55 protein-coding genes (2 of these 55 running past the window's edge) are annotated in these 55,832 nt (G+C 72.5%); 20 read left to right on the plus strand and 35 right to left on the minus strand.

The genetic code is table 11. From position 1 onward, the window contains the following. A protein-coding gene (locus HCN51_RS15335) for a trans-sulfuration enzyme family protein (protein WP_168010288.1) crosses the window boundary here: on the minus strand, positions 1-31 show its 5' portion. The gene continues 1,145 nt to the left of window position 1, outside the view; only the first 31 of its 1,176 coding nucleotides appear in the window; it begins with the start codon at positions 29-31; its stop codon lies beyond the left edge, outside the window. Between the two features lie 59 nt (positions 32-90). On the opposite strand from HCN51_RS15335, the gene HCN51_RS15340 reads away from it, so the two are divergent. The 6 genes from HCN51_RS15340 to HCN51_RS15365 all read left to right on the plus strand — a co-directional run bounded on the left by HCN51_RS15340 (position 91) and on the right by HCN51_RS15365 (position 5,673). Beyond that, positions 91-1,512: an aminotransferase-like domain-containing protein gene (locus HCN51_RS15340; RefSeq protein ID WP_168010289.1), complete on the plus strand. Its 1,422-nt coding sequence runs from the start codon at positions 91-93 to the stop codon at positions 1,510-1,512. 13 nt (positions 1,513-1,525) lie between these two features. After that, a complete protein-coding gene (locus HCN51_RS15345) occupies positions 1,526-2,215 on the plus strand; it encodes an alpha/beta hydrolase (RefSeq protein ID WP_168010290.1) in 690 nt (229 codons plus the stop codon). Between the two features lie 46 nt (positions 2,216-2,261). Then, positions 2,262-3,143 (plus strand): ABC transporter ATP-binding protein, encoded by an 882-nt coding sequence (locus tag HCN51_RS15350; RefSeq protein ID WP_168010291.1) that lies wholly within the window; start codon positions 2,262-2,264, stop codon positions 3,141-3,143. A gap of 70 nt (positions 3,144-3,213) precedes the next feature. Continuing rightward, entirely contained in the window at positions 3,214-3,930 is a 717-nt protein-coding gene (locus tag HCN51_RS15355; RefSeq protein ID WP_168010292.1) for an ABC transporter permease, read from the plus strand. An 8-nt stretch (positions 3,931-3,938) separates the two neighbouring features. After that, positions 3,939-5,027, plus strand: coding sequence for a histidine kinase (locus HCN51_RS62260; protein ID WP_168010293.1), 1,089 nt, complete (start codon positions 3,939-3,941; stop codon positions 5,025-5,027). 40 nt (positions 5,028-5,067) lie between these two features. Further along, positions 5,068-5,673, plus strand: coding sequence for a response regulator transcription factor (locus HCN51_RS15365; protein WP_168010294.1), 606 nt, complete (start codon positions 5,068-5,070; stop codon positions 5,671-5,673). Positions 5,674-5,961: 288 nt separating this feature from the next. On the opposite strand, the gene npdG is transcribed toward HCN51_RS15365, so the two are convergent. Both npdG and HCN51_RS15375 read right to left on the minus strand, forming a co-directional pair. Beyond that, positions 5,962-6,687 (minus strand): NADPH-dependent F420 reductase, encoded by a 726-nt coding sequence (gene npdG, locus HCN51_RS15370; RefSeq protein WP_428981538.1) that lies wholly within the window; start codon positions 6,685-6,687, stop codon positions 5,962-5,964. 76 nt (positions 6,688-6,763) lie between these two features. Next, entirely contained in the window at positions 6,764-7,912 is a 1,149-nt protein-coding gene (locus tag HCN51_RS15375; RefSeq protein ID WP_168010295.1) for a lipase family protein, read from the minus strand. Positions 7,913-8,082: 170 nt separating this feature from the next. Here HCN51_RS15375 and HCN51_RS15380 point away from each other — a divergent pair, with 170 nt between their 5' ends. Further along, complete coding sequence (locus HCN51_RS15380) at positions 8,083-8,661, plus strand: hypothetical protein (RefSeq protein ID WP_168010296.1); 579 nt, start codon at positions 8,083-8,085, stop codon at positions 8,659-8,661. Positions 8,662-8,724: 63 nt separating this feature from the next. Here HCN51_RS15380 and HCN51_RS15385 read toward each other — a convergent pair whose 3' ends face one another. Then, positions 8,725-9,684, minus strand: a complete 960-nt coding sequence (locus tag HCN51_RS15385; protein ID WP_168010297.1) for a LysR substrate-binding domain-containing protein — start codon at positions 9,682-9,684, stop codon at positions 8,725-8,727. Positions 9,685-9,727: 43 nt separating this feature from the next. After that, a complete protein-coding gene (locus HCN51_RS15390) occupies positions 9,728-9,904 on the minus strand; it encodes a hypothetical protein (protein WP_155128185.1) in 177 nt (58 codons plus the stop codon). Between the two features lie 32 nt (positions 9,905-9,936). On the opposite strand from HCN51_RS15390, the gene map reads away from it, so the two are divergent. Further along, complete coding sequence (map, locus tag HCN51_RS15395) at positions 9,937-10,785, plus strand: type I methionyl aminopeptidase (protein WP_080041283.1); 849 nt, start codon at positions 9,937-9,939, stop codon at positions 10,783-10,785. Between the two features lie 81 nt (positions 10,786-10,866). Here the strand turns inward: map and HCN51_RS15400 are convergent, their stop codons facing one another. From HCN51_RS15400 to HCN51_RS15415, 4 genes are all read right to left on the minus strand, one after another. Next, positions 10,867-11,256 (minus strand): sensor histidine kinase, encoded by a 390-nt coding sequence (locus tag HCN51_RS15400; RefSeq protein WP_168010298.1) that lies wholly within the window; start codon positions 11,254-11,256, stop codon positions 10,867-10,869. Between the two features lie 210 nt (positions 11,257-11,466). Continuing rightward, positions 11,467-13,443 (minus strand): bifunctional copper resistance protein CopD/cytochrome c oxidase assembly protein, encoded by a 1,977-nt coding sequence (locus HCN51_RS15405; RefSeq protein WP_168010299.1) that lies wholly within the window; start codon positions 13,441-13,443, stop codon positions 11,467-11,469. After that, entirely contained in the window at positions 13,440-14,093 is a 654-nt protein-coding gene (locus HCN51_RS15410; RefSeq protein WP_168010300.1) for a copper resistance CopC family protein, read from the minus strand. The genes HCN51_RS15405 and HCN51_RS15410 overlap by 4 nt, the downstream gene beginning before the upstream one ends. A 60-nt stretch (positions 14,094-14,153) precedes the next feature. Further along, positions 14,154-15,479, minus strand: coding sequence for a helix-turn-helix domain-containing protein (locus tag HCN51_RS15415; protein WP_206067037.1), 1,326 nt, complete (start codon positions 15,477-15,479; stop codon positions 14,154-14,156). Positions 15,480-15,975: 496 nt separating this feature from the next. On the opposite strand from HCN51_RS15415, the gene HCN51_RS15420 reads away from it, so the two are divergent. Beyond that, positions 15,976-18,741 carry a BTAD domain-containing putative transcriptional regulator gene (locus tag HCN51_RS15420; protein ID WP_168010302.1) on the plus strand — a complete coding sequence of 922 codons (2,766 nt, stop codon included), beginning with the start codon at positions 15,976-15,978 and terminating at the stop codon, positions 18,739-18,741. On the opposite strand, the gene HCN51_RS15425 is transcribed toward HCN51_RS15420, so the two are convergent. Beyond that, complete coding sequence (locus tag HCN51_RS15425; RefSeq protein WP_168010303.1) at positions 18,742-20,343, minus strand: helix-turn-helix domain-containing protein; 1,602 nt, start codon at positions 20,341-20,343, stop codon at positions 18,742-18,744. A gap of 94 nt (positions 20,344-20,437) precedes the next feature. On the opposite strand from HCN51_RS15425, the gene HCN51_RS15430 reads away from it, so the two are divergent. From HCN51_RS15430 to HCN51_RS15440, 3 genes are read left to right on the plus strand one after another with little or no spacing between them, the layout of a single operon-like run. Further along, complete coding sequence (locus HCN51_RS15430; protein WP_240972851.1) at positions 20,438-22,666, plus strand: molybdopterin cofactor-binding domain-containing protein; 2,229 nt, start codon at positions 20,438-20,440, stop codon at positions 22,664-22,666. Between the two features lie 25 nt (positions 22,667-22,691). Beyond that, entirely contained in the window at positions 22,692-22,925 is a 234-nt protein-coding gene (locus HCN51_RS15435) for an EF-hand domain-containing protein (protein WP_080041291.1), read from the plus strand. Positions 22,926-22,979: 54 nt separating this feature from the next. After that, positions 22,980-24,365: an NCS2 family permease gene (locus tag HCN51_RS15440; RefSeq protein ID WP_168010304.1), complete on the plus strand. Its 1,386-nt coding sequence runs from the start codon at positions 22,980-22,982 to the stop codon at positions 24,363-24,365. Here the strand turns inward: HCN51_RS15440 and HCN51_RS15445 are convergent. Beyond that, a complete protein-coding gene (locus HCN51_RS15445; protein WP_168010305.1) occupies positions 24,362-25,324 on the minus strand; it encodes an excalibur calcium-binding domain-containing protein in 963 nt (320 codons plus the stop codon). The two genes, HCN51_RS15440 and HCN51_RS15445, sit on opposite strands and share 4 nt — an antisense overlap. A 150-nt stretch (positions 25,325-25,474) precedes the next feature. On the opposite strand from HCN51_RS15445, the gene ald reads away from it, so the two are divergent. Both ald and HCN51_RS15455 read left to right on the plus strand, forming a co-directional pair. Then, positions 25,475-26,590 carry an alanine dehydrogenase gene (gene ald, locus HCN51_RS15450; RefSeq protein WP_080041294.1) on the plus strand — a complete coding sequence of 372 codons (1,116 nt, stop codon included), beginning with the start codon at positions 25,475-25,477 and terminating at the stop codon, positions 26,588-26,590. 91 nt (positions 26,591-26,681) lie between these two features. Then, positions 26,682-27,179 (plus strand): EF-hand domain-containing protein, encoded by a 498-nt coding sequence (locus HCN51_RS15455; protein WP_168010306.1) that lies wholly within the window; start codon positions 26,682-26,684, stop codon positions 27,177-27,179. Between the two features lie 58 nt (positions 27,180-27,237). Here the strand turns inward: HCN51_RS15455 and HCN51_RS15460 are convergent, their stop codons facing one another. Further along, entirely contained in the window at positions 27,238-27,951 is a 714-nt protein-coding gene (locus HCN51_RS15460) for a thioredoxin-like domain-containing protein (protein WP_080041296.1), read from the minus strand. 145 nt (positions 27,952-28,096) lie between these two features. On the opposite strand from HCN51_RS15460, the gene HCN51_RS15465 reads away from it, so the two are divergent. Then, a complete protein-coding gene (locus tag HCN51_RS15465) occupies positions 28,097-28,732 on the plus strand; it encodes a DUF305 domain-containing protein (protein ID WP_346433656.1) in 636 nt (211 codons plus the stop codon). Further along, a complete protein-coding gene (locus tag HCN51_RS15470; RefSeq protein WP_346433657.1) occupies positions 28,729-30,144 on the plus strand; it encodes a phytoene desaturase family protein in 1,416 nt (471 codons plus the stop codon). The genes HCN51_RS15465 and HCN51_RS15470 overlap by 4 nt, the downstream gene beginning before the upstream one ends. Before the next feature lie 3 nt (positions 30,145-30,147). On the opposite strand, the gene HCN51_RS15475 is transcribed toward HCN51_RS15470, so the two are convergent. The 6 genes from HCN51_RS15475 to HCN51_RS15500 form a co-directional block, all read right to left on the minus strand. Next, positions 30,148-31,200 carry a threonine aldolase family protein gene (locus HCN51_RS15475; protein WP_206067039.1) on the minus strand — a complete coding sequence of 351 codons (1,053 nt, stop codon included), beginning with the start codon at positions 31,198-31,200 and terminating at the stop codon, positions 30,148-30,150. Further along, complete coding sequence (locus HCN51_RS15480) at positions 31,197-31,826, minus strand: SDR family NAD(P)-dependent oxidoreductase (RefSeq protein ID WP_168010308.1); 630 nt, start codon at positions 31,824-31,826, stop codon at positions 31,197-31,199. Before HCN51_RS15480 ends, HCN51_RS15475 begins: the two co-directional genes overlap by 4 nt. Further along, positions 31,823-33,979 (minus strand): DUF6421 family protein, encoded by a 2,157-nt coding sequence (locus HCN51_RS15485; protein WP_168010309.1) that lies wholly within the window; start codon positions 33,977-33,979, stop codon positions 31,823-31,825. Before HCN51_RS15485 ends, HCN51_RS15480 begins: the two co-directional genes overlap by 4 nt. A 77-nt stretch (positions 33,980-34,056) precedes the next feature. Beyond that, positions 34,057-34,713, minus strand: coding sequence for a response regulator (locus tag HCN51_RS15490; protein WP_080041301.1), 657 nt, complete (start codon positions 34,711-34,713; stop codon positions 34,057-34,059). 80 nt (positions 34,714-34,793) lie between these two features. Beyond that, entirely contained in the window at positions 34,794-36,620 is a 1,827-nt protein-coding gene (locus tag HCN51_RS15495) for a serine/threonine protein kinase (RefSeq protein ID WP_168010310.1), read from the minus strand. Further along, positions 36,620-38,083 (minus strand): zinc ribbon domain-containing protein, encoded by a 1,464-nt coding sequence (locus tag HCN51_RS15500; RefSeq protein WP_206067040.1) that lies wholly within the window; start codon positions 38,081-38,083, stop codon positions 36,620-36,622. The genes HCN51_RS15495 and HCN51_RS15500 overlap by 1 nt, the downstream gene beginning before the upstream one ends. 103 nt (positions 38,084-38,186) lie before the next feature. Here HCN51_RS15500 and HCN51_RS15505 point away from each other — a divergent pair, with 103 nt between their 5' ends. Continuing rightward, the gene (locus HCN51_RS15505) at positions 38,187-40,304 is read left to right on the plus strand and encodes a hydantoinase/oxoprolinase family protein (RefSeq protein ID WP_168010311.1); all 2,118 of its coding nucleotides are present in this window, start codon (positions 38,187-38,189) and stop codon (positions 40,302-40,304) included. Beyond that, positions 40,301-42,022 (plus strand): hydantoinase B/oxoprolinase family protein, encoded by a 1,722-nt coding sequence (locus tag HCN51_RS15510; RefSeq protein WP_168010312.1) that lies wholly within the window; start codon positions 40,301-40,303, stop codon positions 42,020-42,022. Before HCN51_RS15505 ends, HCN51_RS15510 begins: the two co-directional genes overlap by 4 nt. Here the strand turns inward: HCN51_RS15510 and HCN51_RS15515 are convergent. From HCN51_RS15515 to HCN51_RS15565, 11 genes are all read right to left on the minus strand, one after another. Next, positions 42,010-42,651, minus strand: coding sequence for an adenosylcobinamide amidohydrolase (locus HCN51_RS15515; protein ID WP_168010313.1), 642 nt, complete (start codon positions 42,649-42,651; stop codon positions 42,010-42,012). The genes HCN51_RS15510 and HCN51_RS15515 overlap by 13 nt on opposite strands. Next, a complete protein-coding gene (locus HCN51_RS15520) occupies positions 42,648-43,421 on the minus strand; it encodes an ABC transporter ATP-binding protein (protein ID WP_168010314.1) in 774 nt (257 codons plus the stop codon). Before HCN51_RS15520 ends, HCN51_RS15515 begins: the two co-directional genes overlap by 4 nt. 49 nt (positions 43,422-43,470) lie before the next feature. Then, positions 43,471-44,505, minus strand: a complete 1,035-nt coding sequence (locus HCN51_RS15525; protein ID WP_168010315.1) for an iron chelate uptake ABC transporter family permease subunit — start codon at positions 44,503-44,505, stop codon at positions 43,471-43,473. A gap of 1 nt (position 44,506) precedes the next feature. Further along, the gene (locus HCN51_RS15530) at positions 44,507-45,469 is read right to left on the minus strand and encodes an ABC transporter substrate-binding protein (RefSeq protein ID WP_168010316.1); all 963 of its coding nucleotides are present in this window, start codon (positions 45,467-45,469) and stop codon (positions 44,507-44,509) included. A gap of 199 nt (positions 45,470-45,668) precedes the next feature. Further along, positions 45,669-46,538 carry a Gfo/Idh/MocA family protein gene (locus HCN51_RS15535; protein ID WP_168010317.1) on the minus strand — a complete coding sequence of 290 codons (870 nt, stop codon included), beginning with the start codon at positions 46,536-46,538 and terminating at the stop codon, positions 45,669-45,671. A 9-nt stretch (positions 46,539-46,547) separates the two neighbouring features. Further along, positions 46,548-47,351 (minus strand): SDR family oxidoreductase, encoded by an 804-nt coding sequence (locus HCN51_RS15540; RefSeq protein ID WP_168010318.1) that lies wholly within the window; start codon positions 47,349-47,351, stop codon positions 46,548-46,550. Further along, entirely contained in the window at positions 47,348-48,541 is a 1,194-nt protein-coding gene (locus HCN51_RS15545) for a cytochrome P450 (RefSeq protein ID WP_168010319.1), read from the minus strand. The genes HCN51_RS15540 and HCN51_RS15545 overlap by 4 nt, the downstream gene beginning before the upstream one ends. Next, entirely contained in the window at positions 48,538-49,497 is a 960-nt protein-coding gene (locus HCN51_RS15550; protein ID WP_168010320.1) for a phosphotriesterase, read from the minus strand. The genes HCN51_RS15545 and HCN51_RS15550 overlap by 4 nt, the downstream gene beginning before the upstream one ends. Continuing rightward, entirely contained in the window at positions 49,482-50,249 is a 768-nt protein-coding gene (locus HCN51_RS15555; protein WP_168010321.1) for a phytanoyl-CoA dioxygenase family protein, read from the minus strand. The genes HCN51_RS15550 and HCN51_RS15555 overlap by 16 nt, the downstream gene beginning before the upstream one ends. Before the next feature lie 58 nt (positions 50,250-50,307). Then, positions 50,308-50,676 carry a fic family toxin-antitoxin system, toxin component gene (locus tag HCN51_RS15560; RefSeq protein ID WP_168010322.1) on the minus strand — a complete coding sequence of 123 codons (369 nt, stop codon included), beginning with the start codon at positions 50,674-50,676 and terminating at the stop codon, positions 50,308-50,310. Continuing rightward, positions 50,673-50,876 (minus strand): hypothetical protein, encoded by a 204-nt coding sequence (locus HCN51_RS15565; protein WP_080041313.1) that lies wholly within the window; start codon positions 50,874-50,876, stop codon positions 50,673-50,675. The genes HCN51_RS15560 and HCN51_RS15565 overlap by 4 nt, the downstream gene beginning before the upstream one ends. 128 nt (positions 50,877-51,004) lie before the next feature. Between HCN51_RS15565 and HCN51_RS15570 the strand changes: the two genes are divergently transcribed. Together HCN51_RS15570 and HCN51_RS15575 are read left to right on the plus strand one after the other, a co-directional pair. Then, entirely contained in the window at positions 51,005-51,916 is a 912-nt protein-coding gene (locus HCN51_RS15570; protein ID WP_168010323.1) for a TIGR03621 family F420-dependent LLM class oxidoreductase, read from the plus strand. A gap of 27 nt (positions 51,917-51,943) precedes the next feature. Next, the gene (locus HCN51_RS15575) at positions 51,944-52,525 is read left to right on the plus strand and encodes a histidine phosphatase family protein (RefSeq protein WP_168010324.1); all 582 of its coding nucleotides are present in this window, start codon (positions 51,944-51,946) and stop codon (positions 52,523-52,525) included. 4 nt (positions 52,526-52,529) lie between these two features. On the opposite strand, the gene HCN51_RS15580 is transcribed toward HCN51_RS15575, so the two are convergent. From HCN51_RS15580 to HCN51_RS15605, 6 genes are all read right to left on the minus strand, one after another. After that, a complete protein-coding gene (locus tag HCN51_RS15580; RefSeq protein ID WP_168010325.1) occupies positions 52,530-52,790 on the minus strand; it encodes a sigma factor in 261 nt (86 codons plus the stop codon). Then, entirely contained in the window at positions 52,790-53,695 is a 906-nt protein-coding gene (locus HCN51_RS15585; protein ID WP_168010326.1) for a maleylpyruvate isomerase family mycothiol-dependent enzyme, read from the minus strand. The genes HCN51_RS15580 and HCN51_RS15585 overlap by 1 nt, the downstream gene beginning before the upstream one ends. Before the next feature lie 20 nt (positions 53,696-53,715). Then, positions 53,716-54,474, minus strand: coding sequence for a hypothetical protein (locus HCN51_RS15590; RefSeq protein WP_168010327.1), 759 nt, complete (start codon positions 54,472-54,474; stop codon positions 53,716-53,718). 61 nt (positions 54,475-54,535) lie between these two features. Continuing rightward, positions 54,536-54,781 carry a 3'-5' exonuclease family protein gene (locus HCN51_RS15595; RefSeq protein ID WP_230465429.1) on the minus strand — a complete coding sequence of 82 codons (246 nt, stop codon included), beginning with the start codon at positions 54,779-54,781 and terminating at the stop codon, positions 54,536-54,538. Positions 54,782-54,880: 99 nt separating this feature from the next. Next, positions 54,881-55,117 (minus strand): DUF397 domain-containing protein, encoded by a 237-nt coding sequence (locus HCN51_RS15600; RefSeq protein ID WP_080041320.1) that lies wholly within the window; start codon positions 55,115-55,117, stop codon positions 54,881-54,883. Next, positions 55,118-55,832, minus strand: partial view of a helix-turn-helix domain-containing protein gene (locus tag HCN51_RS15605; RefSeq protein ID WP_168010388.1) — the 3' portion only. 107 nt of this gene lie beyond the right edge of the window; only the last 715 of its 822 coding nucleotides appear in the window; its start codon lies beyond the right edge, outside the window; its stop codon occupies positions 55,118-55,120. It lies immediately after the preceding gene.

Genomic DNA, 55,832 nt, shown 5'->3' on the forward strand with positions numbered 1-55,832 from the left:
CGGCCCTCGTCTCTGGGCGGAGTTCGCTCATGGTTCCAGCATTCCTGGCCAGGAGAGCCGATATCAGAGCCAATGCGGCAGAATTGGTCCATGAATGGGGCCAATCTGGATGACCTCGTCGATCTGCTCGGGCGTTGGGCGTCGGGGCGCGGGCCGCTGTACCTGCTGCTCGCCGCCCGCCTGCGGGCGCTGATCGACGACGGCGTGCTGGCGCCGGACGAGCCGCTGCCGCCCGACCGGGTGCTGGCCAGGCGGCTGGCGGTGGGGCGGGGCACGGTGGTGGCCGCGTACGACCTCTTGCAGCAGGAGGGCCGGCTGGTGCGCCGCCAGGGCAGCGGCACGCGGGTGGCGGCGCTCGACCTGCCCGCGACCCGCACCACCGACGGCGTGGCGGCGAACCCGCTGCTGCTGCACATCCTGCACCCGCCGGACAACGTGCAGCTCCTGACGTGCGCGGCCCCGCACGACCCGCCGCCCGCGCTGTGCGAGGCGTACGCGGAGGCCGCCGGGCGCCTGCGGGGGCTGCACGAGATGGGTTACCAGCCGGCCGGCAACCCGGAGCTGCGGGCGGCGCTGGCCGCGTACTACACGGGCCGCGGCCTGCCCACCACTCCGGACGAGATCGTCGTGACGACGGGCGCCCAGCAGGCGCTCACCCTGCTCACGGCGCTGCTGGTGACGCCGGGCGACACGGTGCTGACGGAGACGCCGACGTATCCGGGCGCGCTGGAGGCGTTCCGGCACGCGGCGGCGGTCGTGCGGCCCGCGGCGAGCATCGAGGACGTGCGCGTGCGCCCGGCGCTGGCCTACTTCGTCCCGTCGGTGCGCAACCCGGACGGCGCGATCATGGACAACCCGTCCCGCAGGCGCCTGGCCACGCTGGCCGCCGAGCACGACGTGCCGCTCATCGACGACGAGGTCCGCGCCGAGCTGTGCTTCTCCGGCGAGACGCCGACGCCGCTGGCGGCCTTCCACCGGGGCGAGCAGATCATCACGGTCGGCTCGCTGAGCAAGCTCGTCTGGGGCGGGCTGCGGGTGGGCTGGATCCGCGCCGCCCCGCCGCTGGTCTCGCGGCTGGCCAGGCTCCGGGCCGTGCACGACCTGGGCGGCGAGGTGGTCAGCCAGCTCGCCGCCGCCGCGCTGCTGCGCCGCCTCGACGAGGTCCGCGCCGCGCAGCTCGCCACGTCTCGCGCCCGCCACGACCACCTGTGCGCCGAGCTGCGCTCCCGGCTGCCGTCCTGGACGTTCGAGCCCGCCCGCGGCGGCCAGACCCTCTGGGTACGCATCCCGCACGGCGACGTCGACTCCTTCGCCCAGGTGGCGCTCCGGCACGGCGTGGCCATCCCGCCCGGCCGCTCCTTCGACCCGCTGGGCGCCTACGCCGACCACATGCGCCTGCACTTCCTCTTCCCCGAGGAGGAGCTTTCGCGAGCGGTGAACAACCTGGCCCTGGCCTGGGCCTCCTACGACGGAGCCGGCCGCGCGGTCTCCCGGCACCCCCTCGTCGTCTGACAGGGTGGGACGCATGCAGACGACGTTCGTACTCGTGCACAGCCCCTCCGTCGGGCCCTCGACGTGGGGCGCGGTGGCCGAGTCGCTGGAGCGCCGCGGGCATGCCGCCGTGGTGCCCGACCTGACCGGCGTCTCGGCCGGAGGAGCGCCCTACTGGCCGCGCGTGGTGGCGGCGGTGCGGGCCGCCGTCCCCGCCGGCGGTCCCCTCGTGCTGGTCGTGCACAGCAACGCCGGGTTCTTCCTGCCGGTGATCAAGGAGGGGCTCGACGGGCGGGTGGTCGCGTGCGTGTTCGCCGACGCGCACATCCCGCCCGTCGAAGGGCTGGTCAAGACCGCGGAGGAGGCGTTCCTGCCGTTCCTGCGCGACCTCGCGGGCCCCGACGGCGTGCTGCCGCGCTGGACCGACTGGTGGGACGAAGAGGACGTGGTGGCCATGCTGCCCGACCCCGCCGTCCGCATCCGCGTGGCCGCCGAGCAGCCGCGGCTGCCGCTCGACTACTACACGCAGCCGATCCCCGTCCCCTCCGGCTGGGACTCCGTCAGGTGCTCCTGCCTCTGGTACGGGCCGCCGTACGAGACGGTCGCCGAGGAGGCCGCCCGCAGGGGCTGGCCGGTGACCCGGGTGGCCGGCATGCACCTGCACCAGATCGTCGACCCCGAGGCCGTCACCGACGCGCTGCTCAAGCTGTCCGGGAAGTCGTGAATTCTTCACTGTCGCCCGGCGAGCCCGCCCGGCGACAGTGGAGCGCATGACAGCTATCGAAGTGCGCGGGCTGCGCAAGAGCCACCAGGGGTTCGAGGCGGTGAAGGACGTCTCGTTCGAGGTGGCGGAAGGGGAGATCTTCGCGCTGCTCGGCAGGAACGGCGCGGGCAAGACCACCACGATCGAGGTGCTGGCGGGCTTCCAGCGGGCCGACGGCGGCACGGTGCGGGTGCTCGGCCTCGACCCGCACGCCGACCGCGCCGCCGTGCGCCGGCGCACCGGCATCATGCTGCAGGAGGCCGGGTTCTTCCCCGACCTGACGGTCGCGCAGACCGTCGACACCTGGCGCGACTTCACCTCCGCGCCCCGCCCCCGCGACGAGGCGCTCGACCTGGCCGGCCTGCGCGCCAGGGCCGGCACCAAGGTGCGGCAGCTCTCCGGCGGCGAGAAGCGCAGGCTCGACCTGGCGCTGGCCCTGCTGGGCCGCCCCGACCTGCTGTTCCTCGACGAGCCGAGCACCGGCATGGACCCCGAGGCGCGCGCCGCCACCTGGGACGTCATCCGCGACCTGGCCGAACAGGGCACCACGATCCTGCTCACCACGCACTACCTGGAGGAGGCGCAGCGCCTGGCCGCCTCCATGGCGATCATGGACGAGGGGCGCATCGTCGCCTCCGGCGGCATGGCCGAGACCCTAGCCGCCCGCAGCGGGCGGGTGGCCTTCCGGCTGCCCGCGCACGTGGATCCCGGCGCCCTGCCGCTGCCGGTCACCGTCGAGCAGGGGCTGGCCGTATGCCGCGCCGAGGACCCCGACCTGGCCGCGCAGACGCTGCTGACGTGGGCGGCCGAGCGCGGGCTGCGCCTGGCGGGCCTGGAGGTCCGCACCGCCACCCTCGAAGACCTGTTCCTGGAGCTGAGCGCCCGATGAGCCGGTTGTCGAAGACGTTGACCCCCTCCCCGCGCCCGTCACTGGACCCGTCCCTGGAGAGGTACGCCCGATGAGCCTGACCGCCACCTACCGTCTCGGCACCCGCCTGTTCTGGCGCGACAAGTCCATGCTGTTCGCCTCCGTGATCACGCCGGTCGGCCTGGCCGTGGGCCTGCCCACGCTGATGCGCCACGTGGCCACCGGAGGCGTCGCCAACGCCGCCGCGGTCGCGCACGCCTCGCTCTCGATCCTGCTGGCGATCACCGCGTTCATGAACATCACCGTGGCCCTGACCGCCCGCCGCGACCAGCTCGTCCTGAAGCGGCTGCGCTCGACCCGCCTGACGGACGGCCAGCTCCTGCTGGGCCAGATCGCCAGCACGGCCACGCAGACCGTGGCGCTCATCGTGGTGTGCACGGTCGCGGTGCGCTTCGCCGCCGGCGTCCCCCTGCCCGCGAACCCCCTGGCCTTCGCCGCCGTCACGATCGCGGGCTCCGCGGTGATGTCGCTGCTCGGGGCCGCGTACACGGCCGCGATCCCGCGCTCCGAGCTGGCCGCCGCGTACACCATGCCGGTCTTCCTGGTCGCCGCGGTGGCGGCGGGCGCCATGGGCCCGATCCCGGTGCCCTCCTGGCTGCGCCCCGTCCTCGACCTGCTGCCCACCACTGCCGTGGTGGACGCGGTCAGGACCGGGGAACTGGTCGTGCCCTTCCTGACCCTGGCCGGCTGGACCCTCGCAGGGCTGGTCGCACTGCGCTGGTTCCGCTGGGAACCCCGCAGGTCATAATCGTGACCGTGGTCTCCTCCTCCGCCGCCCGCAGGCTGGCCAGCCTGCTCATCACGGCCGTCTCGTGCGCGTACACGGCGATCACGCTCGTCTACTTCCTGCAAGGCGCCTTCTACGGCGTGACCGCCGCCCTGTCCATGACGGCCGTGGTCGCCACCCACTACGTCAACATGCGGGCCGGCCTGCGCGGCACGCGGCCGCCCCTCTTCCCCGCGACACTGGCGCTGCAGGCCATGGCCACCTACCTGCCCGACTTCCTGCTGCCCGGCGGCATGTCGGCCCTGACGGCACCGATGCTCGCCGGCTCGCTGCTGGTGCTCCTGCCGCTGCGCTGGGGCGGCCCGCTGGTCGGCCTCATGATGCTGAGCGAGGGCACGCGCCTGTGGTGGGGCCTGGCGGGGGCGCACGTCACGTTCTTCTACGTCGCGACGATCGCCACGACGGGCGCGATGATTTACGCGCTGGTCCGGTTCGTGCGGGTGACGGCCGAGCTGGAGCAGGCCAGGGCCGAGCTGGCGGAGGCCGCGGTGCTCAAGGAACGGCTGCGCATCTCCCGCGACCTGCACGACGGCCTCGGCCGCAGCCTCACCGCGATCGCGCTCAAGGGCGACCTGGCCGGCCGGCTCATCGACCGCGACCCCGCCGCCGCCCGCCACGAGGTCGGCGAGCTGACGCAGGTGGCCAGGGAGGCGGCCCAGGACGTCCGGCAGGTCGCCCGGGGGTACCGGGAGATGTCGCTGGCGGGCGAGGTGGACCGGGCCGTGGCGCTGCTGGAGTCGTCGGGGGTGAGCGCGCAGGCGCACCTGGCCGACGTGACGCTGCCGGAACGCTCCGAGGCGGCGCTGGCCTGGGCCGTACGCGAGGGCGTCACCAACGTGCTGCGCCACAGCAGGGCCACCACCTGCACGATCACCACCTCGCTGCAGGGCGGCAGGGTGCGGCTGGAGGTCGCCAACGACGGCGCGCCCGCCACCCCGGGAGCGGCCAACGGGGGCCTCACGGGGCTGGCCGAGCGGACCGCCCAGGCGGGCGGCTCCTGCACCACCACCCCGACCGGCGAGGGCGGCTTCCTCCTCGCGGTGGAGGTCGCGGCGTGATGCGTGCATGCGAAGGTGCGGGGCGTCCGGAGGTGCGGGCTTGATCAGGGTGCTGCTGGCCGAGGACATGCACATGATCCGCGCCGCCCTCACCGCCCTGCTCCGCCTGGAGCCCGACATCGAGGTGGTGGCGGAGGTCACCCGCGGCGACGAGATCGTCCCCGAGGCGCTGCGGGTGCGGCCCGACATCGCGGTCGTCGACATCGACCTGCCGGTCATGGACGGCATCACCGCCGCCGCCACGCTCCGGGAGCGCCTGCCGTCCTGCCGGATCCTGGTGCTCACGGCGATGGGCCAGCCGGGGCAGGTGCGCAGGGCGCTGGCGGCGGGCATCGAGGCGTTCCTGGTCAAGGACGCCCCCGGCGACCGGCTGGCGGACGCGATCAGGCGCACCACCGCCGGGCTGCGCGTGCTGGACGCCGAGCTGGTCTCCTCGGCCATGGAGTACGGCGAGAGCCCCCTGACACCCCGGGAGTCGACCGTCCTCAAGGAGGCGGCGAGGGGCGCCTCGGCCGAGGAGATCGCCGCCCGCCTCCACCTCTCCCCCGGCACCGTCCGCAACTACCTCACGGGGGCGATCACGAAGACGGGCGCCCGCAACAAGATCGACGCCATCCGGATCGCCGAGGACGCCGGCTGGCTGTGACGCCCGCCAACCGGCGACGGCCCACCCGCGCACACACGCCCTGCCCGCACGCAGGCTGGCCGCCCTCACACCTGGCCTCAGGCGCACGCCTCCGCACAAGCGCCTCAGCGGCACGCCCTCACAACGTGCCTCGCAGGCACGGCAGCGCACACGCGCCTCGCACGCGCACACGCCCGTGCCCGCAGGTCCAGCGACCGCATGCGCACCGAGTACCCGTGCGGCGAGCACACGGGAAGGCGAGCGCGCGTGCGGCGGTCAGGGCATGACGGCCGCCCCCCCGACGTGTCGTCAGATGTCGGTGATGCGGAGCCCCGCGTGGGCCTTGTAGCGGCGGTTCACCGAGATGATGTTGGCGGTCAGCGCCTCGATCTGGTGAGCGTTGCGCAGCCGCCCGCCATACACCCCCCGCACCCCGGGAATCACCTCGGCCAGCTTCTGCACGGTGTCGGTGGCCTCGCGGTCGTCGCCCAGCACCAGCACGTCGAGATCCACCTTGTCCACGGCGGGATCCATCAGCACCACGGCCGACACGTGGTGGAAGGCGGCCACCACGCGGCTGTCTGGCAGGACGGCGGCGGCCTGCTGGGCGGCGCTGCCCTCCTCGACCGGCAGCGCGTAGGCGCCCTGCTTGTCGAACCCGAGCGGGTTGACGCAGTCGACCACGATCTTGCCGGCCAGCTCGCCCTTCAGCGACTCCAGCAACGCCTTGTGCCCTTCGTACGGCACCGCCACGATCACGATGTCGGCCCGGGCGGCCACGGCGGCGTTGTCGTCACCGCTCGCACCGGCCCCGATGGAGTCGGCCGCCTCCTGGGCCCGCTGGGCGCTGCGCGAGCCGATCAGCACCTGGAGCCCCGCCAGCGCGAACCGTCGCGCCAGGCCCTTCCCCTGGTCACCGGTGCCGCCGAGGATGGCGATGGAAAGTCCGTTCACGTCTGTCATAACCAGATCATGCCAGGCCCGCCCGGCGAGAGCGCCGGGCGGGCCGCCGTGTCTGTGAACGGCCGCAGCCAGTTGCTGTCCGTGAACGGTCGCAGCCAGTTGCTGTCCGTGAAGGGATTCGCAGCCAGTTGCTGTCTATGAACGACGGTCAGCAGTTGCTGGTCGCGGGCAGGCCGAGGATGCGCAGGGCCAGCCATTCGATGGCGAGCGGGCCGCCTTCGACGGCTCCGGTGACGTGGTCGGGCGCGGGCAGCGAGGTCCAGCGCACTCTCGCCCCCGCCCGGCAGTACTCGCCGCGCAGCGTGGAGGCGACGGCGATCGGGATGATCTGGTCGCCGCGTGCGTGGTAGAGGAACAGGGGGACGCGCGGCGGGGTGGCGCCGAGCCGGTTCTCGGCCAGGCGGGCCAGCCACTTGGGCTGGTTGAGCAGGTCGATGGGGCTGAGGTCGGCGAAGCTGAGCCCGGCCAGCTTGCTCGTCAGCTCGTCCACGCAGTCGTCGGCGGCGTCGGTGAGCAGGGCGCGGCCGCGATCGTTGAGGTCGGCCTGGAGATTCAGCTCGGGGTAGGCGGCGTCGAGCCCGACCCCGGCCGCGGCGGCGAGGCCGAAGTCGGGGCCGCCGTCGAGGTGCTGGGCGACGGCGCGCAGGTCGGCGGGCACCCCGCCGGCGGCGACGCCGCGCAGCCGCAGCTCGGGCGCGTACGAGGGCTGGAGCTGGGCGGCCCACGCGGCGGAGGCGCCGCCCTGGGAGTAGCCCATGATCCCGACGGGCGCCGTGGCGGACAGCCCGGCGCCGGGCACGCGCGCGGCGGCCCTGACCGCGTCGAGCACGGCGTGCCCTTGCGAGATCCCCGCCATGTACGTGTGCGGCCCGGGCGTGCCGAGCCCTTCGTAGTCGGTCATGGCGACCGCGTACCCCTTGAGCAGGAACAGGCTGACCAGCGCCAGCTCGGCCTCCCCGCCCCGGGCCAGGCCGGCGGAGGGGGCGCACTGATCGCCGAGCCCGTGGGTGCCGAAGGCGTAGCTGATGATCGGGCGGGTGCCGAGGGGGTAGCCGGCCTTGGGCACGAGGAGGGTGCCGGAGACGGTGTTGAGGCCGCCGGTGGCGGAGGTGGAGTTGTAGAGCACGTGCCAGGCGTTGACCGGGACTTCCAGCAGTTTGCCCGGCAGCAGGTAGATCGTGGTGGGCTGGGCGGAGACGACGTCTCCTGGGGCTGCGGCGCGGGCCGGGCCCGCGACGAGCAGCGACATGATCGATAACAGGATCATGGACATGCTGACGCGCACACGTAAGGTCATGTGCCGCCCCTCTCCGTGAGGATCACCACTGGGACGGCGGCGCCGCGAGCCGATCGTTACCCGAGGGTAACTCCATGTCAAGGCCCGAAATGACCGGGAAACACGTCTCGTGTCAACACATCACTCCCGAACCAGTTACCCCGCCCGCTCCCGTGGGGCACCATGAGACCATGGATTCCGGATCGGTGGCCTTGCTGCGCGAGATCCTGGCCGAGACCGGCTGGCTGGAGCGCGCGCGTGAGCTGGGCCTGGCCCTGCGCGCCACGCGCTCGCCCGGCGGCCTCCTGCTGGTGGGCACGCCCGACGACGAGCCCTGGCACCTGACCGCGCACCTCGCCGACGAGGCCCGCCTGTCCGGCTTGGCCCAGCTCACGCCCACGCTGGTCCGCTGGGACCCGCCGCCCGGCGCGCCCGCCCACCTGAGCGTCGGCCTCGACCGGCTGGAGCGGGCGGCCCGCGGCGAGACGCTGTTCGTGCTGTCGCAGGAGCGGGCGCCGGTGCCGCTGCTGGAGCGGGTGGACGACGCCCGCCGCACCGGGGCGACCATCCTCGCGATCGAGGGCGGCGACAGGGAGCTGGCCGGGCTGGCGCACGACGCGATCGCGGTGCCGCGCGACGGGCTCATCACGTTCGACGGGGCGCAGCACCTGGTGAGCGCGGCGGCGGGCGAGTTGGAGCAGCGCCCGCGCCTGCGCGACCGCCTGGCCCGCCTCCTCGACAAGGTCAGCGGCCCCCAGATCGCCGACTGACTCCAGACCCCCAGGTCAGAGGCCGACGCACTCGCTCACCTACCAGGTCAAGGGCCCGCCGGCTCAGGAGCCGGCGGGCGGCTCTCCCTGGCCGAGCCGGCCGCGCAGCGACGCCTCCAGGGCCGCCGTCGCCTCCTCGATGACACCGATCACCACGGCCTGCACCGGGTCCGGCTCCCCCGAGCGGCCGCGGCCGGCCCGCGTGACCACGTCCATCCTGCGCGCCCCCACCTCGCGGATGTCGCTCACCAGCACCTCGCCCTCCGGCACGTCCAGCAGGGCGAGCGTCGGCACGATCGCCACCCCGTGCCCGGCCGCGACCAGCGCCAGCGCCGGCTCGAACTCGTTGACGAGATGCACCTTGCGCGGCTCGAACCCGTGCAGCCCCGCCAGCCGCTCCAGCGCCTGCCCGCACGCGTGCGGCGGCATGCTGGCCACCCACGGGCACCGCATCAGGTCGTCGACCGTGACCGGCGGCTGCGCCCAGCCCGGCGGCACCACGATGCGGTACTCGTCCACGTACAGCAGCCGCGTGCTCAGCGACGGCGGCGGCAGGGCGGGCAGGGCCATGTCCTGCTCGGTGATGAGCACGTCGACGGCGCCGAGACGTAACTCCTGCAGCGCGGGCGGCCCGTAGATCTCGTGGATCACCGGCGTGATCTTGGGGTGGCGGACGGCCAGCTCCCGCAGGGCGGGCACCAGGATGTGCTTGATCACGGTGGCGAAGGCGGCGATGCGCACCGGCCCCGCCAGCCGCTCGGTGAACCGGGTCAGCTCCCGCTTCGCCTCGACCAGCTCCTCCTCCACCCGCTCGGCATAGCCGGCCAGCACCCGGCCCGCCGGGGTGAGCGAGACGCTGCGCTGGGAGCGGTCGATGAGGGGCAGCCCGACCTCGCGTTCGAGCTGGGCGAGCTGCTGGGAGACGGCGGAGGAGGTCAGGTGCAGCGCCTCGGCGGCCCGCATGACGCCGCCACGGCGGGCGACCTCGTACAGGATGCGCAGCCGCCGAGGGTCGATCTCCACGCGGCTCAGCTTACTTGCGGCTCAACTTACTTCGGCGCCGCGGTCAGTCTTCGTCCTGGTCCGCCTCGTCCCACGCCTTGTTGCGGTCGGCGGCGCGCTGCAGCGCCCCGGCCGCCTCCTGCTCGGACGCGTACGGACCCATCCGGTCCTTGTTGGGGCAGCCCTCGTCGGGCTCGACCCGCATGTGCTTGAGACAGAACCACCACTGGCCTTCGCTCACGAGGTCAATTCTGCCCCGTAGACTCGTGTTTCATGACGACACTGCTCCAGCCCGGGCGAGTTTCGCCCATGCGAAAGGTCCCCGCCCACATCGAGCGGCCGGAGTACGTCGGCAAGAAGCGCCCCAAGACCGGCGAGTCCGACGTGAAGACCCCCGAGATGATCGAGCGGATGCGGGTGGCGGGCAGGATCGCCGGTCAGGCTCTCGAAGAGGTCGGCAAGCACGTCCGGCCGGGCGTCACCACCGACGAGCTCGACAGGATCGGCCACGAGTTCCTCCTCGACCACAACGCCTACCCCAGCACGCTCGGCTACAAGGGCTATCCGAAGTCGCTGTGCACCTCGATCAACGAGGTCATCTGCCACGGCATCCCCGACGACACGGTGCTGCGCGACGGCGACATCGTCAACGTCGACATCACCGCCTACATCGGCGGCGTGCACGGCGACACCGACGCGACGTTCCTGGTGGGCGAGGTCGACGAGGAGTCGCGGCTGCTGGTGGAGCGCACCCGCGAGGCGATGATGCGCGCCATCAAGGCGGTCGCGCCCGGCCGGCAGCTCAATGTCGTGGGCCGCGTCATCGAGGCGTACGCCAAGCGTTTCGGCTACGGCGTGGTGCGCGACTTCACCGGCCACGGCATCGGCACGACCTTCCACTCCGGGCTCATGGTGCCGCACTACGACGACCCGTCGCTCCGGGTGGAGCTGGTGCCGGGCATGACGTTCACGATCGAGCCGATGCTGACTCTGGGCACGATCGAGTACGAGATCTGGCCCGACCAGTGGACGGCCGTGACCAAAGACCGCAAGCGCACGGCCCAGTTCGAGCACACGATCGTGGTCACCGAGACGGGCAGCGAGATCCTCACTCTCCCCTGACCGTCGCGGCCGCCGTGGCGGCGCCGCCGGCCTGCGCGCCGGGCCGGACGGCCGGCCAGCGTCGCGGCCGGCGGCCGCCGCTCAGCGCCGCCTCGGCACCACTCCCGTGACCGTGGTGCCCTCGCCGTGCACGCTGTTGACCGACAGGGTGCCGCCCATCTCGGCGAACGCGGCCCGCATCCTGGCGATGCCCCGCCCGGCCCGCGCCGTGGGAAACCCCTGGCCGTTGTCGCTGACGGTCATCCGCAGCCCGCTCCTGCCGACCGTCACCGCGATGGACACGGTGCGGGCCCTGCTGTGCAGCTCGACGTTGGACAACGCCTCCCGCATGGTGGTCATGACGCCGTTCGACACGCGGGACGGCACGTCGGTCGCGGGCAGCGCCCACGTCTCGACCCTGATCCCGGTGCGCTCGGACCATTCGCCCAGATAGCTCTCGAGCGCCTCGGCCAGGCTCTGCCCCCCGCGCATCCGTGTCTCTTCCGACAATTGGTTCTCGCCTTCCTTGGCACCCGGGCGCCACGCCGGTCCCCACTCCGGCGCTCCCTGACTCGCGGTGCGCATCCCCCCTCAAGGCGGCGCAACGCTAGCTGACGAGGTTATGCCCATCTCCCCTGGAAGAAAGGCTACCTGCCGGTCCAGAGACATGTAGTCGGAAGGTAGAAGGCCATGTCCGATCGGCTACTCGCCCTTGTCGGCACGGTTGAGACGGGCGAGATAGTCGTTGTAGGAGTCGAGCTCCGGGTCTCCCGCGCCGGTGCGGTCGGCCCTGCGGTCGGCGCGCCGGGCCTGCCTGTCGTCGTCCTTGTACCACTGCACGGCGATGGCCAGCAAGACGATGAGGGTCGGGATCTCGCCGAAGCCCCACGCGATGGCGCCGCCGTCGCGCTGCGTCTGGATGAGCGTGGCGCCCCAGGTGCGGCCGAGCTGTTCGTACCAGCCGGAGGCGATCACGGAGCCCATCATCATCAGCGCGATGCCGAAGAAGGCGTGGAACGGCATGGTGACGAAGAGCATGAGCAGCCGCCCGACGTGCGGGAGCCGGTTGGGCCCCGGGTCGACGCCGATGATCACCCAGAAGAACAGGCACCCGCTGAGCAGGAAGTGCAGGGTCATCCAGATGTGCCCGAGGTGCTCGTTCATCGCCGACTCGAACAGCGGCGTGAAGTAGAGGGCGTACGTGGAGGCGATGAAGATGGCGGTGGCGACCAGGGGGTGCGTGACGACCTTGGTGAACCGGCTGTGCAGGATCGTGGTGATCCACTCGCGCGGCCCCCTGTCGCCCCGCTTGGCGGCTGGCTTTAGTGCGCGCAGCGCCAGCGTGACGGGCCCGCCGAGGACGAGGAAGATCGGCACGACCATCGACAGCGTCATGTGCTCGATCATGTGGATGTCGAACATGACCTTGGCGTAGCGGGCCAGGCCGCTCTGCGTGCAGAAGACGAGCAGCGCCACTCCGGCGTACCAGGAGGCGGTGCGGCCCCACGGCCAGCGATCGCCGCGCCGGCGCAGGCGCAGCACGCCGGCGCCGTAGAGGCCGGCCAGCACGGCCGCCACCACGGCGAAGAACAGGTCGAGCCACCACAGCGAGAAGATGTTGCCGAGGGTGAGCGGGGGCGGCAGGGGGAAGCCGAGCAGCTCGAAGGCCCGGTCGGCGGGGATGCTGTACTCGGGCGGCGGGGTGCGCGACAGTGCCACGGCCACGCCGATGGTGGCGAACATGAGCACCATCTCGCCGCCGGCCAGCCGGGTGAACGCGCGCGGCTTGCGGGCCCGCAGCTCGGCGAGGGTGCGCTGGCGGTGCCAGTAGCCGATGTAGCCGAGCAGCACGAACGCCACGATCTTGGCCACGGCGAGCAGGCCGTACTCGGACGTCCACAGGTCGGAGATCGCGCCGAGCCGGGCGACCAGCGCGAAGAGGCCGGACAGGCCCACTCCGGCCCAGCACCACAGCGCCATCCGGGAGAACCGCTGCGCGGCGACGTCGAGCTGCGGCTGCTTGCGCAGCGCGTGCAGGGCCAGCACGCCGAGCCCGCCGGTCCACAGGGCCAGCGAGAGCAGGTGCAGCGACACCGACGAGGTGGCCAGGTCGTGGTTGGGCGAGGAGGAGGTGTGGCCGGTCAGCGGCGCGGGCAGCAGCGTCACCATCGCGAACACCAGCAGCCCGGCCGCGGCGCCCGCGGTGATGGCGCCGCGCGAGAACAGCGCGATGGCCACCCCGAACAGCACCACGAGCGTCAGCGCGACGCCCTGCGTGGTCTGGGTGGCGTAGCTGGTGAGGAAGGCGCGGTCGAGGATCTGCGGCACCGTGCGGCCCATGGACTCGGCGACGCCGAACACGATGGACAGGAACGCGGCCCCGGCCCACACCAGGGCCGCCCACGAGGCGGCCTTGACGTATTCGAGCGCGCTCTTGCCGAGCACGCCCTTGTCGTTGGGCAGCAGCGCGGCGGCCATCAGCAGCAGGCCGACCGTGACGACGCCGCAGGCGTCCATGAGCAGCTTGGACAGCGGCAGCCCCCACCGCACGACCGCGCCGCTGTCGGGCAGCCCGGGGATGATCCTGGGGAAGGCGCTGCCTCCGGCCATCATGCCGGCGACGAGGGCGGCGACGGCGGCCGCCGCGGTCACGAGCGCGAGCCGCGCCGCCCGGCTCATGGCTGCTTCTTCCGCGCGCTCAGCAGGAACCCGATGCCGATGCCGACGAGCGCGCCGATGACGATGATCAGCCACACGGGGAACGTGCCGCCCTGCTCCGCCGCCGCCTGCTCAGTGGCGGCGGGCGCGGCGGCGGAGGGCGCGGCGGCGGAGGGCGCCGGGGCGCTGGCGGCCAGGGTCGCCTCCGACGACGCGGAAGACGATGCAGGAGACGACGCGGAAGAAGACGCGGAAGAAGACGCGGAAGCGGACGGGCTGGGGGACGGCGTCTCGGCCCCCTTCACCCGGAACGGGATCTCCCCCTCGATGGGATGCCCGTCGGAGGACACGACCCGGTAGGCGATCGTGTACTTCCCGTCGGGCAGCGGCCCCTTGACGGCCTGCCGCACCACGGCGCCGTCGACCTCGGGCTTGCCGCTCTGGTGCTGGGCCTCTCCGTCGCCCCGCACGATCACGAACGGCATGCGTACCTTGGCGCTGAACTCGAGCTCGACCTCGTCGAGGGACTCGACCACGGCGTTCTTGGCCGGAGAGCTGCTCTTGAGCGCGTCGTGCGCCAGGGCGGGCACGGCGGAGCCGAGCAGCAGCCCGGACGCGAGCAGGGCGGTGGCGAGAGTCGCGGTGAGGGCCGCGAGCGGGGATCTCTTCATGACACCCCCAAGGCTACCGACGCCACCGCCCGGTCCGGACGTCGCAGGGCGAACGCGGCCCTACAATCCCGCGCAGGCCAGCGCCCGCTGGTAGGCGCCGACGGCACCGTCGGTGTCGCCGAGCTGCTCCATGGTCTCGGCGGTGGCGTACCAGTGGGAGGCCGAGCGGCGGGCGTCGGGCAGCGGCGAGAGCCAGCTCTCGACGGCGGCGGCGTACTCGCGCCCTTCCTCCACGCGGCCGACGGCGCCGTAGATGCGGGCCAGCAGCAGGTTGGCCTCCGCCCCGGCCACGTGGCCGAACGCGGGCAGCATGCTCCGGCTGGTGCTCGCGTGCTCGGCGGCGCTGTCGAGGTCGTGGCTCATGTACTCGGCGCAGGCCAGCTCGAGGTAGAGGGTGGCCTCGTCGATCGTGCTGGTGGAGGTCTGCTCGAACTCGGTGATCGCGGCCCGCAGCGCCTCGCGGGCGCTCACCGGGTCTTGGGCGCCGGTCCTGAGCCGCGTGCGGGTGGCCTGGAGCCGCATGCGGGCGGTGTTGCGCGGCTTGCCGTGCTCCATCTGCACGGCCAGGGCGCGCTCGATGAAGGTCACGGCCTCGTCGGTGTGGCCGGTGACGCGCGCGATGATGGAGGCGTTCCAGTTGGCCGCGACGATGGAGCGCGGGGTGCCGAGCGCGTCGGCCGCGTTGAGCAGCTCGGCGGCGAACTGCCGGGCGCGCAGCATGTCGCCGCGCTCGGAGTAGGCCATGAGGAGCGTGGCGGCCAGCTCGACCAGCAGATCGTTCCAGGGCTGGCGGGCGTTGCCGCCGAGGAACTGCTCGCCCACCTCGACGGCCTCGCTGAGCTGCTCGCTCTCGCGGTAGGCGCGGCACAGCGCCACGGCCACCTCGATGGCGCGCTCGGGCGACAGCTCCTCCTCGCGCAGCTTGAGCAGGATGGAGATCGCCTGCGCGAGATCGCCGGCGGCCTCCGTGGCGAGCGCCAGGCCGAACTCGGCTTCTTGACGAAGCGATGTCAAACCTGCCAAGTTACTGTTTCCCAGGAGCTCCGCGAAGCGGGTGCGGGCCTCGGCGACCTCGCCGTTCTCGAGTGCCAGCCGCGCGTAGCCGAGAGCGAGCTCGATGTCCTCCATCTGCTCGGCGGTGACACCGTTGATCAGGTAGGACAGCGAGCAGTCGAGCTTGTTGGCGAGGAGCTCCAAGACCGCAGGGGTGGGGGTACGCTTACCGCTCTCGATCAACGAGACGTAACTGTCCGACAGCTCGGGATGTGCCAGCTGTGCCTGCGACAGGCCGCGTTGCCGCCGAACCGTCTTGATACGGAGTCCGACTAGGTCAGATGTGGTCACAGCTGCCGCTCCCTGAGAAGATGAAATCCGAGCAACCCACATAGGCGAGGGAGAACCCCCATGCGCATGCGCATTGCCCTGTCAATCCTGGCTGCCGCGATCGGCACCGCGGTAGCCCTTGCCGGCAATGGTACGGCGGCAAGTGCCTCGACGTCTTCCCTCTCGAGCTCCCTCTCGAGCGCGACGGCGGACATCGGCTGCTGCTGAGCCGGGTGAATTGAGGTGGCTCGACGGGCACGACCGCACACCGTGCTCGTGACAGCGATGGTCTGGCAGGTAAGGGGTCTGTCAGGCCCCTCACCTGTCGTCCAGGCCGGCCTGAGCAGCTGATCAGTCGGGGCGCGCGCGACCGGCCCCGCACCTCGGCCCCACGCGGCACCCAGCCTAGTCGCCGCATCTACATTCCCTCTATATGACGGCTTCGCTCTCTCTGCGCCGTCGCTGTCGGGACTAAGCTCCCTACGTGGATCCGACTCACGATCATGAGCGTCCTCTGGCAGCCGATCTGACCATCGGTCTTCTGGGCCCGGTCCGCGGCGTGTTCCGTGATGCGGAGATCGATCTGGGTCCGCCTCTCCAGCAGGCCATCGTGGCGATGCTCGCCACGCGTGCCGGCCGCGTGGTCACCCTGGGCCAGCTGATCCAAGGGCTGTGGGGAGAGACCCCTCCCGCCAGCGCCACGCAGAGCGTCTACACCTACATCGCGGGATTGCGGCGGGCGTTCGAGCCCGGCCGCGGCAGGCGCGAGCCGCCGAGCATGGTGTCCCGCTCGTCGGGCGGCTATCTGTTGCGGCTCGACCCCTCGCGGGTCGACGCGCACGTGTTCGCCGCCCGGCTCGACGCGGCGGCGCAGGGCGGCAGGTCCGGCGATCTCGACGGCGCCTTACGCGACCTCGGCGAGGCGCTGGCGTTATGGCGCGGCCCGGCGCTGAGCGGGGTGCCCGGGCCCTTCGCCGAGAGCGAGCGTGCCCGCCTCGAACAGCTCCATCTGACGGCCCTGGAGGCCCGCGCCGACACCCTCCTGCGGCTCGGCCGCCCCGAGGAAGCGCTCTCCGAGCTCTACGACCTGGTGCACCGCCATCCCCTGCGGGAGCGCCCGTACGAGCTGCTCATGCTGGCCCTGCACGGCTGCGGGCGCCAGGCCGAGGCGCTGACGGTCTTCGAGCAGGCCCGCTCCACCCTGGCCGAGGAGCTGGGCATCGACCCAGGCGAGGGCCTGCGCCGCGCGCACGGCGTGGTCCTGGCCAGTGACGAACCGCCGGCGGCCCCGTCCCGTACGGTCCCGCGGCAGCTTCCCGGCGACCTCATGGTCTTCGTCGGCCGGACGCGGGAGACGGTCCGGCTGAAGTCCCTGCTCGACCCGTGGGGGGACGAGCCGCCGCACCCGTTCGTGGTGATCTGCGGCCCGCCCGGGGTCGGCAAGTCGGCGCTGGCGGTGCACGTCGCCCACCTGGTGCGGGAGCGCTTCCCCGACGGGCAGCTCTACGTCAACCTGCGCGGGGGCACCCCGAACGTCCCCCGGCTGTCCACCCACGAGATCTTCAGCCGGCTGCTGCGCGGCATCGGCACGCCCGACAGCTCCGTCCCCGAGGACGAGGACGAGGCCGCCGCCCTGTGGCGCAGCAAGCTGCAGGACGGGCGGCTGCTCCTCGTCCTCGACAACGCCGCCGACCTGGCCCAGGTCAAGCCGTTCATCTCGGCGCCCCGGGGTGTCGCGGTGCTGGTGACGAGCAGGGAGTCGCTGGCGGCCGGCGACGACTGCGTGCAGCTGCGCCTGCAGCCGCTCTCCGACGCGGAGGCCACCGCCATGCTGTCCAAGCTGGTGGGCGCCGACCGGGTCGCCGCCGAGCTCGACCAGGCCACCCGGCTCATCAGGCTCTGCGACGGCTTCCCGCTGGCGCTGCGCGTGGCCGGGGCGCGGCTGATCGACCGTCCCGACTGGACGGTGGGCGCGCTGACGTCGCGGCTCACCGACGAGCGGCGCCGGCTGCGCGAGCTGGAGTCGGGCGACCTGGCCGTGCGATCGAGCCTGGCGGCGAGCTGGAACGCGCTCAACGGCAGCGCCCGCGACATCGACGGCGAGGCGGCGCACCTGCTGGCCCTGCTCGGCCTGCTGCACGTACCGGACGTGACCGTGGAGGCGGCCACGGCGCTGTCCGGCGGGGCGCCGTTCGACGTCGAGCGCGCGCTCGAACGGCTCTGCGACGCCCACCTGCTCGACCCCGGCGAGCCGGGCCGCTACCACCCGCACGATCTCGTCCGGCTCTTCGCCGCCGACCTGCTGCCGCCGGGCGAGCGGATCGCCCCGCTCAAGCGGACCATCGGCTACTACGCCCAGTCGACGCGGGCCGCGGCCCTCACCAGCGATCCGCACCGGGTGCACTGCCTGTATCCGGAGCTGGACGCCCGGGGGCGCGGCTTCGACAGCGCGGAGGAGGCGCGCGCCTGGCTCAGGACGGAGGAGGCGACCCTGCTGGCCGCCGCCCACCAGGCGATGGCGGACCCGGACGACGACATCGCCCGGGCCGGGGCGGGCATCGGCCTGGCCCTGTGGTGGTACCAGCAGGGCGCGTACCGGGTGGCGGGCCTGATCTCGCTGGGCGAGCGGCTGCTCGCCACGGGCGCGCGGCTCGGCGATCAGGTCATCACCATGGAGGCGCACGCCCACCTGGCCACGGGCCTGTACCTCAAGGGCGACTGGGCCGGATGCTACGAGCAGCACGAGGGGCACCTGCGGCTGGCCCGGCTGCTCGGCGACCGCTTCAACGAGCAGCGCGCGCACGGCAACCTGGCCGGCACGCTGCTGAAGTGGGATCGCAGCGCGGAGGCCCTGGAGCACGCGCTCGCCCAGCGCGTGATCGCCCGCGAGATCGCATCAGGGCCGGGCGAGCGCTACGCCCTGCTCGTCGCGGCGCGGGCCTGCATCGGCCTGGGGCGGCTGGAGGAGGCCGTGCGCACGCTGGAGGAGGGCGCGGCGATGGCCGACCAGGCGGGCGACACGCTGCGGCAGACCGAGTTCGCGGTGGCGCGCGGGGACGTGCTGCTGGAGCTGGGCCGGCCCGACGAGGCCCTGGCCGTGCTCACCGCCACCCTTGAGCCGGCCCGCGCCATCGGCATGAAGATGACCGAGGTGAGCTGCCTGGTCCGGCTGGCGCGCGCCTGCCGCCTGCTCGGCCGCACCGGTGAGGCCACCCGGTACAGCATCGAGGCGCTCGTGCTGGCCGAGCGGATGGGCAGCGCGTACTGGCTCCAGCGGGCCACCGAGGAGCGCGACGCGCTGGCCCAGCGGTCGGTCCACGCGTGATCAGCGGGGCGGGGCGGTGTCCCTGAGCGCCAGGAAGAAGTCGACGCGGTCGGCCATCGTGGACAGGTCCCTGCCGGTCAGCTCCTCGATCCGGCGCACCCGGTAGCGCACGGTGTTGACGTGCACGTGGAGCCGCTCGGCGCACGCGTTCCACGAGCCGGCGCAGTCAAGGAAGATCCCGAGCGTGCGGACCAGCTCGGACTGGTGCCTGCGGTCGTAGTCGAGCAGCGGCGACAGCAGCCGCGCGGCGAACGAGCGGCGCACGTCGCCGGGCACGGTGGCCAGCAGCAGCGCGTGCGTGTAGATCTCGTCGCTGGTGACCACCCCGCCGCCCCTCGCCTCGGCCAGGCGCCGGGCGTGCCCGGCCTCCTCCACGCCGCCCTTGACGGCGGCGGCGCCGCTCAGCGCGCCGCTGACGCCCACGCACAGGCGGGTGTCGGGCAGCGCGGCCAGCACGCTCGCACCGGCCCGCAACCGCTCGGCCAGCTCGGCGGTGCTGCCCAGGCCCAGCCGGTCGACCGGCCCACCGGTAGTGCTCCCGCCCAGACGGCCGGCCGGCCCGGTGGTGGTGCCCGCGCGCAGCCGATCGGACGGTTCGGCGGTGGTGCCCGCGCGCAGCGGGACGACGGCGATCGCGGCGTCCGCGCCGGCCGCCGCCACGATCTCGCGGCCGAGCAGCTCCTCGACGATCCGGCCGCCGAGCGTGGCGGGGTCGGGCCCGCGGGTGGCGCCGGGCCTGGGGGCGGTGACGTTCACGATCGCGTACGGCTCCGCCGCGCCCACCCCGCACGTCCGCAGCCTGGCGTCGAGCTCGGCGACCCCGGCCTCGCCCAGCGCGGCCACGACGAGCTGCTCGGCCAGGCGGCGCTCGACCCTGCGGCCCTCCTCCATGCGGCTGCGTTCGAGGCCGACGCAGGCGGCCAGCTCGTAGCCGAGGTCGGCCCGGTCCATGAGGTCGCCGTCGCAGACCAGCGCCCAGCCGGCGGCGCGGTGGCCGCGCCCGACGGGGAAGATCGTGTGCGCGCCGACCCTGACCGGCAGGCGCGGCGCCGTCAGGTACGCCTTGGCCAGGCGCTCCGGGTCGCCGGCCGCGCCGACGATCACCTCGCCGGAGGCGGACACCACGGCCCCGGTGACGCCCAGCTCGGCCGCGGTCAGCTCGAACAGCTCGCGCAGGTCGGCGCCCTCGGCGATGGCGGCGACGAGCCTGCGGTGCCGGCCGAGCGCGTCGCGCACGTCACCGGCCAGCCGGGGCACGACCGTCTCCGCCAGCGTCCTGAACGAGACCTCGACCGGCACCTCCAGCAGCGGCAGCCCGGCGCCGGCGCAGGCGGCCACGAGGTCGTCGGGCACGTGGCCGAGCCACGCCTGCCCGGCGCCGAGCGCGGCCACCCCGGCCTCGGCCAGCGCGGCCACGAACCGGGCGGAGTCGCCGGGCTCGTGCCACCACATCAGCCCCGTCAGCACCAGCTCGCCGCCGCCCAGGTAGCGGCCGGGCTCGGGCAGGTCGGTGATGTGCACGGTGCTGAACTCGCGGGCCGCGTCGCCGGTGAGCAGCCTCAGGCGCAGATCGTCGATGGCCAGCAGGTCGGAGATGCGCACCTGTAGGAATGTACAAGCCGCAGGTTTCATCCGATGACCACGATTTGACGTCGCGCGGATAGGCCGGCGCAGGCCGCGGTGCTCTACTCGGAGGATGACGCAGACGTCTGACGCGGTCCTTCACGGTGTCGGGGAGAGCGCGCGGCGGCCCGACGCCACGCTGAAGGTGACCGGCGAGTTCGCCTACGCCTCCGACCTGTGGCTGGACGGCATGGTGTGGGGCGCGACGCTGCGCAGCCCGCACCCGTCGGCGTGGCTGCGCTCGATCGACGTGAGCCCCGCGCTGCGCATCCCCGGCGTGCGGGCGGTGCTGACGCACGAGGACGTGCCGGGCGAGAAGTACTACGGCCTGGAGCACAAGGACCAGCCGGTGCTGGCCATCGACCAGGTGCGTTACCAGGGCGAGCCGGTCGCGCTGGTGGCGGCCGACCATCCGGAGACGGCCCGCAGGGCGGCGGCGGCCATCGTAGTCGCGTACGAGCCCCGCCCCGCCATCACCGACCCCCGCCGGTCGCAGCACTTCGTGCGCCACCAGCCGGTACGCCGCGGCGACACGTTCGAGGCGGAGGTCGTCGTGACCGGCGAGTACGAGGTCGGCATGCAGGACCAGGCGTTCCTCGGCCCCGAGTCCGGCCTGGCGGTGCCCGCCGAGGACGGCGGCGTGGACCTCTACATCGCCACCCAGTGGCTGCACGTGGACCGCGACCAGCTCGCGCCCTGCCTCGGACTGCCGCCGGACAAGGTGCGCCTGACGCTGGCGGGCGTCGGCGGCGCGTTCGGCGCCCGCGAGGACCTGTCGATGCAGGTGCACGCCTGCATGCTGGCGCTGCGCCTGAACCGGCCCGTCAAGATCGTGTACGGGCGTGAGGAGTCGTTCTTCGGCCACGTGCACCGCCACCCGGCCCTGATGCGGTACGAGCACGGCGCCACCCGCGACGGCAAGCTCGTCTACGTCAAGGCCGACATCCTGCTCGACGGCGGCGCGTACTGCTCCTCCTCCCCCGCCGTGGTGGGCAACGCGGCGTCGCTGGGCGTGGGCCCGTACGAGGTGCCGAACGTGCGCGTGGACGCCACCGGCGTCTACACCAACAACCCGCCGTGCGGCGCGATGCGCGGCTTCGGCGCGGTGCAGGCGTGTTACGCCTACGAGTCGCAGATGGACCGGCTGGCGCAGGCGTGCGGCCTGTCCCCGGTCGAGATCCGGGTGCGCAACGCCGTCTCCCAGGGCTCCCGGCTGATCACCGGGCAGGTGATCGACGCGCCGGCGCCGCTCGCGGAGATGCTGCGCGACCTGGAAGCCATGCCGCTCCCGCCCGAGAGGACCGGCGACGACCTGCGCGGGCTGCCCGGCGGCGTCTCCCAGACCACGCACGGCGAGTCGGTACGGCGCGGCGTCGGCTACGGCGTCGGCATCAAGAACATCTGCTTCTCCGAGGGCTTCGACGACTACTCCACCGCCCGGGTGCGCGCCGAGCTCATCGGCGGCGAGCCGCACGTCACCGTGCACACCGCCGCCGCCGAGGTCGGGCAGGGTCTGGTGACCGTGCAGGCCCAGATCGCCCGCACCGAGCTCGGCATCCGGAACGTCACCGTCGCCACCGCCGACACCTCGGTCGGCTCGGCGGGCTCGTCGTCGGCGTCGCGGCAGTCGTACGTCACGGGCGGCGCGGTCAAGGCCGCCTGCGAGGCGGTGCGCAAGCGGTTCGAGGGGCTGGCGCCGGAGGAGGCGCTGGCCCGGTTCGGGCCGATCGAGGAGACGCGCGAGTACCGGCACCGGCCGACGTACCCCATGGACCCGCTGACCGGCCAGGGCGACTCGCACACGCAGCTCGCGCTGTGCGTGCACCGGGCGGTCGTGGACGTGGACGTGGAGCTCGGGCTGGTGAAGGTGGTGGAGCTGGCGGCGGTGCAGGACGTCGGGCGGGTGCTGAACCCGCAGGCGCTGGAGGGGCAGATCCACGGCGGCTCCGCGCAGGGGCTCGGGCTGGCGCTCATGGAGGAGATCCAGGTCCGGGACGGGCGCGTGCTGAACCCGTCGTTCACCGACTACCTCATCCCCACCGTCCTCGACATGCCGCCCATGAACCTCAAAGTCCTGGAGAATCCCGACCCGGCCGCCCCGTACGGCCTCCGCGGCGCCGGCGAGCCCCCGACCCTGTCCTCCACCCCGGCCATCGCCGCCGCCGTCAGAGCGGCTACGGGACTTCGGTTGACTCGCGTTCCGATTAGGCCGGAAGATATCGCCTTGTTCGACAAGGGCCAGGCTCATTCCGCCCCTGCGGCCTCGCAGGTCAGCGACCCACCGGGACAGGGCCTGGCATGACAAGGGCTAGACAAGGGGGCATCCGATGGCAAGCGCGCGCGAGGCGGCGGAGGCGGAGTTCAGGCGCTTCGACACCGACGGCGACGGCCTGCTGACCGCCGACGAGATCAGGCAGGCGAACGAGGCGCTGGGCGGTCAGGGCGCGTCCGAGGCCGAGATCGAGGCGTTCATCCGGTCGGCCGACAGCGACGGCGACGGCACGATCAAGCTGGACGAGTTCGTCGCCCTGGTGGGTCACGGCCGCCACGAGAAGGCGTAACCCCGCCCCCGCGGGGTAGGCAACCCGGCATTCCCCCTGATCACGACGGGGGGAATGGCGGTGCTCGACAGATTCTTCGAGCTGACGGGGCGGGGCACCACCGTCGGCCGTGAGGTGCGTGGCGGGCTCACCACGTTCATGGCCATGGCCTACATCATCCTGCTCAACCCGATCATCCTCGCGGGCGCCAAGGACGTCACGGGCGCCCGGCTGTCAATCGGCGAGCTGACCACCTCCACGGCGCTGGCGGCGGCGATCTCGACGCTGCTGATGGCGTTCGTCGGCAACGCGCCGTTCGGCCTGGCCGCCGGGCTCGGCCTGAACGCGGTCGTCGCCTACCAGGCGGCCCCGCACATGACGTGGGCGCAGGCGATGGGCCTGGTCGTGCTGGAAGGCTTCGTGATCATCGTGCTGGCGGTCACGGGCCTGCGCACCCTGATCATGAACGCGATCCCGCTGGCGCTCAAGCACGCGATCAGCGTCGGGATCGGCCTGTTCATCGCGCTGATCGGCCTGGTGGACGCGGGCTTCGTCGCGTCGGGCTCGGGCACGCCGGTGCAGCTCGGCGCGACCGGGCACCTCACCGGCTGGCCGGTCGCGGTCTTCTGCTTCGGCCTGCTCCTGATGATCCTCCTGTACGTGCGGCGCGTCCCGGCCGCCATCCTCATCAGCATCGCCGTGACCGCGGCCCTGGCCATCCTGGTCAACACCGTCACCACCATCGACCCGGCCTCCTGGGGTGTGGTCGCGCCGCGCGTGCCCGAGTCGCTGGTCGCGGCGCCGGACTTCGGGCTGGTGGGGCACTTCGACCTGTTCGGCGGGTTCGTCCGGGCGGGTGCGCTGACGGCCACGGTGGTGCTGTTCACGCTGGTCCTGTCGGGCTTCTTCGACGCCATGGGGACGATCATCGGCGTCAGCGACGAGGCCGGCCTCGTGGACGCGCAGGGCCGGGTGCCGCGCCTGGGCCGCATCCTGACCGTGGACGGCGTGGCCGGCATGGTGGGCGGCGCGGCCAGCGCCTCGGCCAACACCGTCTTCGTCGAGTCGGCCGCCGGCGTCGGCGAGGGCGCGCGCACCGGCCTGGCCAGCGTGGTGACGGGCGCGCTGCTGGGGCTGACGCTGCTGTTCACGCCGCTGGCGGCGGTGGTGCCGGCCGCCGCGGCCGCGCCGGCATTGGTGCTGGTCGGGGCGCTGATGATGATGCAGAGCAGGAACGTGCCATGGGACGATCTGGAGCTGGCCGTGCCGGCGTTCCTGACGATCGCGCTGATGCCGTTCACGTACTCGATCACGAACGGCGTGGGCGCCGGCGTCATCGTCTACACGCTCATCAAGGCGGTCAGGGGGCGCTTCTCGGAGATCCCCTGGCTGCTGTGGGTGGTCTCGCTGGTCTTCCTCGCCTACTTCGGCATCGACTGGCTGGAGGAGCTGTTCGCCTAGCGGATGTCGCCGCTGTTGCAGGCCACGCCGTTGTTGTCGACGTCGGTGTACCAGGAGTACTCCTCGTGCGTGCCCTTGTAGTAGGGCCCGTCGCCGGCCGCCACGGCCTCCTTGCAGCTCGCGTACCGCTTGTCGAGCCCGCCCCGCCCGCCGGTGGCGGGTGCCGTGGTGCCGGTCGTGCCGGTGCCGGTCTGCTGCGTACCCGGCGTGCCGACAGTGCCACCCGTAGGGCCACCTGTTGGGCCACCCGTGGGGCCGCCTGTAGGACCACTGGTGGGGGCGCCGGTCGGGGGTGTGGCGGGCGGGCCGGTCGGCGGGGTCGTGGGCTGGCCGGTGGGCGGCGTGGTGCCGGTGCCGGGGCTCGGCGAGGTGCCCAGCAGGCGGGCAACCAGCGCTTCGGCGTCCTGCTTGGTGAAGCCGGCGATGCTCACGCTGTCGCCGTCCATCGGCTGGGTCACGATGGGCGCGGCGAGCACCGTCTTGGGCTGGTCGGCCTGGGAGGGCGCGAGCACGATCGCGACCGCCTCCTGCGCGGGCGCCAGCTCGTCGATGAGCTGCGCGAGCTTGTCCTTGAACGCCGGCGCGACCGCGATGCGCACGGAGTACAGGCCGTCGTCCTCGCGCAGCGACTCGATGCGCTGCACGGCGCTGATCGTCACGCCGTCCTCCAGCAGGTAGCAGGTGGTCTGCGCCTGGTCGAGCACGGCCGGGTCGCCGGGGCACGGCGCGGGCTTGGTCTCCCTGACGGGAGCGAAGTGGATGGGCACGGACAGGTAGCGCGGGGGCGCGCCGCCTAACAGCGGCGTGTCGGGGCTCCTGGTCATCAGGACGGCGACCGTGCCGAGCACGCCTGCGATGAGCACGACGAGCACCAGCGAGACGATCAGCACGATGGTGGTGAGTCTGCTGGCGGTCGGCTCCCCCGGGTCCGCGGCTGGCGGCTCTTCCGGCTTGTCCATCGATGACGATCCCATTCTGACGTTCGGGCTGCCGGTGAGCCTATCGAGGAGAAGGCGCAGCGGGGTAATCCGCCGGACGATCCGCGCCCGACGGCGAGACCGGAGGAAGAATGGAGGAGGAAACCTCCGTTCGCCGGGAAGAGTGACGGCATGAAAGTCGGTGTGCCCCGAGAGGTCAAGAACAGCGAATACCGAGTGGCGCTGACCCCCGCGGGGGTGCACGAGCTCGTCCGCCACGGCCATCAGGTCCTGGTCGAGCGCGACGCCGGCGCCGGCTCCGCCATCCCCGACGGCGACTTCGCCGCGGCGGGGGCCGTGCTGGTCCCCGACGCCGACGAGCTGTGGGGCGCCGCCGACCTGGTGATGAAGGTCAAGGAGCCCGAGGCGGAGGAGTACCACCGGCTGCGCAAGGGGCTGGTGCTGTTCACGTACCTGCACCTGGCGGCCTCGCCCGCCTGCACGCGGGCGCTGCTGGAGTCGGGCTGCACCGCGGTCGCCTACGAGACGGTGCAGACGCCGAACGGCGCGCTGCCGCTGCTGGCGCCCATGTCGGAGGTGGCGGGGCGGCTGGCGCCGCAGGTGGGCGCCTACCACCTGATGCGCTCGGCGGGCGGCAGGGGCGTGCTCATGGGCGGGGTGTCCGGGGTGCGCGCGGCGCACGTCGTGGTGATCGGGGCCGGGGTCTCCGGCATGAACGCCGCCGCCATCGCCCTCGGCATGCAGGCCGAGGTGGTGCTGCTCGACATGAACATCGACAAGCTGCGCCAGGCCGACGTGATCTACCAGGGCCACTGCCAGACCGTCGCGTCCAACACGCTGGAGATCGAGCGCGCGGTGCTGGAGGCGGACCTGGTCATCGGCGCGGTGCTCGTGCCGGGCGCCAAGGCGCCGAAGCTGGTGAGCAACGACCTGGTCAGCCGGATGAAGCCGGGCTCGGTGCTGGTGGACATCTCGATCGACCAGGGCGGCTGCTTCGCCGACTCGCGGCCGACCACGCACGAGGAGCCGACGTACCGGGTGCACGAGTCGCTCTTCTACTGCGTGGCCAACATGCCGGGCGCGGTGCCGCACACCTCGACGTTCGCGCTGACGAACGTGACGCTCCCCTACGCGCTGGCGATCGCCGACCTGGGCTGGCAGCGCGCGATGCGCGCCGACCCGGCGCTGGCGCTCGGCCTGAACACGCACGAGGGCCGCCTGACGAGCCGGCCGGTCGCCGAGGCGCACGGGCTGGAGTGGACGGCGCCCGCGGACGTGCTCGCCTGACCGGCCGTTTTTGCCGTCCCTCTGGGCATCCCGTGACCCAGGAGTTACGCTAAGTAGCGATCAGCTACTCACCGTAATGAACGGAGTGGTGATGTCCCTGCCGACCTTCCGTGAGAGCGCCGAGCGCAACTTCGACGACCTGGACGCCGACGGCGACGGCTTCCTGACCCGGTACGACTACATGGCGCTGGCCCAGCAGCGGCTGCAGCGGACCGGCGTGCGGCCGGACACGCCCGACGGCGAGGCGGTCATCGACGCGTTCCTCAACGCCTGGGACACCCACGCCCGCGCCCTCGACACCGACCGCGACGGGCGCATCAGCAAGGAGGAGTACGTCCGCTCCTTCGAGATCCTGGTCCGCACCGGCGCGCTGGAGGCGGTGCTGGCGCCCATCTCCAGGGCCACGTTCACCTTGGCCGACCGCGACGGCGACGGCCGGATCAGCGCCGAGGAGTTCCGCTCGCTGTGGAGCCGGCCGGGCACCGACCTCGCCACCGTCTTCGCCGAGGCCGACACCGACGGCGACGGGCGCATCTCGTTCGAGGAGTTCGCCCGCGCCCGCCACGGCCTGCTCATCGGCGGAGCCTGACCTCACGAAGAAACGCGTCAGGGCCCGGCGGGGGCCGGGCCCTGACGCGCTCGTGCGGTTACTGCTGCTGGGACGGGCTGGCCGACGGGGCCAGGGTCTCCATCGGCGTCTGCGGCTGGCCCGTGGGCTCGGGCGGCAGCGGCGCCTGGTCGGCCGTGGTGGTGATCGCGTCGTCACCGCCGCAGGTGGCGCCCGGCTCGGGCGTGTCGGGCCCGTTCTGATAGCGCTTGATGAACGCCCCGATCTTCGGGTCGGCCGGGTCGGTCAGCTTGAGCTGGTGCCCCCAGGAGGAGATCACGATCGGGGACGGCAGGTTGGGGAACGGGCTCATGAGCATGTAGTCCTGCTGGCCCGTGGAGGAGGCGACCTCCTTCAGCTTGTCGATCTGCGCCTTCGGCAGGTCGGGCCGGTAGGTGATCCAGACCGCGCCGTGCTCCAGCGAGTGCACGGCGTGCTCGTTGTGGATCGGCTTGTCGTAGATCGCGCACTGCTGCCAGTAGTTGTTGTGCTCACCGCCCACCGGCGGCGTCTCCTTGTACGAGACGCTCTTCCACACGTGCTGGCCGGCTTCGTACTTCACGCTGGTCACGGCGTCCAGCGAGGTCTGCCTGGCCTGGTTGACCAGGTAGAAGCCGACCACGCCGACGAGCACCACGATGATGAGCCCGCCCGTGCCCCACATCAGCAGTGCGGCGCGGCGTTGTTTGCGCTTCTGCTCGGCCCGCAACTTCTGCAGGTGCTCGCGCCTCGCCTGCGCCTTCTCCTTCGTCATCGCTCCTCCATCGGCGTACCAACTCCGGGTCACCCTATGCCCTCCGGGCGTATGCGGAGAATAAGAGCGGCATAAGGGTCCGATCACGGCCCCGCTCACCTATGGGCCCGCAGGTGGGTACGCTGGAGCGGCCATGGAAAAGCCGGTGAGGAAACCCGTTCTGATCGTCTGCGGCGTGCTCGTGCTCGCCGTGGCCGCGTTCCTGCTGTTCGGCCGCGATGGCACGCCCGGCGACGCCTCGCCCGAGGCCGGGTTCGCCCGCGACATGGCCGCGCATCACGCGCAGGCCGTCGACATGGCGTTCATCATCAGGGACAAGGGGCCCGCCAGGGAGATCAGAAACCTGGCCTTCGACATCATCAACACCCAGTCCAACCAGCGCGGCATGTTCCTGGGCTGGTTGCAGCAGTGGCAGCTGAGCCAGGCGACCGACCAGCGGCCGATGGCCTGGATGAGCGGCCACGGGCACGGCGCCGCCGCCCCGTCCGCGACGCCCGGTACCTCGGGGTCCATGCCGGGCATGGCCTCGCCGGATGAGCTCACCAAGCTGAAACAGGCGCAGGGCACGCAGGCCGAGGTGCTGTTCCTGCAGCTCATGATCCGCCACCATGAAGGCGGCGTGCAGATGGCCGAGGGGCTGCTGAAGCTGTCCACGCGCAGCGAGGTGGTCAGCATGGCGCAGAAGATCGTCGACGGGCAGAGCGGGGAGATCAAGCTCATGACGGAGCTGCTCAGGCAGCGCGGGGCGCAGCCCTACCCGTCCATCCTGAAGAGCCAGTGACGGTGGGCGCCGACGCGGTCGTCGTGGGCTCCGGGCCGAACGGCCTGATGGCGGCGGTCCTGCTGGCCCGCGCCGGGCGCGAGGTGCTGCTGCTGGAGGCGGCCGAGCGGTTCGGCGGCGGGCTGCGGTCCGGCGAGGTGACGCTGCCGGGGCACGTGCACGACCTGGGCGCGACCGTGATGGCGATGGCGCTGGCCTCTCCTGCCTTTCGCGAGCTGGGCCCGCTCAAGGGCGTCGAGTTCGCGCACGCTCCCCTGGCCGCCGCGCACCCGCTCGACGGGCGGCCGGCCATGCTCGTGCACCGCGACGTGCGGCGCACCGCCGCCGGCCTGGGCCGCGACCGGCGCGCGTGGCTGGCCACCGTGGGAGCGGCGGTGCGGGCCGGGCTGCCGCTGGTCGACCTGCTGCTCAAGCCGCTGGGGCCGTGGCCGGCCCGGCCTCGCGTGTTCGCGCAGGCGGCCCGGTTCGGGGCGGCGGCGGCGCTGCCCGCCACCACGTTCGCCCGCGCGGCCTTCCGCACCGCCGAGGCGCGGGCGCTGCTCGCCGGCATGTCCGCCCACTCCATGCTCGACCTGCGCGCCCCCATCTCGGCCGGCTACGGGCTGGTGTTGTCGGCGCTGGCCCATTTGGTGGGCTGGCCGGTGGTGCGGGGCGGCTCGCAGGTGCTGGCCGACGCGCTCGTGGCCGAGCTCAGGTCGCTGGGCGGCGAGGCGGTGGCCGGGCACCGGGTGCGGCGGCTGGCCGAGCTCGACGCGCCGATCGTCGTGCTCGACGTGACGCCCCGGCAGCTGCTCGCGATGGCCGACCTGCCCGCCGGCTACCGGCGGCGGCTGGAGCGCTACCGCTACGGGCCCGGCGTGTTCAAGATGGACTGGGCGCTCGACGGCCCCGTGCCGTGGCGCGACCCCGCCGTGGCGTCGGCGGGCACCGTGCACCTGGGCGGCACGCTGGAGGAGATCGCGCTCAGCGAGGCCGAGACGACGGCCGGGCGGGTCTCACCCCGGCCGTACGTGCTGCTCGTCCAGCCGTACGCGGCCGACCCGACGCGCGGCGGGCACACGCTGTACGCCTACTGCCACGTCCCCCACGGCTGCGGCGCCGACCTGACCGACGCCATCGAGACCCAGATCGAGCGCTACGCCCCTGGCTTCCGCGACCGGGTGCTGGCCAGGCACGCCATGGGCCCGGCGGCGCTGGAGGCGGACAACCCCAACCTGGTGGGCGGCGACCTCGGCGGCGGGCTGACCAGCCTGACGCAGTTCCTGCGCCGCCCCGTCTGGTCGCCCGCCCCGTGGCGCACCCCGCTGCCGGGGGTGTTCCTCTGCTCGTCCTCGACGCCGCCGGGGCCGAGCGTGCACGGCATGGGCGGCTGGCAGGCCGCCCGCCTGGCGCTGCGCCGCCCCGTCCGTTGATCGTCAGCGGCGGGTGTCGGCCATCTCCTCGGCGAGGGCGGCCGCGAACGCGTCCACGTCCTGCTCCGTCGTGTCGAACGCGCACATCCACCGCACCTCCCCGTCCGTCCAGTCGTAGAACCTGAACCGCTTGCGCAGCCGGGCCGCGACGTCCTCGGGCAGCACCGCGAACACGGCGTTGGCCTCGACCGTCCTGGCCACCCGCACGCCCGGGATGCGCCCGACCGCCTCGGCCAGCCGCCGCGCCATCTCGTTGGCCCGGCGGGCGTTGCGCAGCCACAGGTCGCCCGCGAGCAGCGCCTCGAACTGCGCCGAGACGAACCGCATCTTCGACGACAGCTGCATGAACGTCTTGCGCAGGTAGTCGACGCCGGTGGCGGCGTCGGGGTTGAGCACGACGACGGCCTCGCCGTACATGAGGCCGATCTTCGTCCCGCCGAAGGAGAGGACGTCCACGCCCGCGTCGGTGGTCAGCGCCCGCATGGGGACGTCGAGCGCGGCGGCGGCGTTGGTCAGCCGGGAGCCGTCGAGGTGCACGAGCAGGCCCAGGTCGTGGGCGTGCGCGCAGATCGCGGCGATCTCCTCGGCGGTGTAGACGGTGCCGAGCTCGGTGGTGTTGGAGATCGAGACCACCTTCGGCTGGGCGCGGTGCACGTCGCCGAAGCCCCACGCCTGCCGGTCGATCAGCTCGGGGGTGAGCTTGCCGTCGGGCGTCGGGACGGTGAGCAGCTTGATGCCGCCCGCCACCTCGGGGGCGCCGCCCTCGTCGGTGTTGATGTGGGCGCTCTCGGCGCAGATGACCGCCTCCCACTGCGCGGTCATGGAGCGCAGGGAGACGACGTTGGCGGCGGTGCCGTTGAACACCGGCCACGCCCGCGCCTGCTCGCCGAAGTGCCGCTGGAAGACCTCCTGCATGGCCTCGGTGTAGACGTCGTCGCCGTAGGCGGTCTGGTGGCCGCCGTTGGCCGAGACGATGGCCTGGAGGATCTCGGGGTGCACCCCGGCGTAGTTGTCGCTGGCGAACGCCTTGAGCCGGGGGTCGTGCCGGGGGTTCAAGAAGTGAGGTCCAATCGTGTGCCGTTGATCTGCTCGGCGGGCCGGTCGTAGAGGCCGCCGATGGCCGCCGCCAGGTCGTTGACGTCGGTGAAGCCGGGGAAGCGGCGGTGCGGCTCGGCGGCCCGCATGGCGTCGTTGACCAGCGCCTTGACGACGAGGATGGTCGCCGCGCTGGAGGTGCCCTTGAGCGCGTCGGCCAGGGAGAGCGTCCACGCCTCCGCCGCCGCCTTGGCCGCCGCGTAGACGGCGCCGCCGGCGCTCGGCTGCCGCGCCGCCTGGGCGGAGACGATCACGAAGCGGCCGTTGTCGCTGCGGCGCAGCAGCGGCTCGAAGGCCAGCGAGACGTGCTGGAGGGTGCGGATCAGCAGGTCGTGCAGGACGTCCCAGTCGTCGAGGCTGGTCTCGGCGAACGAGGCGCCGCCGCGCCAGCCGCCCACCAGGTGCACCACGCCGTCCACGCGGCCGTGCTCGCGCTCGACGCGGTCGGCCAGGTCTTGGACGGCGGCGCGGTCGAGCAGGTCCACGTCCTGCTTGTCCACGCCGATCACCGTGTGACCCAGTTTCCGGAAATATCCGGACACGGCCTCACCGGTAGGCCCGCCGGCCCCGGTCACCAAAATGATCATGCTCGGAGTCCCTTAGTCGATTCGACCACGTCCGTCAGCTTACGGCGCAGTGCCTCGTAGAACATGCTGAGCGGGAACTCGTCCGGCAGCACCGCGTCCACCTTGGCCTTCTGCTCCTCCGGCAGCGCCGCCACGCCCTTGGCCCAGGTCGAGGCCGGGTGCGCGGCCACGTACGCGCTCACCAGCTCGTACGCCGCCAGCCAGTGCGCCAGCTTGGAGCGGTCGATGCTGTCGCGATACAGCTTCTCGACCTCCCCGCGCAGGTCGGCCACCCCGTCCGCGACCCGCTCCCAGTCGATCGAGAGCCGGTTGTCGGTCCAGCGCACGATGTCGTTGCGGTGCAGGTAGGCGAACAGGAGCTGGCCGCCCAGCCCGTCGTAGTTGCGCACCCGCTCCCCTGTTACGGGGAACCGGAAGAGCCGGTCGAACAGGATCGCGAGCTGGACGTAGCGGGCGTACGGCACCCCGCGCCGCTCCAGCTCGACGGCCTCGCCGAACGCGGTCAGGTCGCAGCGCAGCTCCTCCAGCGCGTACAGCCAGTACGGCATCCGCTGCTTGATCATGAACGGGTCGAACGGCAGGTCACCGTGGCTGTGCGTGCGGTCGTGCACCAGGTCCCACAGCACGAACGTGTCCTGCGCCAGCCGCTGCGAGGCCAGCAGCCGCTCGGCGTCCGGCGGCAGGTCCAGCCGCAGCGTCTCCACGGCGGCGCCGGCCACCCGCCGGAACCTGGCGGCCTCGCGGTCGGCGAAGATCCCGCCCCAGGTGAACCGCGCCGGCGCCTGCCGCACCGCCACCGTCTCCGGGAAGAGCACGGCCGAGTGGGTGTCGTAGCCGGAGGTGAAGTCCTCGAACGCGATCGGCACGAACATCGGGTTGTCGTACCCGCCCGCCTCCAGCTCGGCCAGCCAGGCGGGCCAGATGATGCGGATCCAGACGGCTTCCAGGTTGCGGGACGGGTTGCCGTTCTGGGTGTACATGGGGAACACCACGACGTGCTCCAGGCCGTCGACGCGCTGGGTGTCGGGGTGGAAGAGGTCGAGCGAGTCGAGGAAGTCGGGCACGCCGAGGTCCTGCTCCGCCCACTTGGTCAGGTCCGCCTGGACGGCCTGGAGGTAGGCGGTGTCGTGGGGGAAATATGGCGATATTTCGCCCACCCTGTCGGCGATCTCCGCCACCAGCTCCTTGGCCCGGCCCTTCGACTCCGCCGGCACCGAGCCGTCCTTGACCTGCAGCGGCCGCAACTCCTCGACGGCCGCCTTCAGGCGGGCGAACAGCGCCGCCTTGCCGTCACTCGCCGCCGCGCCGCTTGCCTCGTCACTCGCCGCCGCGCCGCTTGCCTCGTCGCGCGCCGCGCCGTGGAACGCGTCGCCGTGAGACGCGTCGCGGGCCGCGCTCGTGCGGTCGTCGTCGGCGGGGAGCCTGGCGGCCCAGGTGACGACGTTGCGCCAGAGGGCGCGGTGGTCGTGGTCCTCGATGGAGTCGTCGCCGAACAGGTCGGAGTCGGCGAACACGACGACCCGCCCCCGCCCGTGCCGCAGCGCGACGGCCAGCGGCTCGCCGGCCGGGTCGGCGTCGGCGGAGGTGGCGAACAGCACGTCCGCCCCGTCGGCGACCAGCGTGCCCGCACGGTAGAAGCAGGCCGTGCGCACCCCGGCCAGCAGCCCGGAGCCGCTGGAACGTTCCCCCAGCACCCAGGTCGCCACGCCCTGGTGCGCGTGGCGGGGGTCGCGCACGGTGGTGTGCCGGACGTCCACCCCGAAGCGGGCGAGCAGCTCGCGCAGGTTGTTGCCGTACTTGTCCTGCTCCTCCTCGGCCAGCACGACCAGCCCGCCGCCGCCCGCCACGAACGCCTCGACGGCGTCCAGCTCGGCGGCGGTGAAGACGGGGCCGCCCTGCCCGGTGGTGCGCTCCCACCGCTCGTCCGAGGGGTGGGCGATCACGAGGACGTCCTGCTCGGCCAGCGTCTCGGGGCCGAGCGGGCCGGCCGTGTGGGCGGTGACCGTGTGCCCCAGGTGCCGCAGCAGCGCGGCGGCGCGGGCGTAGCTGGTGTCGTCGGGATGGGCGGGGTTGACGGACTCGGCCAGCTCGCGCCGGATGGTCCACGACTCGTTGTGAGCCTCGTCGAACAGGACCCGGGGGAACGATCGCATGAAATTTCTCCTGCATCTGCCGCCTTACGCAGGAAAATATACACACATACCCGGCCTGCCCCGCTAGTCCCTCCCGGCTAGGCCGCCCCAGGGCGTACGACACCCGTCTCGTACGCGAACACGACGGCCTGCGCCCGATCGCGCAGCGACAGCTTCATCAGCACCCGCGCCACGTGCGTCTTGACCGTGGCCTCCCCCACGAACAGGTCCCTGGCGATCTCCGCGTTGGTCAGGCCGCGCGCCAGCAGCCGCAGCACCTCCAGCTCGCGCGGCGTCAGCTCGGCCAGCGCCGGCGACGGCACGGGCTCGGCGCGGCCCGCGAACGTGGCGATCACCCGGCTCGTCACGGCCGGGTCGAGCAGCGCGTCACCGGCGTGCACCACCCTGATCGCCTCCAGCAGCTGCTCCGGCGGCGACACCTTCAGCAGGAACCCGCTGGTGCCGGCGCGCAGCGCGGCGTAGAGGTTCTCGTCGGTGTCGAACGTGGTCAGCGTGATGACCTTCGGCGGCGCCGGGGTGTCGAGCAGCTCCCTGGCCGCGGCCAGCCCGTCGAGCCGGGGCATCGAGATGTCCATGAGGACGATGTCCGGCCGGGCGCGCCTGGCCACGGCGACGGCCTCGCGCCCGTCGGCCGCCTCCCCGACGACTTCCATGCCGGGGTCGCTCTCGACGACCATGCGCAGCCCGGCCCTGACCATCGCCTGATCGTCGGCGATGACTATGCGAATGCCCACACGCGGAGGTTAGACGCCAGGTGGCGCACTTGAACACCGCGCGAACGGCCTCGCCAAGCCGTACGCAAGTGAGTTCCAAGTCAGGACAGGCGCACGCTCTGCCTGATCCTCGTCTGGGTGGCGTCGTCGCAGGTGGTCTTGCCGCAGAAGTACATGATCAGCATGCTCTTGGGCTTGCGGTCGATGACGTAGCTGACGAAGCCGAGCCGGGCGCCGCTGGCCGGGTCGTGCAGGGAGCCGTCGAAGCGGGTGGCGGGGCTGCTGCCCGCCTGGTCCTGTACGGGCTTGTTGAGATCGACCTGGCCGGGGAGCAGGGCCTCCATCTTCGGTTTCATCATCTCCGCCGTGCCGCCGGCGTCGAGGGTGTCGGAGACCTGGACGTACACGCCGGCGACGCCCTCGGGGTCGCTGTTGACGATCTCCTTGACCTTGGACCAGTCGGCGCCGGGGCCGGAGACGAACAGCTCCTCGAACTCGGGGGCGTACGGGGACGCCACGGCGAACAGGTCCTGGTGGGTGCGTACCGTCCAGTCGCCGGGATAGTCGAAGGTGAGCGGGGCGGCGGTGCTGGTCTTGTAGGTGGCCCAGGTGTCGGCGCGGTTGCCGAGCACCACGAACGCCACCAGCGCGAGCGCGGCGGCGGCGGCCACCAGCGTGGCGGCCACGATCGGGATCCGGCCGGGGCGCCTGGCCCTGGCGGCGCCGCCCGGCTCCCGCGTGGCCTGCCCCGCCACCCCTGGGGCCTGGGTGAACGAGGCCGCGAACTGCGGCGCACCGCCCGGCACGGCCCCGGGCACGGAGCGCGGGCCCGAGCCCGATCCTGCCCCGGGGAGGGAGTGCGGCCCCGAGCCCGATCCTGCGCCGGGGAGGGAGTGCGGGCCCGAGCCCGGGCCCGGCCCCGGGGCGGCGTGGGCGCCCCGCCGTTGCACGGGATGGGGCCCGGAGTGCGGGCTCTGCCCAGGAGGCGGCACGAGCGGCCCCGTGCCAGGGCCGGGACCAGGGCCGGAGCCGAGCCCGCCGAACCGGTCGGCGAAGGGGTCGGCGAAGGGGTCGTGCTGGTTGTACTGGCGCCCGCTGATCGCATCGCGCAGCGCGGTCACGAACTCGGTGCAGGTCGCGTACCGCTGCTCGGGCGACTTGGCCAGCGCGCGCATGATCACGCCGTCCACCTGCGCGGGCAGCTCGGGACGCAGCTGCGACAGCGGCGCCGGCTGCTCGGCCAGGTGCGCCCAGAGCAGCGCGATGTCGTTCTCGCGCTGGAACGGCAGCCGTCCCGACAGCGCCTCGTAGACCACGCAGGCCAGCGCGTACTGGTCGCACCGGCCGTCGATGTGCTCCTTGTTGATCTGCTCGGGCGACATGTACCGGGGCGTGCCGATGAATTGGTCGGTCTGCGTCAGCCCGGAGATCGACGAGCGGTGCTTGGTGATGCCGAAGTCGGTGAGGTAGACGTGGTCGCCGGCGAGCAGGATGTTGGCCGGTTTGACGTCGCGGTGGATCAGGTCGTGGGCGTGGGCGGCGTCGAGCGCGGCGGCCACCTGCGCGAAGATCTGGTTGGCCTGGCCGATGGGCAGCGGCCCGCGGTCGTAGATGAGGCGGCGCAGGTCGAGGCCGTCCACGTACCGCATGGCGATGTACAGGACGCCGTCGGCGTCGGCGTTCGCCTCGTAGATGGGGATGATGTTGGGGTGCTCGATGCTGGCGACCGTCCTGGACTCCAGGATGAACCGCTGCCTGAACCTGTCGTCGACACTGAGCACCGGGTTGAGGATCTTCAGCGCCACCCGGCGGCTCAACCTCGGGTCGAGAGCCAGGTAGACGACGGCCATGCCGCCCTTGCCGACGATGTCCTCGATGTAGTACCCGGCCACCTCCTGGCCGATGAGCGATCTTTCGTTCAATGGCATCACGTCTCGATGGGGTGGCCGCAGTAGCCGCAGAAGCGGTGCGCCGGTCCGAGCCTCATACCGCACGAGGTGCAGTACTTGATGGCCGGGTCCGGCGCGGTCATCACCTGCTGCTGCTGCGGGACCACTTGGAACGGCTGGGACCGCCGCACGACCACGGTCTGGTTGGCACCGTCGTCGAGCGGTGGACCGGCCGCCAGCGGCTGTGGCAGTTCTGTCTGTCTTTCAGGAGTGCGGCGGCGCCACAGCAGATACGCGCCGCCCCCGGCGGCGATGAAGAGAATCGCCGCCGCCGCGATGTACGGCCACAGCGGCGTGGACTTCCCCGACTCTCCCGACACCTTCTTGGTGCCCTGGTCCTCCGGGCCGCCCCGCTTGGCCAGCGAGGTCTTCAGCAGCGTCGCGGCCACCACGTTGCCGGGATAGAGCTCCAGCACGCGCTGGAAGCCCGGCGCGGCCTCGGTGTAGTACTGCGTGTGGTAGCGGGTCAGGGCCGCCTCGAAGGCGGTGTCGATCGCGCCCCGGCGCGGCACGACCTTGGCGGCCGCGAGGACGGCGGTGACCTCCTTGACCCCGATCATCTTGCCGTCCTTGCCGCCACCGACGAGCAGGCCGATGACGTGGCCGTCCTTGTCGCCGATGACCGGCGCGCCGACGAGGCCCTTGTCGGCCAGGCCGCCCAGCTTGACCGGCTCGTCGGTCTTCTTCTCGGGGTCGGCGAACGGCCTGCCCGCGCCGCCCGCCACGCCGCCCTTGCCCAGGTGGGCGATCTCGACGGTCTCCTTCACGTTGGGGCCGGGCCGGCCGAGGAAGCCGGCCACGTTCGTGGGCGCCCCCTCCTGCTCGGGCACCTTGTCGGCCAGCGGCGCGGTCGGCATGCCGACGCCGCCGGTGGCGGGGGTCAGCGGCACCAGCACGGCCGGGCTGTCGGGATCGGGGCCGGCCTTGATGCACTTGACCTTGTAGCCGTCGGGGCTGGCCGGTGAGACGTTGGGGAAGGCGGTGATCTCGGTGGTGACGCTGACGATGCAGGTCGCGGTGTCGCTGCCGACGTCGTAGCACTCCTGGAGGTGGTGGTCGAGCAGGTCGTCGGAGACGTGGTGCTTGGCGTAGTCCTCGGGGATCTTCACCTTGTGGTGCTCGGCGAAGATCTTGTTGGCGGCGTAGACGGCGACGTCGTTGGGGTTCACCGCCAGGCGCCGCAGTGCCACGATCGTGCCGTCGGGGTTGATGACCGTGCCGGTGCCCGCCGCGAACGGCAGGGTGTAGGAACGGTCCACGTGTTTCAGCTCGCCGATGTGATCGAGCAGGGTGATCTTCACATGGGACACGGCTTCCAGCCGCACCACGGCCGGTGTCACCAGGTCGGTGATCCCGCTCGGATGCTCGTGGGCCGCGACCGGCGTCGCGATGAGCACCAGTGCCACCGCGGCGCCACCGGCAAGAGCTGTGAGGCGCGCCATCTCCGCTCCAAACACTGGAATAGGACCAGGTTCCCAATCACCTGGCGTAAGTCAATAGACCGCCACATAGACAAGCGCTTGCTCGGGGACATAACGTACCGGGATGGGTTACGCGATCGGCGTCGATGTCGGCGGCACCTTCACCGACGTGGTCCTGAGAGACACGTCCGGCGCGATATCCGTGGCCAAATGTCTGAGCACCCACTACGACCCCATCGCCGGCATACTCACCGGCGTTACACGCGTCCTCGCCGGGCGTGACCCCGCCCAGGTCACCAGGGTGGTGCACGCGACCACTCTGGCCACCAACGCCGTGCTCGAACGCAAGGGCGTACGCGTCGCCTTCGTCACCACCCAGGGCTTCCGCGCCGCCGTCCCGCTCGGCCGCTACGCCCGCGTCGAGGAGGACCGCTACGACCTGCGCTTCACCCCGCCCCCTCCCCCGGTCGCGGCCGGCGACTGCTTCGAAGTGGTCGAGCGCATCTCCGCCCGCGGCGCCGTCCTCACCCCCCTCGACCCCGATTCCGTACGCCGCGCCGCCGCCGCCATCACCGCCCGCGGGATCGGGTCGGCCGCCGTGTGCCTGCTGCACGCCTACGCGAACCCCGCCCACGAACGCCGCGTCGCCGAGATCCTGCGCGAGACGATCCCCGCCGTCGTCACCTCCTCCGAGACCTGGCCCGAACTGCGCGAGTACGAGCGGGCCACCACCACCATCATGTCCGCCTACATCGGCCCGCTCATGGCCTCCTACCTGTCCCGGCTGCGGGAACGGCTCGCCGGGATCGGGATCCGCGCGCCCGTCCACGTCATGGAGTCCAGCGGCGGGGTCATCCCCGCCGAACTCGCCGCCCGCCGCGCCGTCGCCACCATCGAGTCGGGCCCCGCCGCCGGAGTGCTCGCCGCGGCCGGGGCCGGGTTCGCCGACGCGATCTCGTTCGACATGGGCGGGACCACCGCCAAGACGTGCGTCGTGCGCGGCGGGCGGCCCGAGATCACGCACGAGTTCCACGTCGGCGGCAAGGGCAGCTTCGGCGGGCGGCGCGCCGGCACCGGCGTGCCCATCAAGACCCCCGCCATCGACCTCGCCGAAGTCGGGGCCGGCGGGGGCAGCGTGGCCTGGCTCGACCCCGCCGGCGCCCTGCGCGTCGGCCCCCGCTCCGCCGGCTCCTCCCCCGGCCCCGCCTGCTACGGCCTCGGCGGCGCCGAACCCACCGTCACCGACGCCAACCTCATCCTCGGCTACCTCTCCTCCGCCTCCATCCCCCTCTCGCCCGCACTCGCGGACAAGGCTCTGGACCGGCTCGCCTCACCGCTCGGCGTCACGCGCGAGCAGGCCGCGTACGCCGTGCACGAGATCGTCAGCGCCTCCATGGCGTCGGCAGTGCACGTCGTCACCGTGCAACGCGGCATCGACCCCCGCGGCTTCGCCCTCGTCGCCTCCGGCGGCGCCGGCCCCATGCACGCCGCCCGCATCGCCGCCCGCTTCGGCATCACCACCGTCGTCGTCCCCGCCCACTGCGGCGTCGCCTCGGCCGCCGGCCTCCTGTCCGGCGACCTGTCCACCGACCGCGTCCAGTCCCACCTCGACGCCCCCGACCCCGCCGCCCTGCTCACCACCCTCGCCGAAGCCGCCGCCACCGACCTCGCCGTCCCCCTCGGGACGCCCGGGGTGCGGGTCCACCGCTCGGTGGACGTCCGCTTCAAGGGCCAGTCCCACGACCTGACCGTGGACTGGTCCGACGACCGGGCCGAACTGGAGTCACGCTTCCACCGGCGGTACGCGGAGGTGTACGGGATCACGCAACGCGGCGAGATCGAACTGGTCAGCTACCGCGTCCGCGTCTCCGTCCCCGCCGACCCGCTGGCGGACACGCCAGCGGCCAACGCCCCAGCCCCCGCCCCGGCGCACCATCCCAGCGCCGGTACGGCGAGCACCCGAACGCAGGAGCCCGGCGCAACGCGCACGGCGGGCACCGGCGCCCGTACGGCGGAGCGGGGCGCGACTCGCGTCACCACGCGGAGGGCGTACTTCCCCGAGTGCGGTGGCTACGCCGACGTGCCCGTCCACACCAGGCGAACCCTGGCCACCGAGCCGGACGCCACCGTCGAAGGCCCCGCCGTGATCGAGGATCCCGAGTCGACGATCGTCGTCCCACCCGGCTGGGCGGCCACCCTCACGCCCGCCCAAGCCGTCCACCTCGTCAGGAGCGGCCGATGACCGCCGATGCGCTCACCGCCGAGGTGCTGAGGAACGCGCTCGTGGTGGCCGCCGAGGAGGCCAGTATCGTGGTGGTCCGCTCGGCGTATTCGACGTTCATCGTCGAGGGCTCCGACGCCTCGGCGGCGATCCTGGACGCCCGGGGCCGCCTGATCGCCCATTCGATGGCCACGACGCTGATGAACAGCATGGCGCTCAAGGTCGCCCTCCCCGAGCTGCTCAAGGACGTCCCGCCGCAAACGATGCTTCCGGGCGAGGTGTACGTGCTGAACGACGCCTACCGGGGCGGCGTGCACACGAACGACCTGCTCGTCTACCGCCCCGTCTTCGTCGGGAGCGACCCGGCGTACTTCACCGCCACCATGATCCACGTCTCCGACCTGGGCGGCCTGTCGGCGGGCGGGATGGCGCCGCTGGCCACGGACATCTTCCTGGAGGGCCTGCAGCTCCCCCCGGTCCGCCTGGTGACCGCCGAGGGTGTCGTGGAGCCGGCGATCGAGGCGATTCTGCGGGCGAACAGCCGCACCCCCGGCAAGGTCATGGGTGACGTCCGCGCCCTGGTGGCCGGCACGAAGGTGGCCGCCGCCCGCCTGGAGTCCCTGATTTCGGAGTACGGCGAGCACGGCCTGGCCGCAGGCGTCGACGCCTATCTCGACCACACGGAGGCCAGGACCAGGGCGGCGCTGGCGGAGCTGCCGGAGGGCCGGTTCGAGGCGTCGTACCCGATCGACGACGACGGGATCGACCCGGACCGGCGGCACCACGTGCGGGTGGCCGTGACGCTCGGCGGGCGTACGGCGGCACTGGACTTCGCCGGCACGGACCCGCAGGTGCCGGCGGCGATCAACGCCTCGGCGTCGCAGTCGCTGGCGGCCGCCGTGTTCGCCGTGCGCTGCTTCCTCGATCCCGCGATCCCGATGAACGACGGCTGCCTGCGCGCCATCGAGGTGCACCTGCCGGAGGGTTCGCTGCTCAACGCCCGCTCCCCGCACCCGTGCGGCGGCCGGTTCGTCCCGATCTACGCCGCCATGGAGGCCGTCTTCCAGGCGCTGTCGGACGCGGTGCCGGAGCGGGCCATCGCGGCCAGCGGCATCCTGCAGCCGTTCTCGATCGCGGCCGTGGGGGCGCCGTACTGGATCCACCTGTCGTACGACTTCGGCGGCGTGGGCGCGCGCCGCGGCCTGGACGGCCCGGACGCGACGGGCGTGCACTTCGGGGTGGGACGGAACTCGGTGCCGCAGGTGGAGCCGGTGGAGAGCCGCTGCCCGCTGATCGTGGAGTCGATCGAGACGATCCCCGACTCGGGCGGCCCCGGCCGGTACCGGGGCGGGCTGGGGTCGCGCACGGTGTACCGGTTCCTGGCGGACTGCCACGTGACGACCCGCGGCGACCGCCTCCGCCTGGCCCCTCCGGGGCGGGAGGGCGGGCTGCCGGGGCGGCTGGGCGGCTTCTACCGGCGGCGGGTGGACGGGACGGTGGAGCGGCTGGCGTCCAAGGTGAACAATGTCCGGTTCGCGGCCGGGGAGGCGTTCATCGTGGAGACGACGGGCGGGGGCGGCCTGGGGCCCCCGTCGGAGCGGGACCGGGAGGCGATCCTGGCCGACCTCGACGCGGGACGCGTGTCGGCGCGGGGGGCGGCCGAGGACTACGGGGTCAGCCTCGAATCAGTATCGGGAGTCTCGCCCTTGCCTACAGCGCACTTCCCTCACTTGGAGTGACGAGGCCGCCACGCCTCGGCTCCCCGCCGCACGGCCGCGTGCACCGCCCGTGCCACCCGTGCCCCCCACTCCGACCGCGGCCCGCCGAACAGCTCTTCCTCCCCCTCGGCGGGCACCGCCACGCACACCGCGTCCGAGGCGGTGCCCGTGCCGGCGAAGCCCGTTTCGACGAGTGCCTGGGTCTTGGCCTCGGTGACCGTCATCACGGTGTTGACGAGCGCCGCGTCCGTCATGGCCACGGGCAGGACGACCACGATGTTGATGGTGCCGACCCGCATGGGCGCCAGCTCGGGGTCCGCGTGTCCCTCGGGGGCGGCGGCCCAGGTGGGGACGCGCAGGCCGACGGTGGCGTACGCCTGCACGCCCCCGTCGTCGGCCCGGACGCAGCGGTCCACGGAGGCGGCGGTCATCATCCCCACCCCGGCGCCGCCGGAAGGGCCCAGCGACACGAGGTGGTCGACCGGGTCCATCCGCGCGTACCCGGCGACGACCTGCGCGTTCAGCACCCATTCGCGGGGGCCGATCCCGCCGCCGAGAATGGCGGAGGAGATCATCCGCCAGCCGGGCCCGAACTCCCAGAGCAGCGCACCGAGCCGGGCCCCGTCCTCCTCGCGGTAGCCGAGCTTCACGGCCCTCCCCGTACCAGGTGCACGACGGGCCGCCCGTCGGGGCCCGGCTCGATCTTGACGTGCGCGTCGAAGTGCCGTCCGACGAGCTCTTCGGTGAGGACGCGGGCGGGCTCGCCGGCGGCGGCGGCCCGGCCGCCGGTCAGGAGCAGGAGGGAGTCGGCGTAGAGGCCGGCGACGGTCAGGTCGTGCAGGGTCGTGACGACGGTGAGGCCGTCGGTGCGGCGCAGCCGGTCCACCAGCTCCAGCACCTGCTGCTGGTGGCCGAGGTCGAGGGCGGTGGTGGGCTCGTCCAGCAGCAGCGCGGGCGCCTCCTGGGCGAGCGCCCGGGCGAGCACGACGCGCTGCCGCTCGCCGCCGGACAGCTCGCCGACGCGGCGGCCGGCCAGCGCGGTCAGGTCGAGCCGCTCCAGCACGGAGCCGGTCACCTCGCGGTCGTGGCGGCTCTCGCGGCCGAGGTAGGGGATGTACGGGGTGCGGCCCAGCAGGGCGTAGTCGAAGACCGTCATGTCGGGCGGCAGGGCGGGCGTCTGCGGCGCGTACGCCAGCAGCCTGGCCCGCTGTCGTGGCTTGAGCTCGCGGGACGGGCGGGAGCCGAGCAGGATCTCGCCCCGGTGGGCGACCAGCCCCATGAGGGCCTTGAGCAGGGTGGACTTGCCGGCCCCGTTGGGCCCGATGACGCCCACCCACTCGCCCTGCCGCACCTCGAAGCTCACGCCGTCGAGGACGTCCCGCTCCCCGAGCCGCACGGACAGCCCGTTCGCGCTGATCATGAGCCCCCCTGCCTGAGCACAGGCCCGATCACACGCCCACTCCGTGTCGTCATGTGCTCGCCCGCCTGGTCATGCGCAGGACGGCGACGAAGAACGGCGCGCCCACGAACATGGTCACGACGCCGATCGGCAGCTCGGCGGGCGCGATCACGGTGCGGGCCGCGAGGTCGGCCAGCACGAGGAACGCGGCCCCGCCGATCAGCGACAGCGGCAGCACGACCCGGTACGAGCCGCCGGCGATGCGCCGCACGACGTGCGGGACCACGATCCCGACGAACCCGATGAGCCCGCTCACGGCGACGGCCGCCGCCGTGGCCAGGGACGCGGCCAGCAGCACCATGAGCCGCACCCGGGCGGCGGGCACCCCGAGGCTGGTGGCCTCCTCGTCGCCGACGGACAGCACGTCCAGCATGCGCCCGTGCAGCAGGAGCAGCATGGCGGAGACGGCGGCGTACGGCAGGACGAGCCAGAACTGGTCCCACCCGCCGCCGACGTCGCCGAGGATCCAGGAGTAGATGCGCTGCAGCTCCTCGACCTTGAACTGCTGGACGAACGTCTGGATCGCGGTGAGGAACGAGGTGACCGCGACCCCGGCGAGCACCAGCGTGGCCGTGCCGCCGGCCCGCCCGGCGGTGTTGCCGAGCGTGTACGCGAGGAACACGCCGCCCACGGCCCCGAGGAAGGCCGCCACGGGGATGCTCCCGGCCACGGACGGCAGCAGCACGATGGCCGCGGTCGCCGCGAGCCCCGCCCCGGCGGCGGCGCCCAGCAGGTACGGGTCGGCGAGCGGGTTGCGGAAGACGCCCTGGTACCCGGCGCCGGCCATGGCGAGCAGCCCGCCGACGACGGCGGCGACGAGCACGCGCGGCAGCCGCAGCTCGTACAGCAGCCCCTGCTCGACGGGCGCGAGCCCGGAGTCCACGTGGACGAGCGGCAGCCAGTCCGCGACCTGGAGGACGACCTGCCAGGGCGAGATGTCGGCGGCCCCGCCGAGCAGGGCGGCGATCATGGAGACGGCCAGCACGACCAGCGCGCACACCACCCACAGGGGTCTGGCCCTGGACGGGCCGGCCTGGGTCACCACGTCAGCTCGTGCCCGCCTTGGCGACCGCGGTGCCGATGGCCTCTGCGAGGTCGACGACGCGGGGCCCCCACCGGGAGGCGATGTCGTCGTCGAGCTGGATCACGCGGTCGTTCTTGACGGCGGACAGGTCCTTCCATCCCGGCCGCTTGGCCAGGGTGTCCTTGCTCTGCCGGCAGCACTTGACGTCGGCCAGGAAGATCAGGTCGGGGTCGGCCTGGGCGACGAACTCGGCGGACAGCTTGGGGTAGCCGCCGGCCGCGTCGGGCGCCTTGTCGGCGATGTTGGTCAGGCCGAACAGGCCGTAGATCTGGCCGATGAAGGTCTGGGACGTGGCGGCGTAGGGGGTGGTGTCGAGCTCGTGGTAGTAGGTGAGCTGCTTGCCCTTGGGCGCCTGGGCGGCCAGCTTGCCGATGGCGGCCTTCATGCCGGCGACGACCTCGTCCGCCTTGGCCTTGTTGCCGGTGGCGGCGCCGAGCTCGGCGATCTCCTCGTACGCCTCGTCGAGCTTCTTGGCGGACGGCTGGAACAGGACGGGCACGTTGACCTTGCCCAGCTCGGCCACGACCTTGTCGAGGTCGTCGGAGACGATGACGAGGTCGGGCTTCTTGGCGACGATGGCCTCGACGTTCGGCTTGAAGCCGGACAGGTCGGTCTTGGGAGCCTCGGGCGGGTAGTTCGACTGGTCGTCGACGGCGATGACCTGGGGGCCGGCGCCGATGGCGAACAGCGTCTCGGTGTGGGTGGCCGAGAGCGAGACGATCCGCTCGGGTTTCTTGGCGATGGTGACCTTGCCGTTGGCGGCCTCGACGGTGACGGGGAAGTCGCCGGAGGAGGCGGCGGTCGCGCCGGTGGTGGGAGCAGCGGACGGGGGCGCGGACGTGGTGGTGTCGCCGCCCTGGCCGCATCCGGCCAGGAGGAGCGTTCCCAGCAGCGCGCCCGCGAAGGCCGTGCGTACGGGCCTCACGAGAAGTCCTTTCACACTGTTCGGAACCGAGAGACCCGCGTTGAGGGACGGATCACCCTTTTCCACGAGGGTTGATGACGTCAGCGCGGAGGCAGGCGACCTGGCTATGACAGTTGCGGGACAGCGCCGGACTCGCACCGGACTTCGCTGCGCTCTGCGCATCGGACAAACGTTATCAATGCCCCAGATGCCGCCCGCGTCAAGGGGCGAGTTGGACCCGCGCCCCGGCGATGATCCGCTGCAACCTCAGGCCGTGGGCGGCGTCGAGGGGGTGGCCGCCGCCCGCGCGCACCGTCGTGGCGAACTCCTCCGCGATCGTCCCCAGCGGGTCGTCGTCGAAGTGCGGCAGGACGGCACCGCCCGCGCGGCCGTACACGGCGATCGTCTGCGGCGGCGGGTCGCCGGCGGCGGTCATGCACAGGGACACCTCGCTGACGCCGCCGCCCTCGTGCTCCAGCAGCAGCCCCACCCAGCCGAGCGGGTCGCCGTGCGCGCGCACGCCGGTGACCCGGCCGAGCGCGGCGTCCAGCACGTCGATCAGGTGCGGGCCGACGTCGAGGAGCGGGCCGTGCGCGCGCCGCCAGGGGGTGGCGAAGGGGTGGTCGCCGAGGAGCATGCCGGAGATGTTCGCGGCGTGGCCGCCGAACGGCTCGATCTCGGCGCAGCGGGCCAGGAACGCGCGGGTCTGCGGCGCGTACCTCAAGGTCAGGACCATCTGGGACGCCACGCCCGCCTCCGCGACGGCGGCGGCCACCCGCTCGGCCTGCTCCAGCGTCTCGGCCAGCGGCTTCTCCAGCAGCAGCGCCTTCCCGGCCCGGGCCGCTTGTACGGCGTACCCGGCCTGCACGGCGGGCGGCACGCAGAACGCCACGGCCTCGCAGTGCTCGAACAGCTCCTCCACCGTCGCGATCACCGGCGCCCCCAGCTCGGCGGCGGCCTCCGGCCTGCGGGCCCACACTCCGGCGAGCCGCGTGTGCGGCCCCTTCGCCAGCATCGGCACGTGCGCCATCCGCGCCCACGGCCCCGCCCCGATCAGTCCCACCGCCACCGGTTTTTGCAGATCGCTCATCGGTGCAACCTACGGCCGCGAGCGCCACCGCTCAACCGCGTGCTGGGGGCGGTGCGCGAGCGTCCCCGAGTCGATCACGAGGGTCTGGCCCGTCAGGCAGCGCGCCTCGTCCGAGCAGAGGAACGCCACGAGGCTCGCGACGTCGTCCACCGAGCAGGCCCACGGCAGCAGCCGCTCGGCCTGCTTGACGGCGAGCTGGTCGGGGGTCAGGGCGCGCTCGGCGGCCGGGGTCAGGACGAGGGCGGGCGCGACCGCGTTGCAGCGGATGCCGCGCGTGCCGTACATCGTCGCCACGTACCGGGTGAAGCCGAGCAGCGCCGCCTTCGACGCCCCGTACGCGGCGTGGACCGTGTCGCCCACCAGCGCGGACACCGACGAGGTGAGCACCATCGCGCCCCCGTCCGGCATGACGGGCACCGTGTGCTTGACCATGAGCATGGCGCCGCGCAGGTTGACCTCCATGGTGCGGTCCCAGACGGCCACGTCGAGGGTCTCCAGCTCGCGGTCCCGCCCGTACACGCCGTGGTCGAGCACGGCCGCGTTCGAGTGCAGGACGTCCACCCGGCCGAAGGAGGTCACCAGCGTCGCCACCGCCTCCTCCACCTGCTTGTCGTCGGAGACGTCGCAGGTCAGCGCCATCGCCGTGCCGCCGCGCGCGCGGATCGCCGCGGCGGTGGCCCGCGCGCCGGCCGTACGGAGGTCGAGCACGCCGACGCAGGCGCCCTCGGCGGCGAGGCGGGCCGCGCAGGCCGCGCCGATGCCGGACCCGGCGCCCGTCACGAGCGCCACCTTCCCGTCGAACCGCCCGCTCACCACTCCACCAGCAGCGACGTCAGGCCGCGGCCGACGATCGACCTGCGGTAGGTGATGTCCTGGCCGGGCGCGAGCCGCAGCCGCGGCAGCCGCCGCCCCAGCACCTCCAGTGCGGTACGCAGCTGCAGCCGCCCCAGCGCGGCCCCCACGCAGAAGTGGATGCCGTAGCCGAACACCAGGTGCTCGGAGGCGTTCGGCCGGTCGATCACGAACCTTTCGGGGTCGGGGAAGACGCTCTCGTCGTGCCCGGCCGAGTCGGTGGACAGCAGCACGAGGGCCGCGCGCGGGATCGTCACGCCGTGCAGGGTGACGTCCTCGGCCGCGTACCGGAAGGAGCCCAGCGAGGCCCCGTCGATGCGCATGCACTCCTCGACGGCGTTCGCCACCAGCGCGGGCGGCACCGGCCAGACGCCCTCGCGCAGCAGCCGCAGGACGGCGTTGCCGAGCTGATTGGGCACGGTGTCGTTGCCTCCGAGCAGGATCGTGGAGATCAGCTCGACGACCTCGCGGTGCGTCAGCTCGTCGCCGATGAGCGAGGTCATCAGGGACGTGAAGTCGTCCTGGGGGTCCTTGGCCCGCGCGGCGACCAGGCGGTCCACGTAGTCGAGGTAGGTCAGGAAGCCGCCGGCCAGCTCCAGCTGCCGCTCCGGCGGCTGCGGCGACAGGAAGAGCTGGAACCAGTCCTTGACCCGCGCCTGCACGAACGCCTCGTCCGCCTCCGGCACGCCGATGAAGCGGGCGGTCAGCTTGATCGACGGCTCGTGGCCGAGGTCGGTGACGAAGTCGGCGTGGCCGCGCGGGGCCAGCCGGTCGAGCAGGTCCTCGTTCAGCCGCCGGAAGTCCTGCTCCATGGCGGCCACCGCGCGCGGCGTGAACGCCTTCGACACCGACCGGCGCAGGCGCGTGTGGTCGGGCGGGTCCACGTTCGCCACGAAGCTGGACAGGAACGAGCCGTGCTCGCCGAGCTTGTCCCGCGTGGCGCGGGTCAGGCTGCGCGAGATCGTCAGCGAGCCCCTGGAGGAGAAGCGCCGGGGGTCGCTGTACGCGGCCCGCACGTCGGCGTACCGGGTCAGCACGTACGCGCCCAGGTGCTCGCTCTTGAACACCGGCGTCCGCGCCCGCAGCCCGGCCAGGAACGCGTAGGGGGCGGCGACGTGCCAGGCGGCGCCGACGTCGAAGTCCTCGATCATGGTGCCAGGATCCTCCGCGGGTTGACGACGAGCATCTGGTGGATCTGGTCGTCCGTGACGCCTCTCCGGCGCAGCGCGGGCAGCACGTCGCGGGAGATGTGCAGCAGGTGGTAGTGCGGGTGCCGCTGCCGGACGACGTCGGCGTCGAAGCGGTCGTTGAAGCAGTACGAGTCGTGACTTAAGACCATTTTTCCGGCGTGCCCCCGCGCGCACAGCTCCGCCACGATCGCCACCCGGTCCTCGAACGGGCTGATCGTCTCGATGCCGAACCGGTCCATGCCCAGGTACGACCCGTTCGCGACCAGCTCCTCCAGGTAGGCCACGTCCGTCGAGTCGCCCGCGTGCCCGATCACCACCCGCTCCAGGTCCACGCCCAGCGAGGCGAGCAGCTTCTGCTGGTCGAGCCCGCCCTTGGAGGCGCTGTGGGAGTGCGTCGTGATCGGCGCCCCGGTCTCCAGGTGCGCCTGCGCGACCGCCCTGAACACCCGCTCGCACCCCTTCGTCATCCCGAGATGGTCGGAGGCGCACTTCAGCACGGCCGCCTTGACGCCGGTGCGGCCGATGCCCTCCGTGAGGTCCCGTACGAAGAACTCGGCCAGCCGGTCCGGCCCGCCGAACAACGACCCCGGGCCCCGGTTGCCGAAGTACGGCGGCAGCGCGTCGTAGGTGTAGAGGCCGGTCGCGGCCACGATGTTCACGGAGGTCAGCTCGGCCACCCGCTGCACGGCCGGGACGTACCTGCCCAGGCCCACCACCGTGAGGTCCACGATGGTGTCGATGCCGGCGGCCTTGAGCGCGTCCAGCTTGCCCGCCGCCTCGCGCGCCCGCGCCTCCAGGTCCCAGCCTTCCGGGATGTCCGGCCAGTTCCACAGGATCTCGGGGCTCAGGCCGAAGACGTGCTCGTGCATGAGCGTCGCCCCGAGGTCGGCGACCGGGCCCCTCACGGTCTCAGGCACGGGAACCTCTCGTGCTCGAACGGCCGGTTCACCCGCAGCCCGAGCCCGTCGGTCTGCTTGTACGGCAGGCCCGTGTAGAGGGCGTCGGCGTCGAAGTAGGTGACGGTGAAGGACAGGCGCGGGGTCTCGCGGCGGTTGGCGGGGGCGCCGTGCACGGTCAGGGCGTGGTGCACGGTCGCGTCGCCCGCCTTGAGGTCGAGCGGCGGCGACAGCTCCAGCTCCTTCAGCCAGGGATGCTGGGTCAGCTGGTCGTCCCCGGGTCGGGTGAAGCTCCGGCCCAGCAGGCCGAGGCGGTGCGAGCCCTCGTAGAAGCGCAGCGACCCCATCTCGGCGGGCACGTCCGACAGGGCCAGCCAGACGGTCAGCATGGCCGAGCGGTCCATCGGCATCCACGGGAAGTCCTGGTGGAACTCGGTGGCGCCGTGCTCGCCCGGCTCCTTGACGAGCAGGTTGGTCACCTGCACGCGCACCGCCCGCACGCCGCGCAGCAGCCGGACGGCGGTGCGGCCCATCGCGGGGCTCATCGCCAGCGCGGCGAACGCCTCGTCACTCGCCGCGATGTCCCTGGACTGCCCGAACGCCTGGTCGACCAGGCTCTCGTGCCGCCGGGAACGCGCGTCGAGATATCCCATGGCCCGCTCACGCAGCTCGCCGACGACTTCGGGCGGAACCATCCGGGCGAGCCGCACCCACCCGTGCTCGTGGAAGAACGCCGCCTCGTCCTCGCTCGCCTGACGCACCGGGATCTCCATGCCCCCAGTCTGGCACCTAAAGCAAGCGCTTGGTAAGCCCCTGATCCGCTCCCGCCTCTCAGCGCACCTGCTCCGCCAGCCACGACGCCAGCGGCGCCACCCCGACGTCACCGCGGCGCACTCCTTCCAGGACCTCGACGGCCGTGGCAGGGTCCACCTTCGGCAGCGCGCCCCCGTTCAGGGCGAGAAAGCGCAGGGCCACCAGCCAGGCGAACGGACGGTTACGCTCGCTGAGAGCCTCGACGCGCAGGAGGCTGTGCAGAAGCGCGGCCGCCTTGCCCGCGAGCGACGGGTAGACATCGTCACCGATCACCGTGGCGGCATGCCTGGCCTGCGCCGCCACGAGCGCGCCGTAGTCGAGCACGCCCGGGTCGCCGGGCATCTCCTCGGCGAGGATCAGCATGGCGCGCACATCCATGGGGGTCACAGCCGCTCCCAGCGCTCAAGCCACTCGCCGTCCCGCTCGAGCACCTCCCCGATGAACTGGCGGGCCGCGGCGCGCTCGGCGTCGATATCGCGGCTGATCAGTGACGTGATGTAGTCCTGCACCGTTTGGCTGCGGTCAGCGGCTCGAGCCTTGATCTCCTCGAGCATCTGATCCGGCACTCGGATGTTCAACTGCTTCACCCTTTCATGCTAGCTCCTGCTAGCAACATCAAGAAGAACACGAAGTGTAGCCGCTCCACTCCGAATGGTCGCGGTTTCTGGAGAGCCGCTATGCTCCAAGCAAGCACTTGGTAGAAGCGGAGGCGGGTGTGCGGCGGTTCAGGTTCGGGGCGGTGGTGCGGCAGGCCGGGTCGGGGAAGGAGTGGGCGGAGAAGGCCAGGAGGCTGGAAGGGACCGGGTTCGACGTGCTGCTCGTGCCCGACCACCTCGTCGGCCCCAGGTTCGCGCCCGTCGCGGCGCTCACCGCGGCCGCCTGTGCCACCACCCGGTTGCGGGTGGGGACGCTCGTGTTCGCCAACGACTTCCGGCACCCGGCCGTGCTGGCCAAGGAGGCGGCCACGCTCGACCTGCTGTCCGACGGGCGGCTGGAGGTGGGCGTCGGGACCGGGTGGCTGGCCGGCGACTACGCGGGCGCCGGGCTGGCGCTGGAGCCGCCCGGGGTGCGGGTCGAGCGGCTGCGGGAGGCCCTGGCCGTGCTCAAGGGGCTCTGGGGCGAGGGGCCGTTCCATTTCGAGGGACGGCACTACCGGATCGCGGGGCTGGACCAGCGGCCGAAGCCGCTGCAACAGCCGCGGCCGCCGCTGGTGATCGGGGCGGGCGGGGCCAGGATGCTGCGGCTGGCGGCCGAGGAGGCCGACGTCGTGAACATCGGGACGCGGGTGCGGCCCGACGGCAGCGGACCCGATCCGCGCGACGCCGAACCGGAGGCGCTGCTCGGCAAGCTCACCGCCGTGCGGGAGGCGGCCGGGGAGCGGTACGCGCGGCTCGAACTCGGCACGAGCGTGCTGCAGGTGGGCGAGCGGAAGGCGGAGGAGGCGTGGAGCGCGGCCGACAGCGGCCCACTGGAGGGGACGCCGCAGGTGCTCCTCGGTACGCGGCAGGACATCGCCGACAAGCTCCGCTACTGGCGGGACGAGCATGATATTTCGTATTTCGTGGTGCATCACGAGCGGGATCTCGCCGCCTTCGAGCCCGTCGTGGAAGACCTGGCATCAAGGTGAAAACCGGCGTGCCCGATGATGGGACACATGAACGACATGCTGCTTCTCCGGCACGGTGAGACCGAATGGAGCAAGGCGGGCAGACACACCGGCCGTACCGACCTGCCTTTGACGGAGCACGGCGAGGAGCAGGCCAGGGCCCTGGCGCCCGTGATCAAGGAGACGTACGAGCTGGTGCTCGTCTCCCCCGCCCAGCGCGCCCGCCGCACGGCGGAGCTGGCCGGGCTGAGCGACTACGAGGTGGACGCCGACCTGTGGGAGTGGGACTACGGCGGCTACGAGGGCATCACGACGCCGCAGATCAGGGAGACCAGACCCGGATGGTACCTGTGGCGTGACGGCGTGATCCCGGGCGACGCCGAGCATCCCGGCGAGAGCGCGGCGCAGGTGGGCGCGCGGGCCGACCGGGTGATCGAGCGGGCCATGGCGGTGGAGGGCCGGGTGGCGCTGGTGGCGCACGGGCACTTCCTGCGCGTGCTGGCCGCCCGCTGGCTGCGCCTGGCGCCCGAGGACGGCAGGCTGCTGAAGCTGGACACGGGCACCTACTCGCGGCTCGGGTTCGAGCACGCCGAGCCGGTGCTGCTCAACTGGAACGCCCCCGTGTGCTAGCGACTCAGACCTTCGTGCGCAGGGCCGACTCGTGCAGGGCCCGGCTCACCAGCCAGCCCCGTAACGAGCCCAGGCTGGGGTCGTAGGACAGCGGCTGCTCCCAGAGCGCGCTGAACACGTGCTGGGTGACCTCCTCCGCGTACGCCTGGCTGCCGGTGACCTTGACGGCGACGCCGTACACGTACGGGCCGTGCTGGTCGTAGGCGTCGGCCAGCGCGTCGAGGTCGCCGGCCGTGAGGCGGGCGCACAGGTCCATGTCGCTCATCAGTCGCATCCCAGCGTCGCGGCGGCACGGACGAGGTCGCGGGCGAGCGCGGGGTCGCCCTCGGCGGCGTACGGGAAGCAGCCGGGCAGCCACCGGTTGGCCAGCAGCCGGCAGAAGTCGACGGCGTCGGCCGAGAGGAGCACGCCGACGTGGTCGGAGGCCGGTGAGAGCGGGATCGTCCAGGTGCCGCCGCCGGGGCCGGTCAGCACGATGGTGACGGAGACGTCGCGGCGCGGCCCTTTCGCGTTCATGGCGCGCGGCAGCAGCGCCAGGCCGAACTCGGCGATCATGCGCACGTGCTCGGGCCGGGGCGCGGCTCTGGAGCGGTCGGTGGCGGCCCTGATGTCGTCGGCGTGCGTCCACGTCTCGAACGTGCGCTGCACCAGGGCCTGGCGCAGCGGCGCGCGAACGGGGACGGGGCTCGGGCCGGCCAGCGTCACCTCCACGTCGAGCAGCACCGCGCTGCCGGCGGAGACGCGTTGCAGCAGGGATCCGGCCTGCTCGCGCCAGCGCCGGTGGACCGGCGCGGCGGGCGCGGCCACCTCCGTGCGGGGCACGCCCATGAACGCGGCCACGGTGGCGTCGTTGGCGGCCAGATGCTCGACCAGGCCCCTGACCGTGCCGTGCCTGGCGATGGGAGCCTCCCAGTCGGGCGGGCTCAGCTCGCTCAGCAGGTCGTCCATGAGCGCGACCTGCTCGGCGTAGGGGGCGGCGACGGTGGCGACGGGCGTGACGGCCGGGCTGCGGCGCCGCCGCGCCATGGACAGCACGGCCTCGCGCAGCGGCGCGGGCGGCCTGACGGCCGTCTCCGGCTCGTCGAGCAGCGCGATGGCGGCACTGCAGTCGGGGCACGAGGAGACGTGGTCGTCTGGGCTCTGCCCGTTGTAGAGGTAGGAGTCCGTCATGGCCACCTCCGCAGCCGACGCTAACCCGGCGGGCTCCCTGGCGCCAGGCGGCAGCCGGGGAAGGGTGCCAGAAGCGTCTCACGCCAGCGGCCCTCAAGGTAGTCGCGGGCGCGTTTTCCCCAGTCGAGCAGCCGGAGGTCGGGCTCGACCTCGTCGTCGAGGCCGAGCGCCGCGTCGCGGGCGCGCTGGGTGGCGAGGTGGTCGTCGAGGGAGACGGCCCAGACGGTGACCGCCTCGGTGTCGCAGAAGAGCACTTCGTACAGGCCGACGAGGGTGTGGCCGTGCTCGGCGAGCAGCGGGGCCCGTTCGGTGCGTACGGCGTGCAGGTAGTCGAGGGCGGCGCCGGGGCGGACGCGGGCGTTCTCGAACAGGTAGAGCTCGGCGGCGGGCGCCTGCCCGAGCGGCGGGCAGCCGGGTGCGGCGCCGAGCGGCCGGGAGTACGCCGAGAAGCGCAGGTCGTCGATGTCGGACAGGAACAGCCGCTCGTCCACGCCCTGGTAGATCTCCATCATCTGGCGCCAGCCGCCGTCCCAGCCGCCATGGCAGTCCCACAGGGTGACGGCCTTGAACTGGGGGTGCCCGGTGATGCCGACGGCGTAGAAGGCGCCGACGAGGTCGATCTCGCGCGAGCGGATGGACATGCCGGAGGTGAGCTGCGGGGCGGCGCGCTCCTCGTCCTCGCGTTTGTAGCGGGTCAGCCAGGTGAGGTACTCCAGCGGGCGCCTGGAGTTCATGGGCCGGAAGTCGACCTCCTCGATCAGGTGGATCGCGCGCCGCACCACGCCTCCTCCGCCCCGAAAAGCGTCACCAAGCGATTGCTTGGGACAAGAGGATAGGCGATCAGGCCAGCGCTTGGGAAGGCTGCGGCCCCCGCCCCGTCAGCCATTCCAGGACCCGGCGGTGCCCGGACGCGGCGTCCTCGAAGTGACCCCAGTGCCAGTAACGCGGCTGGTCCCTGATGCCGGTCACCCAGGTGCGGTAGGAGACGGAGGCGCCCGTGGTCGCGGGCGCCACGCCGTATGTGCGGATCACGACCTTGCCGCCCGGCGCGAACAGCACGTCGTCGGCGATCGGATACAGAGTCATCTGGTCGAGCATGACCCGATCCTGGCCAAGGGACGAGGCCGGGCGGTTACGCCACCGGCGCGCCCTCGTTACGCGAGGCGCGCCGGTGTGAACATGCTGTTACACGAGGAGGCCGTCGAACTCTCCGTCCTTCACCCCGAGCACCAGGGCCCGGATCTCGTCGCGGGTATAGATGAGGGCAGGGCCGTCGGGGAAGCGCGAGTTGCGCACCGCGATGCCCCCGTCGGGGAGCGCGGCGAGCTCGACGCAGTTGCCCTGCGAGTTGCTGTAGCGGCTCTTGCGCCAGGCGACCTGGGTGAGGTCAGCCGCCGGCATGCCGTTGTAGGTCTGGTTCATCTACATCTTTCTGAGAAGACCGCCGATGAGCTCGACGGTGCCCCCTGGCGTGGTGCTCTCCACGCACAACTGCTCCATGGCCGTGAGGTACGGATCGATGTCCTCACGTTTGTCCAGGTACAGGGCACCCCAGAGCTGCTCGACGTAGACAACGTCCGACAGATCGGACTCGGGAAACCGCAAGATGCTGAACGCGCCCCCTTCAGCGGCGTGCTTGCCGAATCTGAAGGGCATCACCTGGATGGTGATGTTGGGAAGGGCAGCGACTTCCAGCAGATGCTGGAGCTGCTCGGACATGACCTCCCGCCCGCCGATGGTCCGCTTGAGCGCCGCCTCGTCGATGACGGCCCACAGCCGGGGTCCGTCTTTCTGGGTGAAGCGCTCCTGGCGCTGCATGCGCATGTGCACGCGCCGTTCGATTCTCTCGGGACTCGCATCGGGGTTGCCAAGCTGGAAGACCGAACGCGCATACGAGGCCGTCTGCAGCAGGCCGGGCACGAACTGCACCTCGTAGGTGCGGATCACGCTGGCGGCCTCCTCCAGGCCGATGTACGTGGTGAACCACGACGGCAGCTCGGCCGAGTACTTGTGCCACCACCCGGGGGTGTTGGCCTCGCGAACCATCTCCAACAGGGCACGGCGTTCGGCATCGTCGACGACGCCGTACAAGGTGAGCAGGTCTTCCACGTCACGTGTCTTGAAGCCCACGCGGCCG

It is taken from the genome of Nonomuraea composti (assembly GCF_012034275.1).
Classification (GTDB): Bacteria; Actinomycetota; Actinomycetes; order Streptosporangiales; family Streptosporangiaceae; genus Nonomuraea; species Nonomuraea composti.

Coding starts and splice junctions, on each gene's coding strand:
- HCN51_RS15405 (WP_168010299.1), bottom strand. CDS start 13,443: ATGAGCCGGGCGGCGCGGCTCGCGCTCGTGACCGCGGCGGCCGCCGTC.
- HCN51_RS15400 (WP_168010298.1), bottom strand. CDS start 11,256: ATGCGCGGGGGGCAGAGCCTGGCCGAGGCGCTCGAGAGCTATCTGGGC.
- HCN51_RS15440 (WP_168010304.1), top strand. CDS start 22,980: ATGGCGGTGCTCGACAGATTCTTCGAGCTGACGGGGCGGGGCACCACC.
- HCN51_RS15355 (WP_168010292.1), top strand. CDS start 3,214: ATGAGCCTGACCGCCACCTACCGTCTCGGCACCCGCCTGTTCTGGCGC.
- HCN51_RS15575 (WP_168010324.1), top strand. CDS start 51,944: ATGAACGACATGCTGCTTCTCCGGCACGGTGAGACCGAATGGAGCAAG.
- HCN51_RS15340 (WP_168010289.1), top strand. CDS start 91: ATGAATGGGGCCAATCTGGATGACCTCGTCGATCTGCTCGGGCGTTGG.
- HCN51_RS15380 (WP_168010296.1), top strand. CDS start 8,083: ATGGATTCCGGATCGGTGGCCTTGCTGCGCGAGATCCTGGCCGAGACC.
- HCN51_RS15430 (WP_240972851.1), top strand. CDS start 20,438: ATGACGCAGACGTCTGACGCGGTCCTTCACGGTGTCGGGGAGAGCGCG.
- HCN51_RS15455 (WP_168010306.1), top strand. CDS start 26,682: ATGTCCCTGCCGACCTTCCGTGAGAGCGCCGAGCGCAACTTCGACGAC.
- HCN51_RS15520 (WP_168010314.1), bottom strand. CDS start 43,421: ATGATCAGCGCGAACGGGCTGTCCGTGCGGCTCGGGGAGCGGGACGTC.
- HCN51_RS15445 (WP_168010305.1), bottom strand. CDS start 25,324: ATGGACAAGCCGGAAGAGCCGCCAGCCGCGGACCCGGGGGAGCCGACC.
- HCN51_RS15415 (WP_206067037.1), bottom strand. CDS start 15,479: ATGTGGGTTGCTCGGATTTCATCTTCTCAGGGAGCGGCAGCTGTGACC.
- HCN51_RS15505 (WP_168010311.1), top strand. CDS start 38,187: ATGGGTTACGCGATCGGCGTCGATGTCGGCGGCACCTTCACCGACGTG.
- HCN51_RS15585 (WP_168010326.1), bottom strand. CDS start 53,695: ATGACGGACTCCTACCTCTACAACGGGCAGAGCCCAGACGACCACGTC.
- HCN51_RS15510 (WP_168010312.1), top strand. CDS start 40,301: ATGACCGCCGATGCGCTCACCGCCGAGGTGCTGAGGAACGCGCTCGTG.
- HCN51_RS15480 (WP_168010308.1), bottom strand. CDS start 31,826: ATGATCATTTTGGTGACCGGGGCCGGCGGGCCTACCGGTGAGGCCGTG.
- HCN51_RS15410 (WP_168010300.1), bottom strand. CDS start 14,093: ATGAAGAGATCCCCGCTCGCGGCCCTCACCGCGACTCTCGCCACCGCC.
- HCN51_RS15435 (WP_080041291.1), top strand. CDS start 22,692: ATGGCAAGCGCGCGCGAGGCGGCGGAGGCGGAGTTCAGGCGCTTCGAC.
- HCN51_RS15495 (WP_168010310.1), bottom strand. CDS start 36,620: ATGCCATTGAACGAAAGATCGCTCATCGGCCAGGAGGTGGCCGGGTAC.
- HCN51_RS15600 (WP_080041320.1), bottom strand. CDS start 55,117: ATGAACCAGACCTACAACGGCATGCCGGCGGCTGACCTCACCCAGGTC.
- HCN51_RS15500 (WP_206067040.1), bottom strand. CDS start 38,083: ATGGCGCGCCTCACAGCTCTTGCCGGTGGCGCCGCGGTGGCACTGGTG.
- HCN51_RS15375 (WP_168010295.1), bottom strand. CDS start 7,912: ATGACCTTACGTGTGCGCGTCAGCATGTCCATGATCCTGTTATCGATC.
- map (WP_080041283.1), top strand. CDS start 9,937: ATGACGACACTGCTCCAGCCCGGGCGAGTTTCGCCCATGCGAAAGGTC.
- HCN51_RS15595 (WP_230465429.1), bottom strand. CDS start 54,781: ATGACTCTGTATCCGATCGCCGACGACGTGCTGTTCGCGCCGGGCGGC.
- HCN51_RS15345 (WP_168010290.1), top strand. CDS start 1,526: ATGCAGACGACGTTCGTACTCGTGCACAGCCCCTCCGTCGGGCCCTCG.
- HCN51_RS15460 (WP_080041296.1), bottom strand. CDS start 27,951: ATGACGAAGGAGAAGGCGCAGGCGAGGCGCGAGCACCTGCAGAAGTTG.
- HCN51_RS15485 (WP_168010309.1), bottom strand. CDS start 33,979: ATGCGATCGTTCCCCCGGGTCCTGTTCGACGAGGCTCACAACGAGTCG.
- HCN51_RS15350 (WP_168010291.1), top strand. CDS start 2,262: ATGACAGCTATCGAAGTGCGCGGGCTGCGCAAGAGCCACCAGGGGTTC.
- HCN51_RS15580 (WP_168010325.1), bottom strand. CDS start 52,790: ATGAGCGACATGGACCTGTGCGCCCGCCTCACGGCCGGCGACCTCGAC.
- HCN51_RS15535 (WP_168010317.1), bottom strand. CDS start 46,538: ATGAGCGATCTGCAAAAACCGGTGGCGGTGGGACTGATCGGGGCGGGG.
- HCN51_RS15555 (WP_168010321.1), bottom strand. CDS start 50,249: ATGGAGATCCCGGTGCGTCAGGCGAGCGAGGACGAGGCGGCGTTCTTC.
- HCN51_RS15545 (WP_168010319.1), bottom strand. CDS start 48,541: ATGATCGAGGACTTCGACGTCGGCGCCGCCTGGCACGTCGCCGCCCCC.
- ald (WP_080041294.1), top strand. CDS start 25,475: ATGAAAGTCGGTGTGCCCCGAGAGGTCAAGAACAGCGAATACCGAGTG.